Below are 55,620 nucleotides of genomic sequence, written 5' to 3' on the forward strand. Positions count from 1 at the left end.
TTATATAAAAATGCAAAGGGTAAAAAATATTACCTATTCAACTGTTACAAAGATTGCACTTTATTCATCATGAATTGCAACCAGGAGATTTATGAACTCTTAGAAAAGATTATTCCAATTAATGATGATATTGAAATATTTGAGCACTCACCTGGTAAAAAAGGTCTTGAATTCGTAGCAATTCCTGAAGAATATAGAAAAACTTCGGGTTTTTCTGGATCAGCTATAATTTTTACTGATTAACAATAAGAGCAGATCACACTTTCATGTTGATCTGCTCTTTATATTTTCTAAATTTGTTGAGTTGGCAAACTCTGCACGTCATATTCATTTCCTTGTGGAGTTGCTAGAATCATATCGCATTCCTCTTGTGTAATGCCCTTCGGTACATATGATTGTACCTTCTCCGCGCTAATCTTCTGCATGATCCACATATTTAATACAAATCCGTAAATTGCTGATGCCATTTTACATTCCTCCTAGTGTCATATCAAGTATAAATACTAATGTGTTTTCTGTTTCATCTTGTCTTCGTTTGAGCGAAACAATGTCTTCCACAACTGGTGGCTGCTCTGCTCTTAATTCTTCAACTCTGCCGTTAATTTCTTCCCAAGTAATCTTGCCTTCAAGCACCAGGCGCTCAACTAATTGTTCTAACATTATTTCGCCTCCAATGCTTTCACTCTGACGTATAGTTCTACAATCGCTTTCTCGTGTACGGATAGCATTGTTGTATTGTCCTCAACCTTTGTCATAGTATCGTTTAATGCACTACGAATACTATTCGCATAAGAGAGTTTAACGGACAATGGGTTAGTTGTGAGTAACGGTTTTTCTAACGCTAGGTATGTGACTGTGTATTCGGCTGTTGAGTCGAATTTAGATTTATCGATCCATGCTCGATAATTTCCGTACTGATTGGAAGTGCTTGCGATTGTCCAATTAGGTGTATCAATAATTCCGTTTTTATAAATACTGATAAACCTAAGTACTTTATTTTTCAGAAGAGAAGTCGGTTGTGTTGTTACGTTAATGTCATAGTAAGTACCTGCAGTGTTTATAACAGGCGTTACCTTTTCCCTCACAATCACACCACTATCTACATTCACTTGCGTTAAACCATTTAACTTTACGTCACCTTCAACTTTGTCCGTTACATCCGTAATTTGAGGTGTAGCTAAGATATAAGAAAGTTTGTAAGGTGTGTAACTCGGTGCTTTATTCGCTTTCACATAGTCAATCGTATTTGTGGAAGGTGCTGTACCATCGACAATAGATATCCATGAATGAGTTGTACCATCGCCTGTGTACTTCCATCCGTTGAAGTAGGCTTTCATTTGGTCGTCTGTTGGTACAAATGTGTTAGACCAACCGCTATCTTTAGAACCTACAGTTATGCCAACAGTGATTGCTATATCTTGTCTTATCATGTCTTCGGGAGTAGCCGTAGAATATCCACTGTATGGCTTCAATTTCAAACCATTGTAATTAGTTACTTCTTTAGCGAGTGTAGCAGTAGAATTAATAAAGTTGCTTACATAAAGATATTTTGCTGTATCACCGTTGAAAACTCCCCAAGCCAAACTACCATCTAACACGATATCCTTCTCAACCGCTTTACGCACTTTCCATCGCCCATTATCTGCGAATAGGACATCTTTCACTGTACCGATTGCACCTAGCTTCACATCTGCGAATAGGTATGATGGATTTCTCGGTACGAATGGTTTTGCTGTTGATCCTAATGTGAGTATTGGTTGAATGAACGAAATTGTCCTACCAACATCCCCACTCAAATAACTTAATCTAACTCGAATACTTTCAGTGTTTGAAGGTGTGCTGAAGGTGAAAATTCCCGACTTCCAACCACTAAAGGAAATTTCTACACCTTTATTATCAAAATAGCTTATTCCATATTGTCCAGATGGAATATTAAATGCATACGGAGTGTTTGGAGAAGCTTTGATTGTTACGTCATTAAATTGTCCTGTCGCAGTTGGTTTATGTTCCAACTCATAAGGACTAATCACTTTTGCATTTGCATGTATCGTCCACTCTGTAAACGGAGGTAATAAGTTCTCACCTTCGCTTGTTACCGCTACCCCTTGTAAATGCTGTGTACTTTCCACAACCGGATAACGCTTCTTCACTTCATCTGCATTCCAATCAACTAGAATTTTGTTGTATTCATCGTCTGGAACTTCGTATAAAGGTACTTTAGGTGCAGTGAAATTTGCTGTTGGTTTTAGTTGAATTTCTAGCTCAACATAATCTGTATTGATCTTTGAAGCTGTCGTTCCGTCACTTGGTTCTGCGTGTGCAAGGAAGTGGATTACCCCGTCTGTATCAAAAATACTTGTAGAGCTAGGGCTTATGTTTTGATAAGTTAGTTTTGAAACAACGGACACCATTAAAGCATTGACAAATACCCAACTACTATTAGACTTACTCCATACAGATAACGAACCTCTATTCCCACCTACGGAAGAACCGAATCCATGCCAGTTACAAGTTAACTTCGCTAAATTATCCTTCAACCATTGAACCTTATCTGCAATCGTTGACTTTGGAATTTTCCCGATATTACGCTCGACTGTTTCAATTAAGTTGAATGAGAAGAGTGTTTGCGCTATTTCTCCGTTAACTGATGATGCTCGACTAGCATAATTTCCGCCATCTAAATTCGAAACAAAACCATAATGTGCTACGAACTCGCCCCAACCACCACCACTAGGTGATTGTAATAAATTAGGACTAGCATGTTTTGCAACATGTGGATTCTCCACCGTACTTCCGCTAACTTTACCTTCAAAGTTCTCCACACGAATGATCGTTGGACGAGTATCTAACTGTGCTGTGTCTTTCAACTCCACTACTAAATCGATGTAATCGGTATTAATTGTTGAAGCTGTTACACCGTCTGACGGTTCTGCGTAAGCTAGGAAGTGTACAAAAGCGTCATTTTTAAGAATTGCAGTTAAATCGGTAAACGACATTGATAACTTACTTACTGTTGTACTAGTATGGTTCGTAGTTCCTGCCCATGAATTATCCGACCACGAAACTCTCAAATTCGCCTTATTCCCACCTACAGATGAACCGAATCCATGCCAATTTGCTGTCAATTGTTTCACATTATCTTTCAACCATTGAACTTTATCGGCTACCGTATCTTTCGGAATACGACCTAATGTACGCTCGACTTGTTCAATGATGTTGAAGGAGAATAGTTGTTGAGCTATAACACCGCTAGCACTTCTCGAAGTAGTGTACAAAGTTCCATCTAATTTTGTAGCACTTGCATAATTTCCACTTTCAAAGAAACTAGTGCTACTCGGTATTAGCAAGGAAGTATTACCACTACTATTATCACTACCTTTAAGAACATGTGGATTTGCTACCGCACTTCCAGAAACCTTACCTTCAAAATTCGCTGTAGTTGTTAAATAGTTATTCGTGAACTTCGCTACACCTGTAACCACTTCACCCATTGAGCCTTTAGCAATCATTTTCGTTTTGTTATCTGCTAAGACGTATTTCTTACCACTTTGTAGGTTGGAATTACCTAAAGAAGTAAGTGTACGTCCTTCAATCTCCACATTAGCCAAAGCATTTGAGGAAGCATTTACAACTGAAGTTCCTTGAGCCAACGTTGTAGTTTGTCTAGCCGAATCTAATTGTTGTCCATGAATTTCACGAACCAATGCCCCTACATTTTGACGAGCCACATTATCGGCACCTAATCGAGCATCCACAATTTCAGTTGTACTGTTCCCGGTGTTTGTCACCAGATTATCAAGGCGAGCGTTCATTGTGTCTACTGAGCCTTTTACCGTATCACCCTGAGATTTAGCGTAGTCTCCTTGTTCCGTTGCATAATTAGCTTGGCCAGTCGCATATTCACCTTGAGCCTTCGCATAATCCCCTTGGTCCGTTGCATATTCCCCAGCTTCAATTGCTTCTTGAATTCGTAACGGGCCATCATTTAACACTACTTCAATTAAGGTTTTTTCTGAATCGCTAGGTGTGTAATTATTAGTAGGATCTGCAATTACTCTATAAGAAAATGTTAAGGTCGATATACGACTCTCTGCATTATAAAGCTGTACGACTGCATCCACTTGCCCTGTAACACTTGTTTCAGGCCGATCTACAATAAATTTAACTTGATTTGTTCCCACCTTAGTTCCGCCAGTGACAATAACCTTTCTATCGTATCGCGTATGTGCAATCGTGATGTTGGCAACACCATCCAAATTTAATGGTTTCCCTCCATCAAATATGTTTACAAGAAAAGCATTACTGTCATTTTGAGTAACTTGTGGTTGATTAATTATGGTAGGGTTTTTAATATCCACATTAATCACAATAGCTTCTTGGATTTGCATGCATTCACATCCCTTTTATTTAAAATAAAAACGAAAATCAAATTTCACAGAGGTTAGTGACCCACCTGTAATTGAAATCTGATTTTCGCCTGGTTTTAATTTGATTAAGCCGTAATTTGTTTGATAGGAGACATTAACACCGTTCTTTAAATACTGAACCCCATCAAAGACAAGTGTATCTGAAGCCGTTAAGGATCCACTAAACGTTACACTTTCACCAGTTGTTTGGTTAGTAAGTGTAACTCCGTTAGGAAAATCACCTTTTATTGTGATTTTTAATGGCATGTATCGAGGGTTAACCGGAACATTACCTAAGTTTCTCACAATAGGATAAGCACTAGTAAATTCCCAAGTGTAATCTTCATCCCACTCTATCCCCATGCCTAAAATGAGAGGATTAATATTCCATTCTTTTGCTAGCTCAGATAGCTCCAAGGTAGTTTTTGAGCTCTCCCAAAATGGCAGTTCATAAGTTTCAAACTCTATATTCCTATTACCTGTTAATCCACTGAATTTAATTGCTCCATTTCCTATTCGATAGATAAGCAGCCTTTTACCCTCCAAGATATACGTATCTGATTGTTCATATGCATTTCGGTTTGATACCTCTCCTGGAAGTTGGAAACCATACAATTTAGGTGTGACACCTTCGTAGATATAAAATGGTTCATTACCATCAATCAGTTCAGCTATACGATCTCGTAAAGTAATCGTATCTAATCTTGAATCAGCTAACGCATATAAGTTCAATGTTGCTGCTCTATTCCCGTAATCAAACGAAGTAAGAATACGACCAGGTCTACCAGAGATGTTCTCTGAATCTGTTTTTAAATCGATAGGGCTAACAACGAAATCCGCTGTTAAGACCCCTTTATCAAATAAATTGATACGTGTACCATCAAGTTTCTCAATAACAGTTATCATCGTGAGCCCCCCTTAGAATAAAGCTTAATATCGTAGTTTCTTCCGCTTTCTTCATCAACGTAAGTTAGAATATCCTCGCCTGTCCAATCGTTATGAACGTGGATGACAATAGGCTGTCGCCCTTCATCCTCCAAATCATCCAAAACAAGATTTTCAGAGGTGCGAATATTAGCTGAGATTTGCTCGGAAGTAGTAAAGTTTGCTTCGTTTAATTTCATTGTAGCTGCAACATCATTTAGTTGAGCGTCTATTAATGGCTGTGCATCTCTCAGAGCGTTTGCAATTCCATACATGTAATTTAACCCTACCTCATCGTAAGCCCAACGAGAAGGGCTGTGAATATCTAATTCAGTAGTTAGCTTAGACTTCATTAATTTAGCAATATTCTCTAACTCTACGCTCAAACTTGATCGTTTTGATGATATACCATTGATTAGGCCTTGAATTACATTCGCACCAATACTAACCATTGAGCCTTGTATCGTTTTGAATTTTTCAGTTGAGCCGTACAGCATTTCGTCTAAATTCTCAGCAAATGTTTCTTTCAAACTCGTTATTTCTATTTCAGCATCTCGCGTAAGCTTTTGGATTTCTTCCATCATTGCTTTACGCTCATCTGATAGCTCACTTGTCGCGATTGTATTAGCTAACGAATACTTACGATCAAATAGCTGTTGGAAATAAGATAGCTCTGAATCAGACATTTTTGCTAACTTAGCAATCTCATTGACCGAAGCTACACCCATTTCTTGCAGCTCTTTTATTAAGTTGTCACTTAATCCACGAGACATTAAATCATTCATCAAGTTTTGGTAATCCTCAAGAGCTCTTACCTGCTGTTGCATATTACCGATTATATCTAACTCGGATACGTCATTCCCCACAAACGAATCAAACAATCCGGCAAATCCAGTTAGTGAGTCAACACGGCTTTGATACATTGAATTGTATTCATCTTTTAGAGCCTGAATATCACTTACTAATGCATCAATAACATTTTGCTCCGACGCTAAATACTGTTGTGACAATGCTGTTAGGTCATCGTAATATTGCTCTTTTGTTTCGTAGATTAACTTCTCGTATTGAAGTTGTTGATCACTACCCTTTTTGTAAGTAGCCATGTACCCTTCATACGCTTTAATCTGCTGAGCATACCCCCAACGACCTGTTTTAACCATGTCAGTGACATAGTTCTGTTCTAAAGCATACTGTTCTGCATAAGCCTTTTTAAGTGCATCCTCATACCGAATTAACATTCGAACTTTTTGAATCGTATTTTCTGAATAAGCAGTAGCTGCATATTTCCAATACTTAGCTTCTTCCATCGCAGTCATACGATTTAATTCAACCTGTTCAGCAGCAAAAGATTCGAGTGCTTTCAGTTGATCATCGTAATTTAATCTACTGTTTTTACTAGTGATATTCTGTACTTTAATCTTTTCGTCAATTGTTAAATTCGATCTATCCTCAAAAGATTTCATTTCCTTGTTGTACTGTTTAAGCATTGAAGATGACAAGCCACTCAAAGCTTGAGTAACGAGTTTAACGTTACTAGAAATTCCACTCGCAATACCTGCTGGAATCCATTTTGAAACTGCCTCGAAAACTCGTGATGGTGAATGAATTCCAAGTTTCTTCTTAAACCAAGAGACCGCTTGACTTGCAAGGCTACCTACAGCACTTATTAAACTCGATGCACCACTTTTAACTCCCTTCACAATCCCAGCTACCAAATCAGCTCCAGCGCTAACTAATTTAGGTATTGTATTAATTAAAGTCTTTACAATTTCAGATACTAGTTTTACTGCTGCCTTTGCTAAATCAGGTAAAGCTTCAATCAATCCAGTAACTAAGGCAATTACAATCTCGTCCCCAGATTCTATAATTTTCGGTAGTGATTCAGCTATCGCACCTATAAGTGCTGTTACTAACTCTATCGCTGCAGTAATCAATTCCGGTAGTACCTTTAGAATTCCTTCAATCAAAGCAAGAAGAGTTTGAACTCCTATATCTATGATTAAAGGTAGATTTTTAGCAATCATATCTACTAAAGTAGTAATGATTTCTATAGCAGCATCTATTAAATCGGGCAACATTGAAACAATTCCATCTACTAATGAAAGTAGAATTTCTACTCCAGCCTCTAAAATTTTAGGGAGATTAGATAGAATAGTCTCTACTAATGTTAGAAGAATTTCTAGAGCAGCTTGGATTAAGTCTGGTAATGCTTGCAGAATTCCATCGACAAGAGATAGTAAAAGTTCCAGACCTGCTTTAAGGATTTTTGGATAGTTCTCTGCCCAAGCTGATATTAGCGTTGTAATAACTTGCACAGCTACAGCAATGATTTGAGGTAAAGCCTGAATAATCCCATCCAAGATGTTTGAAAAAATCTCGACACCCGTTTGTAAGAATCTTGGCAGATGAGTCGTGATTGTCGTGACAAAGCTTTGCATAAAGGTAGTGATGGTTGAAACAATCAAAGGTAGATTTTGTACAAAACCATTTAATAGATTTGATAGAATCTGCCCACCTATTTGTAACAACATTGGTATTTTGGAAATGATATTACTTATCAAATTAGGAATAACTGCCGTAAAGAAGTTTACAATTCCGCTAAAGTCACCATTAAAAGCATCCTGTATTGCTTGTCCAAACATACTTAGATATTGTCCAGTAGTTTGGATTGCACTGTTGAATGTTGAAGAAAGGAATGAGCCGATACTGTTTAGTAGTTCTCTAAATGGCTCAAAGCTTTCATATGCAATTGCTATTCCTGCTGTTAAGAGTGTAATTGCAGATATTACTATTCCGATTGGAGAAGCTAAGAAACCTATAACAGCACCAAAAGTTGAAACAATAGCACTCCAACTAAATAACTTAATTAATAGCATGACTGGTGTTGCTAAAGCTAAAACAGCAGCTGCCACAGATGGGATGATTGCGATTAAGAACGCCAGCACATCACTAGAATCCATTAGACGATTAATAAAACCAGATATTGCTGTAATTACTGCTAAGATTACACTCCCCACTGGCGCCAAAGCTACACTGAAATTGATGATTAATTTTACAATTTCTCCAATCAAGCTTACGACTTGACCACCTGACTGTTGCGCATAATCAAGGAATTTTTGGAAACCTTGATTTTCACTTAGAGTACTGGACCACTCTCTAAATTGTTGCATCATATCCTGTAAACTTGATAGCATGAAGCTTGTATTTCCACTAAAAGCTGCAAACGTATTTACAATACCTAGAATTGCGTTACCTACAATGCTTGATATTTTAGGCATTTGTGTTTCAATATAGCCCATAAAGTCTACGAACTTGTCACTTGCATGTAATGAATCTGCCCATGAACTAAAGGACTTAGACATATCTAAAAATCCATTGGAAACACTGTTTGCTAAAGGTCTAAAAGCAGTTAATAGCGAAAGCGTACCATTAATGAAATACCCTAGCCCTCTTGTGATTTCTCCCATAATTTTAGCGCCATCTTCATTCAAGAAAGTGAAGAACTTTTGCATTCCTGCGCTATCTAAACTTTGATTCAGAGATTTCATTAACTCTTCCGCTTCTTTTGAAGCTGTCACAAACAAGGGTTCTAGCTTTTTTAATACCTTTTCAGCTGAATTCATTGCAGAAATGAAGGTGTTTAATACTTGCTTTTCAGTTGCTTTAACTAAATCCTTGTAAGTAGCCGTGAGATCTTCAACAGAGTTTTTCGCTCTCTTCTGTTGATCTGTTAATTTGGCCTCTTCATCAAATAGCTTAATAATTGTGGGAATAGCCAAGGCTCCAAATGCAGCGTACCCTGCAAACGCGACACCTAAAGCAGATGCGAGCGCTACCGTCTGTCCTGCGACAACTCCAATAGAGACACCAAGAGCCACGATGGCATTAGTTGCAGCAGCTGCTAAAGGAATGACAGCAGGTAATAAAGTCAATAGGGCCGAGCCCATCAGACTTCCACCGCCCCCAGCACCGCCAAGACCACCTATTTGCGAAACTCTAATTCGTATTTGCTGTTGATTTAATGCGTTTATCTGAGCTTGTAGGAGTGCAGATTGAAGCCGGAACTGTGTTAAGTCGGCTGTTACATCTATTTCGATACGAGTTAATTTTAGCTGAGCTATATGGGCTTCTAATATACGTTGCTGTGCAAGAAATTGAACAAGGTCTAAATCGACAATTACGTTTATTCTTTCTCTAGCAATCTCCCGCATTCTTTGTTGCACTTGCTCTAGTTTACGTATAACTTCCGCGCTATCGACATCAACGTTAATTGATCTTCCGTTTAAGTTCACAGCGTTCAAATTAGCGCTATTCAGGTCGACTCTAACATCAATATTACGGCCATCTAACCGATCAAGTTTTCTCTCAACTTGAGCAATCTCAGACATTACATGTGCTGTATTAATATTGATATCCACGGTTACTCCTGTAGCAAGATTGCGCATAATTTCATTTACTTCACGCATTTTCCGTTTAAACTCTTCTATACCGGCGCCGACTACTGCTTCAAATTTTTCCTCTGCCACTCCACCACCTCCTTATGTATTTATTTTTCTTTCGGACGATAAGCTTCAGCAAAATTGAACTTGTTGATTGCTTCTTTCGCTTTATTAAACAGCGTGAAATCTTTTGACGTATTTTTTTGGCCAGATAGTATTTGCTTTCTGATTTTCTCAGCATCATATACTTTCTTAGCTTTAGGCATCCTTTTAGCCCTTTGAGCTGCAGCATTTAAAAGAGCCATATCAACTTGTAAAGCTGTATGGTCGACTTTTGCTAATTGAGCCCCTTTGATGCGATTGCTGTATTCTTTTGGTGTCCACGAATAAATAAGGTTACTATCATAGACACCTAGTAGTCTTGCACAGTTAATCTCTATTTCGTCGAAGTTAATTCCGCTTTGGCTTTTGTCATCATTTCGATTGCCAGCTGGTACTGTTGATTTTCCTTCTCGTCGTCTGATTCGATTTTGCTCATAATATCTACGTTGCTCCAGAATTTCTCGACAGCTCGTTTGAAAAAACCGCTTTCGTCAATCACAGCATAAGCTTCTTTAATCAGCTCCAAAGTGCCCTCTTCTTCAATGCGTTTCTCAAGTGCCGACTCGATATCGGTTAATTTAATTTTCTTTTCATGAGCTAGTGCACACTGCCAAAAATGCATTAAGGCATCCAAGTCCTTTGCTCCGTCAATAAGTTCTCCTAGAAGATTGTTAAGTCCACCTTCTTGTTTACCCGTTTTAGATTTTTCAGCGATAGTACCTAACAAATCATCTGCTTTCCGCGCAAACGCAAAAGATCCCTTCGCTTCATATTCTTGTCCGTTGATTTCTAAAATTGCCATATGTGTTCTCTCCATTTCAAATTAATTTTTTGTATAAGAAAAGAGAGTAGCAAAATACTACTCTCTAAAATCAGTGTTATAGCTTTAGCTTAAGGTGTTTCAGTTGGAACATAACCTGTTGGATTATCTTCACTTCCGAATTCACCAGTTGTTTGACCAGGTAATTCGAATCCGTATTTAGCGAAATTGATTAACTCTTCAGGTAATGTTGTAAATGTACCTTCTTGAGATTCACCAATTACTTGAATTGTCGCAGATACCTCTTGTGAGTCATCAGCTGGGTTAGATCGCTCAAATGATTCAACAATAGCATAAGCAAATAGCGAATCATAAGTGCTTTCAGCATTTGGTTCAGTGTCAACTTCCCAAATTTTTAACTGTACTTTATTTTTGATTGCGTCAAGGATTGCTTTTTGACCAGCATCTCCTTTTTGTCCTCGCATTGTGATGTCGAAAGTTTCACTGTTTGTTCCGTAAGCTAACATACGACCAAATTTTGTTTCTACATCTGAGATTGAGTTCTCAATTGAGTATGAATCATCAGTTTGTAGAGCTGGCACTAGAGCATCTGCTCCAACCGGTGCACTAGTTAGTTGCACTAGTAAAATTGATTGACGACCTTGTTTCATAAAATCATCCTCCTAAATTTCCTGTAATGTAATGTGATAATTGAGTATCCCATGCTTTAGTATGTTGTCTATATCATCTAAAACCTTAGGTGAATCCATATAGGCGTTAACATTTTTATAGCCGACCACATCTAAACGTATTTTCAACGCTTCGTGGACGGCATCTAATATTTCGTATGTTGCTGTATTCCCATATCTATTAGCTGTTTGCTGGTTAAACCAGGTGTGCAAAGTAACTGTACAGTTATAAATGTTGTTAAACTTCACAATTTCCTGTGTAGGTATTCTGGGTTCACCAATAATGATATACGGGAAAGGGATATCTACTTCTACGTGATCATAAATCCCTGTAATAATCTTCTTAAGCTCTGAATCATTGGATAACCTCTGATAAAGAGCTGTTTGCAATGGTTTAAATGGGTAGGCCATTCAATCACCTTCTTAAATACCTAACTTTTGCATTTCTCTTTTGAAATATTGTTGAGCCACTGCTATTGCATCAAACCAGAAAGGTTGAGGTTTCATCCCCTCAGTAAATACAAATTCACCAAACTTATCTGAGAAATATGTCCAACCATCTTGACGGCCGTTTCCATTCACAGCATAAATCCCGGTACCATATTCGATATAAATAGCATAATCAGCACTAACAATTACCCTAGCACTAAGCCCATCATTAAGGATTTCAACCTCAATGCTTTGTCTTAAGTATCCGCTGTCTTCTGGAGCTCTTGAACGTGCCTCTGTTTGGAGAATATACGCTGATTCAAATATAATTCGTTTAACTTTTTCAGTTATTTTCTCTTCCCATTTACGCATGGCCCTTTGAGTTCGTCTGTCACCAAATCGATTAATTCCCATCAAGTCACCTTCTTAAGAGGGATTCGCATGACCTCATGCTGCCCTCCTTGGTCCTCACCTTCTCCTGCAACCACGTAGTCAACGTTCTCGAAGCGCACACGAACTGTAGAAGCGATTTCTTGACCATAAGGGTAGTAGAGGAACCTATCGTAAGTAACACTCATCTGCATGGCATACAAACGCTCCTTTGTTGATGGTGTGTCCATGAAACCGTTAAATATTGAAGTTGCTACCCATTCCTTTTTGCTTCCACCAGATCCATCAGGGGTTGATTGTTGTTTCAGCAACTCTAGTTTGTGAGGAAACTCTTCAAAAGGACTAAAGTACATGCACTTTCACCTTCCGATATCTAGTTAGCAAACTAGTAATGGAGGATGGTAGATTAGCAAAATCAAAGTCGTATGAAACCGAACCCATAGACCGTGACTTTAGACCGGAGTTCATGGAATAAAATTGAGTAGCTTTTGCTAAGAATAATTTAACCGCACCTGGTAGATTACTAGGCTCAAAACATTGATTGTATTCATCATTAACTGTTTCAAGTAGAATCGGAAGCATTACTTTGTAATAATCTTCATTTGCACTCTTATCTTGGTTTAGAGTTTTAAATTGCTCAACTTCTTCAGCAGTTGGAGTCCAAGGCATTTTATTCACCTTCTTTTTTAAGTGCCTCTTCTAACAATGCGTATAGATCTTTCTTATCTGCAACACCTTCAAAGTCAATTTCTAATTTTGCAAGTTGTTCTTTAATTTGATCAGCAGTGATTTTCTTATAATCTGGCAGTTTGTCATCGTTATTTTCTACCGCTTCATGGGAAGTAACAAGACCTCGCTCTTCTAACTCTTCAAAAAGTTCATCTGATACATTCTCAGCCGTTTGACCAGATTTGTAACGTTTACCGTTTACTTTTGCATTCTTTGCTAACACTACGTTAAATGGCATTGTATAATCCCCTCTCTCATTTCAAAATAAAAAGGTGACTGTTTTCAGCCACCTTACACATTTAGATTGTTGCTACTTTAGCAATAAAGATTTTGCCTGCTTGCTCAAATGAAGGTAAAACGATTTCAGAAACAATCGTTTCAACATTTACCGGATGTACAATTTTATGAGTAGTTACCGCTACTCCTCTATTAACAATTGATACATCCGCTTGAGCTGCACCTGTCATTAAATCTGATTCTTCTGGAGTTGTACCGTACATTGTTTTACCCAATGTACCTGGTGGCAATAATGTAACCACTCCATCTGGGAAGAATGATTTTGAAGCTCCAGCTTCATCGATGAACATGTCATCATAAATAGCAAATTGGATTTTAGTTTTACGAGATAAATAGTTTGCTACATCTTCATCAGTTAAGATGATATTTTGAGCCCCTAAAGGGTTTAGATCTTTACGAATTGTTTCATTTTGCGCGATTAAAGCAAATGTTGCGCTTGTTAAGATTGCACGAGTAGGCTCTACACCTGTACGAACACGAACTTCTTTTTTCCAAGCAAGAATATCTTGTACCGGAGTAGAAGCTGCATCGGTCCATGCATCAGTTCCTGTTAACTCTTCAAATTGATCATCATTAAGTTGGTAATCATACTCATGTTGTGCACCTTCTGCAGCGATTTGAATCTTACCTGTTGAAAGTAATTGCATACGCATACGTTCAGCAGTAACATCCGCACCATCTACTAGTGTTTTCACGTCATCAAATACAAACTTCACTACTTGGTCAGCCATTTGAGTTTGTCCGCCTGCTAAGAACGTATTAATTTGTTGACGCTCTTGTTCCTTTACAGTCATACGCTCACGGAAGAAAGGCATTTCTGTTTCTACTTTAGATACACCAATACGATCACGAACAGGCGCTTGTGCATCAAATGCAGATGGTTTTAACGCTACTGGTAAACCGCCACGACCTTTTAAGTAAGATAGGTTTAATCCAAGCTGTTTATCAGATGGGAACAATGCAGCACCAAGATAAGGTGTTTTGTTTTGGTTCGATGTAACAACGAAATCAGAAATATTTTGAGCTGTTACTAAATCATAAATGTTTGGCATAACGCTTCATCTCCTAATCAATTTTTATTTTAAGAATGTAATTTGTTTTAAAGCTGTTATCTGTGCAGCTGTTGGTTGTGCTGGGAGCTTAGTTAAATCAACAAAACCGTGTAAAACTACTGCAGCTACTGCTGGACCATGTGTTACATCAACGTCGTAACGTAATACACCTTCAGCTGCTACTGTTTCTGAAGAAGCTTTAGCTTTTACAGAACGGTCAGCTAAAAAACCACCGCCTACAATTGTTCCTGCAGGTACAATTTTCTTACCTTCTCCATTAGCTGTGACACCTGTAGCATCAACTGTTACTGTTGTAGATACATGATGATCGGGATATTTAAGGATTTCTTTTGTATTGTTGTAATCTGTAACGACAAATTTACCCATTATGTTTGCCTCCTATTATTTAAAATAATGTGATTGTGCTTCAGCAGCAGTAGTTGTATCGTTTGCTGTTTGAGCTAGTTTTTTACCATATGAATCTGAGTTGTTACTTCCAGTTCCGCCACCTACACCACGTGCATTACCTTTTAACGTTTCTTGAACCTGTGCTTGAATTACTTCATCAAGATCTGTTTTCAGCTCATCAAGTGTTGAAGCTGTAACTGTTTCATCATCGCCCAGGAAACGTTCAATGTACTTAGTTGCAAATTTGTTAGGTAATCCTTTACTAGTAGCATGCTCTAACGCTTTCGCTTTCAGTTCAGCTAGTTTAGTAGCCTTTTCACTGTTGAGAATCTTCTCTTCGAGTTCACGAATACGTTTTTGTTCTGGTGTTTCTTGTGGATTCGCTTTTGACACTGCATCATCAATTAAGCCCTGTAAGTGGTTTGTCTTCCATGTTTCCAACGCCTTTGTGTGATGTGTATCCTTTAACGAATCTAACTCACTGTTTACTGCTGCATTAACTTTCACTGCCGACTCAACGTCACCTTTTTCCAATGCTTTGAAAATGTATTGTTCTAAAGCCGACTTGTCACCAGATTCAGCTAATGTTTTTACTTGTTCTAAATCGATAATCATTTTTGTTGTCCTCCTTGCCCTCCAAACGCCTAAGACAGACCCTTGAAACGCATAATTTATTCCTATTAGCTTTTATAGTCTGTTGGATTCGACTTAAGTTACTACTTTCTTTTTCTAGGTCTTTCAAATGTTCTAGTGAACCATCGAGAATCGTTCCTGATTCCCTTTGGAGATGGTAAAAATGGTGCTCTAAATGATTGCTCTATTACTTCCTTAGGGAGGTTCGCCCCTCTTATTATTTGTAAAGTACTTTAGGGCACTTATTAGACCTGATACATAGAAAATAACAGCTAATGTGATTGAATAGATTAAATCTTTCATAGGTACCACCCTTTCTTGGCAAAATAAAAAGCCGTACTTCTACGACTACGTTAGACCTATATAAACAACTGAATCGGTTGGTGCTGAGAAGAGTAAAATATTAGATGTATCGTAGATATAATAAATACCTTCATTTACATAAACGTCTTTCACTTGAAAAAACTTCATTTCAAACACTCTTTCCCCATTTGCAGTTACAACTTTATAACTCATAAAGTCCCCTCCACAAGACAAAATAAAAAGCCACTCTAATGAGTGACTAACTTGTCGCATTCTTGTACCATTCTTCATACGTGATGTATGGAGTTGTAACAGTAGGTGGTTGGATGCGCCTATTAGCTTCTTTGAAAGCTTCAGCATATGTCAATTTTTCCATTTTCCCGTTACGTTTAATACCTTTTTTCATGTATTGGTGGATCTTCTTCTCCATTCTCTCCTGATAATCTTTATCCTTGTAATTTCGACCGCGACGAACAGTAGGAAGCATCCCGTTTACGAGTTTTAAGGTTACACAGCGACAATTGATATCCATATCAGCACGATTCCATCCATGGGGCATTTTTGCTTTTAAAGATTTGTAGTGAAAAAAACCATCTTTATCAGCTTTTTGCCCATCTAAAGTTCTGTGAGATTGCCGTACTCGGAAATCTAAAGCACTGCACCAAACCTTTTCAACCTCTACATACTTACTAGCTTGCTCTAAAACTTGTTCATCAGCAATTGCCATCGCTCGACCTGTTTCTGTACGCGCTACTGCTCTTGCTTTCTTCTGGAAGAAGCCCACTCTTTCTTCAATCTGCTTGGCCATCTTGAAATAACCTTCACCACGAATTAAAGATTGAGTAATAATCTGTTGTATTTGTTGAACGATTGCATCTCTATGTTGTTTCATAGTTTTCGGTAAGCGTAAAAACTCAATTGGATTTTCTAGAGCTGCTTTAATTGCTTCCTGGCTAGGTAGACGAAAGCCCATTCTCTTACTCTCAAATACTTCGATTAAATAAGCTGTTTGTAAGTATGTCTGAATATAAGCGTCTTGTTGCAATGTTTTAAGTTGCTTAACGACTTCTCGATAGTTCCCTGTCATCGTTTGTGAGACTCGTTCCAAAATAGCATGTAATCGATTGTACTTATTAACATCGGTCCATGAAGGTTCTTTGCCGTTCTTGGTGTATTTCATAAACAATCGATTCATTTCAGAAAGTGTTTCACTCAGCATCTTAGCAAATACTTTTTCTAATGATGACTCTGCTTTCTTAAGTAATTTATCGATTTTCGCTTTGATATCTAACTCATTCATCGTCAATCACATCATCGTCAAGTTCGCTATCCGGACCATCAATTGGTTCTAAAGGATCTAACTTATTTCCAAACTCCACTTGGTCTTCCTTCAATGCTTCAATTTCAGCTTCAACATCATCAACGAAACTAAGTAGAGATAACCGTGTACGTTCAGACACTAAACCTTTTAGTAAGGATGTTGCTTCTGCTTCTTCTTTGATATTTGAAGGAAGGTTACGTTTAAAGCCAAACCAAATATTTAAATAATCATCTGGTGAACAAATGCCTAATTTTGCCCATCCAGCACATAATAATTTAAACTGATACTGCAAAGCACTCCTGAATTTGTGCTCAGCGATAATTGCTTTGTGCTCTAGGGCCATGGTTTTAAACTTAATCGCAATACCTGAGATATTACCGCCAAAAGCTTCATCACTGAAATCTACTGACTTAGCAAACTTGTGAATGTTCTTCTCTAACCGATTCAAGTGGTTCTCAATCATCGTGTCATTAACATCTTTAGTTAAATACTTTGCTTCAACATCTTGGCCAAACATTTCGAGAAGACCTAATTTATTCATTTGCTTTACGTCATCATCATCCATACCTATGTTTCTAAGAATTAATATAGCAAGTCTCGTTGCTTCAATTTCACTATTGGCATCTGACATAGTGCGATCATATGCATCAACTAGGTTTAGTACTTTAATTGCTTCTCCGTTTAGTGATTCGTTGTTCTCCACTCCAAACAATGGGCAAGAATCTAAATTATGAGGTTGGATATCATATAACTCAAAGCCATTTGTATCATTCCTAAAGAAATAAGTCTCTGACTGATCGTGAAACTCAACGACAGTAACTTGGCTTTTTGTACCATCTGCTAAAATCTCTACAGATGGATAATACTGAATCCCAAAAGTAGGAGCACTCATACTTTCTTCGTATAAGAAGATACATTCAGCAGGATCTATGTTAGCCACTTTGAGAATCGGCTTGTTATTTTCTACGGACCAATAAACTAATCGAGCGCCGTAGCCAGCTATACTTGTTCTGGTACCCAACGTAGTATCTTTATCCGGTATATTTTCACGCGTTCGAAAATCTTCAATTGTAGCTGCTAACGATTGAAATTTCTCATTCTCTTTGTCAACAACGTAATTAATCGGATTACCAAGAAAGTAACCTATTTTCGTATCTACAACCTCACTGTCGAAAGTGTTATTGAGTTTGTTATTAATGAGCTCATCAATTCTACGAATGCGTTCACTTTCAAGATTGAGGGACTTCACAGGGCGCTTTAGAATCGGGACACCCTCTTCTGAAGCTTCGTACCTCTCCTGGTGTTTGCGAATATCTTGTTGAATACCTCTATGTTCGCTAATAATTTGCTGCAGAATTTCTTCATTTATCCCATTTTTAAGGATAAAAGGGATATACGCTTTAAAAGCGTCCATTCGCTTAAGGATTGAAAGTTTTTCAGCCATTTGTTTCACCTACCTTTTTGCGTTATAGCCTTTCATGTTAGTTACTTCATAGTCATCTAGCCCATACCAAATAGCTGAGAATGTATGAGGGTCAATGTTAAATTCTCCAGGGATGACCTTTCCAGTTTTCGGATCTATTTTAAGTGTTAAACTTTTCAGTTCTCGAATATGATTAGGGCAATTCTTGGAGATAATAATTTTTTTAAATCGTTTAATCTTCTTCGTATTTTCTACTCGAGTTAATTTGTAACAAGGGACAATACGAAAACCTTTTTGTTGCAGATAGAAAATAGTTTTAGCTTCAGCATTATCACCTTTGATAATAACCTTCTTTAAGCCTCTTTTTTCTAGATCCTTGGCGATTTGAGGGTCATCAATACCTCTTGTGTAATACTCATCCCATACATACAACCACTCTTTTTCCGTATCAACACACATCCTAGACACAGCATTAAATGAATCAACAAAACCAAAGTCCATCCCGTTCTTAAATAACGGCTTCCTCATGTTGTTAATATCATTCATTACCATCTCGTGATTCCACTCCTCAAGTTGAGGAAGTACGAGTTTACCATTCACACCAAATTGACCTTTACGTGCAATTCTATAAAGGTCTGGGTCATAGCTCTTCATTTCATCAAGTTGATCTATATACGATTGTGGCAAGAACAAATTGTCGTCTGCCAATGAATGGTGATAATAAGTATTATCGATGACGATGGTCCTTTTCTGATAAAGTTCCTCATCATCTAAGATAAAACGTTCTTCTATATCGTCTCTGAAGAAATGGGTGTAGGCCCAATTTTCTTTTGAAACCGGATTGGTAGTTAATATCATATGGAGACTTAATGTTGGATGACGTAAACGACCAAGTAATTCTTTATAACCTGCGTATTTAATTTCACTACACTCTTCCAACCAAACAATTGAAATGTTATTGATGGATTTCAGCTTTTCAGGCTTGTCCATCCCACGAAAGATTATTTTAGATCCATTGGGAAACTTAATTTGCATGGGAGAAGAGTTTATCTTCACCAAACCGGAAAGCGCTAAATCTTCAACTATCTCCGAAAATAAAGAAAACGTACTATCACGATGAGTGTCGTAAACTTCACGAACAACCAACGCAGTACGCTTTTCGCTTAATAGCTTCAAGAATATTTTCAACGCAGCATGATAAGACTTCGATGAGCCGTACCCACCAACTAAGAAGTAAGTTTTGTACGACCAATCAAAAAGAAAGTCTTCGAAATGTGGATTGACTTCTTTCTCTTTCATCGTAACCAACTTTAACCTCTCCTTTCATGCATGATTACGTATTTAATATTCAATCTAGCTTCCGATAATAAAAAATTATGTCTACTAGATATGCTCCTAAAACGTTGATAAATCTAGGATTTTAATTTTGCAATAAAGTTATCACATGCAGAATCTTATACATCGTTGATTTAACAGTATTTTGGATAATCACTTTGGGATATTTCCCAAGATTTCTTGCATAAAACTACTCTTTCTTTTTCGAGACAATTTTGATTTCAATCGGACCCGAATCTTTATCTTCAGAAAGCTTTTTAATTTCAGCTTCAGTCTTTTGGATATTTAACTTAGCTTGCTCATTACGTAACTGCTTTAGTTCACTATCATTAAGTAGATCCATGTGTTTCGATAAGTATTCTAGAGCCTTCATCTTGTCGGCCAACTTAACGGTTATGCCATCTTTGCCTTGTTTAACCTCGGTTATCAAAGTACCGTCAACCTCTTCAGACTCATTGAGATTCACAAAGCTGCGTGTCCAGGTTTTAATGTTGCCGTTCATATCCAACTCAGGTTCCCCTTTTTCGTTGTAGCTGACTTCCTCTGTCTTACCAAATTGAAGGTAGTCAGTTATGTCAGCAAAAGCGATGTCTATCCACTTTTGGATGAGGGTTCTTTTGTCTAGGAGTGCATTCTCTGATAAACCATCTCGTACACGGGTAATCTCTTCACGAATACTAGCATTCACTAGCAGTCGAGGTCCGTTAGCATTAGCGGTAGCATAATCACATCCATAAGCTTTCTTGTAAGCCTTAGTAGCATTCCAGTACTTCACGTAAAAACTAATAAAAAGCCGTTGCTTATCGGTAAAATCGTCATTCTCTGACTCAATGACTTCTACCGATTCAACGACTTCTTTTTTCTTAGTAGTACTCTTCTTTTGTTTCGGAGTACTCCGTTCATCCGATTGGAGTACTCCATTTAATTTAGCGTCCCAATTATCCTTAGCTTTGGATTTCCAAGAACCAATAGTTTTCTCTGGAACACCAAGCATTTCAGCAAGAGCACGATTCGTAATCTTACCCTCATGCTCTTTATATATCTCATACGCTTTATCTCGATTAGGATTTCTAGCTCTAGCCATCTCTCATAACACCACCTCCATAATTCATTTCCTGTTTAAATCACCTCATTATGCTATTTGCTTAATAAAATAATAAAGCACCCACTTTTAGGGTGCTTTAATCATCATTTTTCGATTTATTTGGATATGACCACTTTGAACCTGTAATATCAAATTCAAATAAGGTAACATCTTCATTTTTTTCATTGATGACAAAATGGAATTCTTTTAACCTATCAAAATCCATAATGTATTTCATTCTTTCATTCATCAATGTCGAATATTCTATAACTATTTTAGTTAAATTAATTACTTGCCCTTTTTCAATTTCACTTGGAACAACTGGTATAAAGAGTTCAATTTGTTTTTCTATGATTCCTGTATTAACAACTATATCCGGAAACTTATTAGAATCATCATCCATTGAACTAATACAAATATTACAATTCAATATAACATCTGAATTCCCAAATTGAGAAATCTTTATATACGAAGTTGATGTTGAATCAAAATCTACCTTGGATACCTTTCCTAATAAACTTTCGTAACCTTCAGTTCTTATTAATCTACTATTCTCATGAGTTTTAATTGTTTTCAATCCTAATGGTCCATGAAAATCATGAAGAAGAATAAAGGATCTATTGTTCTTTTTTTCTTGCTCAAAGTCTCTCTTCTTTTGGTTGCTATTATTCAATAATGCAATTGATATAGCTCCAATAAAACCTAAAAAGCTACCTAAGAAGCCTAACCATGGGTTTGCATCAGTTGAAACACCCGGAGCTGACCAAGTCAATAATCCGTAGTTAATAATAACAGGTACCAAAAGTATAGAACCGTATAAATATATTATATTCTTCAAATATATCCCTCCACACTAACCATAAGGCATACGGAGTTACATGTCACTAATACAATTTTGATATCCTCAGCAGCAAGCACTATCATATAAGCGTAGGGGAAGACACTCGATAATGCTCACTGCTCAAAATAAATCAGTCAATCATAGGCTTAATCTTGCCACCACAGGGGCATTGCTTTTCATAAACCTTTTTAATTATCCTTTTGCCTTCTTTCCAACTAGTACTTTGTTTTTCTAGTTGAGCTGGTCTTTTACATTTTTCACACTGCAATATATAATTCATAAGTTTCACCATCCTTTGATTAAACTCTCTAAACTGTGCCTTTTGAAGTCTTACAACTAAGTTGCTTCACACACACTTTTACAATGGCAGTTTGATTTAGTTTTCAAAGCATAATAAAAAGCCACACTCGATTGAATGTGACTTAAAAAATTATTTTTCTTTAGCAGTCCCTCGACCAAAAGTATATTTCTCGTTACACTCTTTGCAATCGCAAGAAATATCTGTACTTTTAAATCCAGGTATATCATCTTTTTCGTAATATACTTTTCCATTTCCACATGGACATTCATATACTTCGTTAATAACTTGTCCACTTCCAGCTCCATAACCAACACTGTGGTGATTACTATCTTCAAGTTGTTTTAAGTTCATAAACTCGCCTCCCTCCATACAACAATAATAAATCTTATGGAAGGATTTGTATGTAACATAATTTTGATAAATAAAAAGCAGCCATCTCCTCAAATGACTGCTTTCCTCGTATTACAACTCAACTTATTGTGGTAAAAACAGCTACGTAGCAACCGCCTTTCGTTTTTATTTAAAATTGTGAAATAAATTATCTGCAAATACATTATCTATTATTTAATTTTTATTTTTATTTTTGTTTTATTTATTAATAATTAAATATCTTTATATAACTAATTACATAAAAATCACCCCTCCCACAAGTACTGGGACGATCGTGTTGTCGCTTCTTCGATGTACGACTTTCGGCGCGAGTCGTCGGTCGTCTTTCTTTCTCCTTTTGTTGAAGAAAATTTTGGTAAGACCGAATTATTTACCGCTCCGTCCTTCCTCACAGTATAAAGGAAAAAACCATCATCTTCTAACTTTGTACCTTATGTAACTATTGGCACAAACAAGCTTAATTGTAACAATTTTAGCCAAAATCCCTTAAAATATTGTATAATATGGAAAAACAATACTTAATTTAGGGGAACTATATGAAATTTCTAAAAATCCATGCAAATATTTTAAAAAATTGGAAAGAAACTTGGGGAAGTTTAATAGTTTTGTTAATCCCATTGCTTTACACTATTGAGTATACAAAAGATATAATAATCAAATTTACGTATCACTGGGTAGTTGGTTTATTGTTGTTTCTAGCTGGTTGGATTCAAACTAATTATCATTTTGAAAGTAAACAAAAGTTAAGAAGTGATATATCTTCATTGGAAAATGCAAACGGTATGTTAAAATCGAATCTAGAATCCATACCTGATAATATGACCAAAACATTTTTTAAACATTTCGGATTAGGGAATAAAGATAGGGTAACTACTTACAGGGTAGATGAAAATGAATTCTTCATTCAAGTTGGTAGATACTCGGATAATCCTATTTTTAAAAAAGGTGGCCGAGGAAAATATCCTATAAATGAAGGTTTTATTGGTGAATGTTGGGTAAATGAAGAAGTTAAAGTGACTAACTTACCTGATTTCGATAAAAACCCCGATAGATATTATGATGAAATTGCAAAAAAATGCACAATTGAAAAAGCTGTAGTGAATAAAATAAAAATGAAAAGCAGAAGTTTTTATTGTAAAAGACTCTCTTTTAACGGTGAAGAACCTATTGCTGTAATTGTCATCGAATCCTGCAGCCGAACGTTTAGTGTTGATATGGATGAATTTGCAGGTTTTCTTGATGGGCCGTTCGGAAAATCATTGGTTGATACAATCAAGAATAACTTACCCATCGGAAAGGATGAGCGTTAAAATGGTTAAAATAAAACATATTGTTAGGTACTTTGTTAAAAATTATCCATATGAAAATGAACTATCTAAGACCAGGATTACAAAAATGGTTTATCTAGCTGATTGGTATTCTGCCCTTAAACACGGCCACCAACTTACAGATATTAAATGGTTTTTTGATCATTACGGTCCATATGTTTCCGATGTATTTAATGCTGTGGCTGAAGATAGACACCTTACTATAAAACATGATTATAATGCTTTCGGAAACCCTAAAGATGTTGTAGCTCTAAAAAAGTCACATCATGTATTTGATTCGCCTCCAATAAGAATAGATAATCATTACAAAGTTGTTTTAGATGAAGTTATAGAAGATACCCAACAACTAAATTGGAATGAATTTATTGATTATGTTTATTCGTCGTATCCCATAAAGTCCTCTATTAGATATCACTATCTAGATTTAGTGAATTTAGGTAGAGAATGTAAAGATAAAGGACTAAATTTTTAGGTGAATTTAAAGACTATTTATGTTTATCATAAATAGTCTTTATCTATTTTATATTGTTATAACATTTTATCAAGTATACGATCTCTAACACGTTGAACACTGGTATGACTCATGTTTAATGTTGAACCAATCCAACGCAACGATTTCCCTTCTAAAATCCAAAACAGCACTTCAGTTTCCTTTGAGTCCGTAATTTTTTTCGCGCGTCGCTGTACTTCTGCTATTTTAATAATATAATCATTAATTTTTCTCATATGATTTGAACGTCTTGTCATCTCGGAGAATACAACATCGCTTGTACCGCCACTGGCTTTTGGCATTGTTGCTTCAATTCCGTACTGAGCAGTCTTTGCACCCTTTATAGGCAGTTCATTTCGAATTTCTTCAACTGTATTTATCATCCATCGATAATCTTTTATCCATTGATCTAATGTGTGTTTATTAATCGATTGTTCTTTTCCCATTCTATTTCCCTCCGATGGTATAATCGATTGCGAATATATTCTAAAAATGCTGCGCCATAGCTACAGCTTTTTTCGCGCCTATTCTACCATTTTCTGTTATAATTTGTAGAAAAAGAGAGTAGGTGAAATATGAATTTAACTGAATTTTTCTTTCCAGAATTGATTAAGGCATTGCTAGTAGTATCTCCTCTAATCATTCTCGGTGTAATTGTAGGATTAGCCTTTAACTTTGCTAGAGATTTGTTAGAAGCTTTTCTATCATCGTCAGTAGGAAAAGTATTCATTGCAGTAGCAATCTTAGTTTTCGCAATCAAGGTCTGGTAGGGATTTCCCTATCAGTCACTTGTAAGAAAACTAACTTACTTCTTCTTCATTCCTCTCCCGAACTGTCGCATTAAAAACCTCACCTATTTTCAATAGTTGTTCATAGATAGCACAACCCTCACAAGGTTCATTAGACTTTCCATTTCTGTCTTCACAAATCTCCTTACAATGCAGCTCCCACAACAACTTTTGTCGATTACAAGCTAAAATACGTTTTGGCTTATCGATGGCCCCCATTTAAATCGCCTCCAGATAGTGCAATGTATAACCGTCCTTCGATTTAATCTCTTGGCCACAGCTCTCAAATTCTTCATATGCTATAGACTTTCTTCCACCTTTTTCAGCACGTTCAAAAGCCCATTTAAGACTGGCAAAAGGAAGATAGAAGTATTTGTCGTATTTAGCGAAATAGACAATTAGGAAAGCAACTGCACCCTTTTCTGACCAAGATTTAAGCAAGTTGTATTGATGATTCTCTATATTTTGTAGAGGAAATCTTGTATCCTTTGTTTCTTTTGCATCAAAGATCAATGAAACTCCTTTATAAATCCCTAAGTAATCAACCAGGTGACCCTTAGTACGTACTCCTTCCACCTTAGAACCTGTCACTTTCATGATTTTTACTGGAGTAGGTAACTTTTGAATATCTGCGATCCCTGCGTTTCGATATTTAGTATTAGCCATCTCTAAAATTCTTTCTAAGTACATCCCTCGATTTGCATAAGACCGGTTTTTGAAGTTTGAATGTCTCACGGTACCCTCCAATCCCCTTACACATAAGATAGTAGTAAGATAATTATGTGTAAGGGTACCCATTTTATTTATTTAATTCCGCTATCTATCTGGACGTTTATTGTGCATTTCTATTAACTTATTAATTTCAGCTTGTGCCTTTTCCAAATCTCGAAGATTGTAACCTTCTTTTTTACCGTAGCGAGCTAGATATTTAATGGCATCAATCCTGTGAAAGCCCAATACTTCTTCCCAACTGAAGTTTTCGTCTGCAAACATCCACACGTCAATATTACCTGTATGATAATGTGCAGAACCAGGTCTTTCAGGTACTTCCTCTAAAACTACTAATTGCTTTTCTTGATCTGCTGCAACAACAATGGGAAGAGTCTCCGTTTTGATTACAGATTTAACTTCAGTTACTTTTTCTGACTTTCGAGCATTTATCAAACCATGTTTTTTCTTCCACTCATAAAATTTGGGTGAATGCATGTTGTATTCACTCATGATTAATGAATCGCTTTTACCTTTCGCTTTTAATTCACGGTAGGCTTCTACAGTTAAAACCATCTTCTTTTCTGATTCGGGTTTCTTCTCATCTTTTTTCTTAGTAATCGTAATACCAAGTTCTGCACGTAATTCATCAATTTCTTCCTGACTACCTCCATTATTTACTAGGTGTTCAAGTTGATAGAGTTTGTTCATGATATTAAGCCCCTTTTCGTGCTTTATAATATAAAAATCGAATGCGTCTTTCGATTGATTTTCCTGTACGTCCCATTGTAGAGCCAATTTGTTTGTATGTTTTTCCTTTAACTAACAAATGATTTAACGTAGCATCTTCTACTTGTGACCACGGTTTGTTGTGCCTATGAGTTGTGTTAATAACTTGTTGATTAATTTTATCTGATAACCAATTTGGTTCTGGAATCAACACGCCTCTTTGAATTTTTCGAAAATCTATGTGTTGACGATCTTTCGCCCATTTCCAAAAGTTTTCAGCTTTAATAAAATACATTTCTTTTTTAGTTAATATTATTTTCTTGTAAGGTAATCCTCTTTTTAACCAACGTCTTACTGTTCTGTGGTCCACTCCAGTTGCAACAGCTAATTGATTTGCAGTAAAAGCACCTGTTGCAATAGTTGCACCGCCTAAATTCATACGTTCCGATTTAGTAAGTACTGCACCATAAGTTCGGTTTAAATGCTTTGAGATATCACTTATCGATTTATTACCCCAATGTTTTTCGATAAATTCGAGTTCTTCTTCAGACCAACGTTTCCCCATGGTTACTCCTTTCACTTTTCTTCAAACTGTTAACTAACTATTTTCCTCTTCTTTAGGTCGTAGTTCACTTTGCGAATCTCTTTACTTGTTACACCACTTTGGTAAAGTCGACCACCTGTTTTACTTTCTAAGAAGATAACAATATAGGGATTATCTTTTGTGAAAGACCTATCTTCACAATAACTAACTTTAAGTACAAATCCTTTCTTCATTGAACGGTTAATGTAAGGTGCTTTACCCTCTACTAGCTGCACAAAGTCACCTTTTTTCAACTCTGTACCTTCACAATCATACATTTTCACTTCTTTCACTCACACTCACCCTTTCTTACTCTCTTACTTCATGTTTTCGTCGAATTGTTCACTAAGAAAGTCTCCAAGTCCAATACTTACGATTGTCAGAAACTTCTTCTCTCCACTTAGCTTTCTTGATAGCCCTATGCCTTTTTGATTTCAAATTACTCACCTCAATTACTACGCAATATCGTTCAACTACTCAATACGCATAACCCATTAATCTGAATCTCGTGTTCTTTAAAATTAATCCGATCAATACGAGTAATTACATGCTTCTTTTGATTCCAGATAATTTCCGTTCCAGGATGAAAATATTTTTGATACACATTTTTCCTTACTGATATCGAAAATTTGATTACTTCGAATTCCTCTTGAGCTTTTAAGTGTTCTAAAATTCTACGATAAATTTTAGGACCAATTCCTTTGACTGCTTGAAGATGTTCTAGAACATCAGCATGGCCTAGTTTTCTGATTTTCCGGTTTTCAAATTTTTTACCATCCTCATAACCTTTTTGATAGAAACGTTCGAGTTTTATATTTTTCATCAGCACTCATCCCTCACTCATCCAATGAAATCATTCGCAACCGATTTGGACCATTACCACAACGTTTTTCATAAATGGGGTAAGTCATCCATTTCAAGAAATCAACTGACTTACCGGTTTCCCTATGAATCTCACGAATCGTTCCTTCTGTAATGAATTGATCACCTTTATACAAAGCATAGATTCGTTTATGCCACGGTATTTTCATTACACTGCCACTTTCCCAATGCTATAAATCCCCTCTACATTTACAACAACATTGCCGAGGGTTGAGATAACTAAGTTATGCTGCTCTTGATCACATCGGTAAATATGTTTCTTTACATCGCCTTTTACCGTCATTTTTTGATATTCGTACTCCTGGTCTTCTAAGCGAATTTTGTTTGTAACTGTATTAAACTGATCATAAATTTCGTTAATTGAATCAAAGTTATTAATAGCTGTAGGTTTCATTAGTAACCACTCTCCTGTCGTTCGTGATTGATTTTGTTTTTATCATAATAGGCTTGTTCGATTTGTTCCCAAGTGAAACCAAGTAATTTACCTAATAAATAAAATTCCTCAAACAATTCTCTCCAGTAAGAACCAGCTATCCATGGGTAATCACTTAAATCAGCAATTGCTACATGCACTGTTAAAAATTGTTTTGCTATATCTTTTTCATCTGATGCGAGTTCGTCCCAATCAAATTCTACTTCTAAATCAAGTTCAATCCCGATACTCAAGATAAAATGCAAGCAGTCAACGTATTCTTCAAGTAACGGATTTTTAACCCGAAAGGCATTAAATTGCCCATTTTCTATCAGCAATCTTGGGTCGTATTTTGATTCCACACACTTGCCAAGCCCGTCAACCCAAGTGAATAACATCGTCCTTGGCTCCTGTTCCTTACTCCACTTCTTAAACCCACGCCATTCGTTAGCGCACTCCCCCAGCTCAACTTGTAAAGCTAACAATTTCCAATCAAGGTTCGATTCATTCTGCCCTATTTCTGGATGCTCGTTCAAAATGTGTTCGTCCAATATTGCTTGTGCTTCAAATAATTTTTGTAAATTCACTAGTATATCCCCTCTCTAAAATGGCAAGTCATCTTCTGTTACTTGTATTGGTCCTTTATTCGATGCAAACGGATCCTCATCAACTCTCGTGTAATTTTGCTGGCTATACTGTGCACTTTGACCGTTATTTTGTTGATTATAACCACCATGTTGCCCCATATTTTGCGTATTTGGTTGTGATTGATAATTTGTATTAGGTTGATAGTTTGGAGCCGAATTTGAACCATCTGAATTGTTAGAGCGTGGTTCTAAGAATTGAATTGCATCAGCAACCACATCAGTTGTATATACCCTTTTCCCATCCTGACCTTCAAAGCTCCCAGTTTGAATACGACCTTCTACACCTATCAAACTACCTTTCTTCATAAAGTTTGCTAGATTCTCAGCCTGTTTTCTCCAGGCTAAGCAACCTATGAAGTCAGCTTCTGGTTGTCCTTCTTGTTTAAATGTTCGATTAACAGCAACTGTAAATCTTGTCATTGGTACTCCAGATGGTGTGTAGCGTAGTTCTGGATCTTTTGTAAGTCTTCCTACAAGTACGACTCTGTTGATCATGTTGTTTCCTCCAATAGTTCCAAATTCTCAAAAATGTTGCCGATTACTTCTGCATAATGACGCATACGAAACGCTAGATATCCACCCTCATTTTCGTCTGTGTATTTTGAAAAAACCAATTCCATTGATTCTGGGTAATAGCGAACAATATATTTTCCATTCCAACATGGTTCCCTTTCATTCCTATCAAATGGATGCTCTGATACCTCCACGATATCACCCTCATAAATCTCACGACCGTTTTTGTCTTTTAAGCCTGTGTATTGTAAAAACACCAAGTGTTCGTGGGTAATGAAGGCTGACATTGACATTCCAGCATTTGATTCTTCCCATCGAATATATTTTTTCTTAAGAGTGTCATAAAAATTGAACTTAATTTCTCTCACCCTACTTCCTCCTTCCCTTTTCTCTTATCCCAAACTTCAAGCACTCTATATCCTTGCTTTTTCAACACCTTAAACTCAGGATGCATGGTTGGAACGATTGCTGTTACATAGCAGCGATTTTCAAATCCACTCATAGTAGCGAACGTATTATATTTGTTGTAATCGTTTCTTGGCTTTTGAACCACCTGTACCTTAGTAGTCTTCTTTCGTTGTCCAGGGATATCAAGTGGAATCCCATTCTTTGTCATTTGCATAGAGCCACCAACTTTCTAGCAGACTCAAAGTCTCTTTTATCAAGAGCTTGATCTATCAAATTTCGAATGTTAAAGTTTTCAAGTTCTGTAATTAGATTTTGTTGCATGCCTAAGTAGTCTTCGATTTCAACTTTCATCAGTAATTTAAATGTTTCATTTTCTAGAAGTTTTCTCGATTCAAACCAAAAGTTTCTAATAAAAATCCCTGCATGATTTAACATTTTCCAATGCTTTTCATGAGAAGACAGTTCTATCCGTGTTCCATCTAAGGAGCAGGAGATTCTTACAACCTCCTCATTGCTAAACTTATGGTCGTATTCATTTGCCATCACCAATGCTTTCTCATGAAACGTGATTACAAAACTTGATTCTATTTTTTCTATACCTGATACATTCGCTTTTACTAACTTCATGCAACATCACTCCCTTATTGATTTGCTGCAAGTTTAATCGCTAATGTTTTGTGAAGTGTTTTGTAATCAAGTAGGTGTAGCGATCTCCCGTCGACATCATTGACTCCTAGCTTAAATAATTGACTAATGACAAATTCTCTTTTGAAATTATCTTGTAGGCTCGACATCCTTTTCACCCTTCGCAATAAAATAATTGCAAGCTTCTTCTATGGTGCAAAACTTCTTAAGTTGTTGTAGCTTGTACATCAATTTTTCAAATGATTGTTTGAACTGTTCTCCACCAAATTTGTGATAGTTGAATGCATTGAGCGTTAGTTGGTTAATGATGAATTCTTCTTCGTTCATAATTCACTTACCAAACTAAGAGCGTGCCGTGCTTTTGATCCATAATCCATGGTTATTAGACTACAAATATCATCATCCTGAGGGAAGTAAACTTTGCCATCTGCATAAAACTCAAGTGCTTCATGCATCTGTTTCTTTTCTCGAATTGAAGCTTGTAGTGCGAGTCTTAGTTCATCCATAAGTTGAAGATGCTTTTCTGTTTCTTCAAGATTTTTTTGTTTTTCTATCTGGAACATTTCGATAGAGGCTTGAAGTAATTGGTTTTGTTTGCTTAATTCATTGTTTTCGTACTCATATTCACGTAATTTCTTTTTCGCAAATACCATCTTCAGATTAAGGCTGGCAAGTGTCGTTTTTTGATTGTAATGCCCCACTATTCATTCGCTCCTTTATTTCGATATTAGGAGTTTTCATTTCCTTTACTCCCCTAACACTTTTCGTAAACGGTGATTCAATCGCATATCTTTACTAATTGTTTTTGTGTAATCACTCGCCATTTCAATCATTCGAGAAGCTGCTGCTTCATCGAATAATTCCATAAGACCTAAAGGAGATATTTCTGTGCTGATTAACATTGGCTTAGCATTTAAATAACGGTAATTAGTGACTTCTGCAATGATGTCACCTTGCCACTTGTGTACCGATACTTTTTCTCCTATAGGCTTAAACAGATCATCTATAAAAAGCACTTCTACCTGGCACATCTTATTAACGATTTCATCCTTTTTCTCAAACTTATTAGCAGCTATTTCTCGCATTCCATCTTGGTAAGGGAAATATGCGACTGGAACTATCTTCTCTCGCATCAAACCATTAGATATGGCCATTAAAAGATGAGTTTTCCCACAGCCAGGTTGTCCACTAAACATAATGCTGTTTTGCTCTGAATCCTTTATAGATTCAAATGCTCTATAGTAATCGATTGCGATTTGTCTCATCTCAGCAATAACATTTGGTTTACCTTCTAAACTAAAGTTCTTAAAACCTCGGTCCTTAAATTTGTCAGTAATCGCACTAGCCTTAACAATCCGTTGAACACGTTTTATTTCTAAGCAACTGCAATCTACCCAAAATTCTGTATCACGTTGTAAATTGTAAGGACCGTGTAGACCTTGTACTGTCTCTCCCTTAAGTTTCTTATGAAGATAACCGCCCTCATCTTTGCATTTTGAACAGATATATTGGGATTCATCGACTTGAGAAGTTATTAAGTTTGTCTCTGATGTCTTGTGGGATCGTGCTTTCATTTCTTGCAAAATCCCCTCTAGGCGATTGCTGATGTTTTGCATTCATTTTCACCTGCCAATCATTGTAGCTACGTATACCATCCTCGTTTCTCCAGTTATCAAGAATCCCTAGAACATAAGAGAACGTTTTACCCTTTCCTACTGCTGCTTTAATAGCTTCTAATATTAATTTAGGTTCATAGAATTCAAGTGCTTCATTCATTTTTATTAAATCTTGAGGTTTGGGTTCTCGGATGGATTTACGAAACGTATCTTGAATTAATAAGAAATTCATATCAATGAGTGGAGACTGCCCAGACGACAGACCGACAAGTACTTCTTTCTCTGTCTTTGTCTCTTTCTCTAACTCTATCTCTGTCTCTATCTCTGTCTCTGGTGGAAGTTCGTCCGACATTTGTCCGTTTTCGTTTGGACATTTGTCCGACGTTTGTCCGATTAAGGTTTTCTCCTTTTCAATTGCCATTCGAGCCTTCTTTTTACGCTCAGCCTCAGTTGAAGCTTTCCCGATGAAGAGTTGAATGTCATTCATATAAATGGCACCATTATCTAAAACTTCAATTAATCCCAAGTCTTTGAAGATAGTAAGGGCTTTTTCGACAGTTCCTACTTGATGTCTAGTTATAGTAGCGATCATTTGCGCATTGTAAGGAATAGTGTCCTTAAACATTAGTCGTCCTTCATTTTTTAAACTCTTTAAATACAATTTGATTAATATATTTGAATACAGAATGCCATCAGGTAATGACTCCAACATGACCAATTCTTCACTCTCGAAAAAGTTTTCTTTTAACCGCATGTAATAGTATTTCTTGTTGTCTGCCATTGCCCCACCCTCCTTAAAGCTACGGTATATAAATCATTTTTCCGGTTGACTTTGCCACTTCACTTCGTATCCGTTCTTCATTGCTATTGCTATCACTTAAATGCAACAGCCATATTTCTTGCACTTTGGTTAAGTCGTTTGATTTAAAGAAGTCTAGTAAGTTCTCTAAACTGAAATGTGACTTCATAACTCGTTTTCGCATTGCTGGATATACATAGCCATTTAACACATTGTTATCTAATGTTTGTTGATCGTAGTTACACTCAATCATCAAATGTGTTAATCCAGTAAACTTGTATTTGATGTAATACGTATCAGTTGCGAATAACAGCTTTGCCCCTGTTTCACTTTGCAACAGGAATCCAAGTGGTTCTGAAACATCATGCTGCACATCGAACGGAAGTATGGTCCAGGTTCCTACTTTGAACTGTTTCTTACTTTCAACTGCCTTTATTCGATGATTTTCAATTGTTAGAGCCTCTTTAGTACCTTTTGACATATAAACATTCAACCCACGCTTTATAACGGATTCTAAGCCTTTACAGTGGTCTTTATGTTCGTGTGTAACTAAGACTCCTTTTAGCTTACTAGTTTCGAAATTTAAGCCTTTCTGAATGTCCTTAAAGCCTATTCCACATTCGAGGAGTAACTGGGTACTACCATCACTAATGTGATAGCAGTTCCCTTTACTTCCTGTTGCGAGAGTTTTAATTTCTACCATTAGAAATCTGGTCCTTGAGTTGTTGATTCAAAGATAGTTTGTTGTTGATTTTCGCCTTTATAAATCTCACCTGAGTTTGAATCAATGATTTCGTCTCCTACATAAACCTGTTTTGATTCCTCAACGATGTCGATGACTTCTTTATTTGCATGTTGCTTTATTTCTTCTGTAACTTCTCGATCTGGAGTAATATCTTTTCTTGTTGGTTCGAATTCATTTTCTGTAGTACGATTAACTGACTCAATTAACAAATCACTATCATCTGATGTGTTGATGAATGTTTTTGAAGCACGGTTGATAACAGTACGCTTTGCCATTTCTTGAGGATATTTATTTTGTACTGATTGATTCTTTGAAGTTGACCAAGCTGTTGAGATTTCGGCCATTGTCATTACTGTTAAAAACTGTGCTCCATCCTCTCTTTCGATAATGCAATAAGCTCCCTCGATGTCTTCTTTCTTACCAGTAGCAGCTTTCCAATCAACCTTATGAGAACGAAAAGCGAGTTGACCTTTTTCGTTGTATTCAACTTCAAATTCCTCGCCTTTCCAAATTACATTGGCCCATACGTCCTTAATGCCACTCATGCGCTTTAAAACCGCTTGTGTACCATGGTAAGAACGTAAGAATTGTAATTTGTCTCCGTATGGCACGAAATAGCCTTGGTTTTTAGCAACTGATAATGCTTGAATCGCCATGTCTTGTAATGCAAAGGCTACCGATTCTTTCGTTACTTTATCGATTAGAGCTGTTTTACTTCCAAAATCCACTTCGGTTAGTTTGAAATAAGCTGCTTGCACTGCATTTACTACTGAATAATTATCCGGAATATTTATTTGGTTATTATCAACCATTTCTTTTACTCGGTTTGCTACGCTTACAACTAATTGATTTTGTTCTTTACGATTTGCTACTTCATTTGCCATCTTAGATAGCCTCCTTAAGTTTTAATGGATTTATTTCAACTCTTAATTCTTGATCTTTCTCCGACACTACTAAACTAATAAGTTGAGAATTTGTATCGATAAACTTGGTTACAGCTTCAGCATTATCTATAAATATTGGAGCAGTTAAACCATAGTGCTCTGACAAAGTATTAATGATGTCTAAACCGACATTTATCTTAGCTGCATTATTTAACCCTGAACCGTATGGAACTCCGTTAAATAAAGTCTCACATGTCTCAGCTAGCCCACCGTTTATTTGAGTATCAAAAAGCTTGAAACGAGCATATTTGAATTTAGAGTTTATACGTTCATTCAGCATGTCGACCTTAGTACGAATGAATTCTTCAATTAAGAATGATTGATGCTCTAGTTTTTCGTACTCTTCTGCTAACTGTTGTTGTTGTTCTTCAAGCTCGGCCACTCTCTTTTGGTTAGCTTTGATGTTTGCGAATTGAGCTAATTGAGTATTTAATTCACTTTGTTTCCCTTCAAGATCTCGAATATTCACATTTATATCGTCCATGGCTTCTAAAGCGTGGTTTTGTAAGCTATCAATCTCAGCCTTTATTCCTTCTATTTGATTACTAATAGTTTGATATTCGGGAGATTGAGTAACATCTGGAACACTGTTCTGAGCTATTTCAAGTTGTTCTTTAGCCTTTTCCAGTTCCTTTTGCTTTTGTTCGATTACTTCCTTGATAGAATCACTTGTCGTATTAAAGCTGAATACTTCGTTATTTAAATCGTTATGAGCACTTAATAACTTTGCTTTTTCTTCTTTATGTCTGTTGCCAACTTCACTGATGTTCTTTAACTTAATAGATTTTTCTTCGTTAAATCGCGCGATTGCTTCATCACGAGCTTGTTGCACCTGCTCAATTGGTAAGGATTGTTTACAAGTTGGACATTCACAATTATCTTCATAGGTGAATTGTAGTGAGTTAATTTCTGTCCATTCAGCACGTAATCTAGCCATCTCATTTTCTAAATTATTTATTTGTCCAGTAAATGAGCTCATTTCTCTTTCTTTCATCTGAACAAGGTTTGTATTTTGAGTTAACTTACTTTGCACAATCTGGAGGTTCCCTTGGCACTCTTGTAAACGAGCTTGAAGCTTGTACACTTCTTGTTTGCTCTCAGATTCAAATGAGCGTTTTAGATCAGTTAATTGCATTTGTAGTTCTTGAAGTTGTTTTTTCATTTCCAGAACAGCAGCGCCATTTTTAATATTTAACTTTTGAGTTTTTAGTTCATCCATTTCAGTTTCTAATTGAGTCACTTGCGAATTTATTGCTTCAACATCCACTGTTAACTCCGGTGTCATTTTGTTAATTTCATCAATACGAACCGGTATTTTTTCAAGTTCATCATTGATGTGTTTTTTACGACTTGCGATGATTTTCTTCATATCTTCAATGGACTTGCCAGAAAGGAAATCATTTAGCTTCGCTAGCTCTTTCTTCGAGTTGATAACATCCTCGTCTGATACATCACCCGCGATTTCTAAGAGCAATGATCTACGTTTCTTCCAATCTAGTTGCTCATTAAAGTACGTTGGGCTTGTTAGAAGTTTGAAAACATCTTCATCAATGATTCCAGCAACTTTCGCTGTATATTCTTTTTTGTTAATTGGTACACCATCGACTTCGTAATCTGTTGTGTGTCCAGTAAAGTCAGCAGTTGCAGAACCACGCTTTTTCGTCCATTTTTCTTTATATACTTTTTTAAATGAAGTTTTTACACTTTCTATCAGGAACACGCCTTCAACCGTGTGCTCAAGATTATGCATTTCTTCTCCAGCTGCAGATAATGTCTTAATTGCAAAATCCTTTTTGTTTTGTGAATCTTTATCAAACAGCAACCAAATAAATGAATCAAAGAGTGTCGTTTTGCCTTTAGCGTTATCTCCAAAGACTTTAACGTTTTCTCCGTTCGCTTCTAATTTGAAAGATTTAATACCCTTAAAATTAGTTAGTTCTAATGAAAGTAACTGTACTTGTTTCATTTACTTGCCCTCCTGTGATATAATTTTGAAAAATGATTTTGATAAAGTAGTCGTAAGCTATGCCAGTAGCTTGCGATTTTTTTGTTGTATAAGAACCTCTGCTTAAAGTTCTTCCTTTATTTAATTTCATTTTGCAAGGCACTTAAGAGCGTTTTTGCGCCAGTTTCACTTAGAATTAACTTCCCATCTAGTAACTTCATATTAGATTCGGAGACTTCACCAGTTACGGCACAAGCCATGTTAGGTTGGTATTTCTTAAGAATGATTTTGTCTCCCTCTACAAAAATTTCTAACGGATCTTTTTCGTTAATGTTTAAAACTCTGCGTAGTTCTTTAGGAATTACCACGCGCCCTAACTCATCTACTTTTCTTACAATGCCTGTTGATTTCATGAAATGTTCCCTTCCTTCCTTAATAAGTCCCAATTATTTTTGAATTTCTCATACACTCTTGAACTTCTTGTGATTGTCACCATGTTCATGTTTTCCGCTAGAAAATCCGAAGGCATGACATAAAATGTATCTTCCTTAGAACCGATGCAAACAAATATTATAAAATCACAAGTCTTTGAAAATACTTTCTTCGTTCGGCCGCTCGGCAGCACAATTCTTTCATCACTTTCAATGCATTGTCGTTTAGCCTGTTCTGATAAAGAAAATCGATAACGCTTGTCCACCTTATTGATGTTTGACGATTTAATTTCGATACGAATAAAATCATCAACCAACAAATCAAAAGAGCTTAATTTGTTTTTTAAGTTCAAATCTTTAACCTTGAAACCTAATGAACGCAAGATTTTAATTGCCTTCAATTCACCGATTCTTCCAGCACCAATTCGAGTATTAATTCCTAACGTTCTTCTAGCTTTTGTTATATAGGTACGATCAATTTCTAAAAACTCAGCTATCTCTCTATCAGTTTTGTTCAACTGAGAATATAAATACTTAAGATTCTTTTCGTTCAACAATTCCTGAGCTGAAACAGTTGTTTTTTGTTCTCCAGTCATTTTTCATCCCTTCTTTCAAACTTAAACTTTTAATCTCTTAACCTAGAAAAAAACGTTTAATCTCTTTAGTAATTCGTTTCAAAAATGAATTCTTTTCAAATTTTTCAGTTATTTCTAGTTTGCAATTTGTTAAATTACGCATACTTTCAATTGATTTTTGTGCGTCTTGCAATGACCGTATGGCTCCTTCCCAATTCTCACATTCCGCAAAGACTCTTGCGTACGTAAGCATGTCCTCATAACACGCTTTTTCACGATGAATTTCATTATTTACCTTGGAGATATTCATGCACTTTCGTCATCCTTAAGAAATTTATTGATGAAATATACTTGTCCCTTCCCAGTTACTTTTGGCGTTTTACTTATCGAAATGTGACCATCTGAATGAGTAATAGATGTTTCTTTAATTTCAAATAAGTTCAACTCCATACTGTATTGGGTCGGCATGTTATAGTCCGTACCTTTTCGCTTGATTAGATAGCCATTATCTCTAAGCCATTCAAACAACCGTTTAGGCCCAATATTGAAGCCATTTTGTTTTATTATTTTCGCTAGTTCACCTACTAAAATTGTTGTTTTACTAGCTGCTACGGAATCTGCAAATATCACTTTTGGTTTCTGTTCTTCCAAAACTAATTCAGTTGCTTTTCGTTTTTCACGTTCCTCTTTCAATTGAGTAGCAATATGGATAATAGTGTCTGGATCAGTAAGCACTTTTTCTATTGTGTCAGGTGTCATGTATGCGCCGTGTTTTCGGATTGAAGGTAAAACTTCACTAGTTACCCATCGTTTGAATCTTTTTGCAGATTCTAATTTCGATGAGAGGATTAAACTGTAGAGACCTGATTCGTTTATTACTATCACTTCTCTCCTCTGACCTGATAGAACGATTCGTTCTGTCAGCTTGTCCTCGTCATCAACATGATCACGAATTGCTTTAGGTGTATTTTGATAACCAAGAATACAAGCAATTTCTTTACCCACGAAAAATGGTTGATTGTTAATTTCTAAAACTCTTATATTGTTACTTTCAAAATTGAATGTTTGTATTTCTTTCATAAAATCCCCCCTTAACTTTCAAATTATTTTTAAATGATTAATAGACTCGGACTAAAAGAAAATTGTAAACACATTTGCTGCAATTAATACGAAAGCGACGACAAATGCAATGTAATCTGATGTTTCATACTTACTCATTAAGTCAACCCTTTCCAAAAATCATGTGAAAGTTATCATCCAAAAACTTAGCCATTTTAGAAGCTTGGAACACCCATTTTTCACCCGATTTTGTCGGATAGTAGACGAATCCGCCGTTAACAACATCCAACTGCTTCTTAAATTTGGTTGGAAAAAGAATATTCTCCTTAACCCATTCGTGTTTTTTACCAGTTCTTTGTTCTAGATCTTTCATTGTCCAATACAGACCTTTAATAGATTTTTCCTTCATCTCTTCAAGTTCAACTTTTTTAATCAAAACCATATCTTTAGGAATTGGAATGGTTAAATTTACTTCTAAATTTTGCATATCTATCCTCCTTTCAATTCAAATCATTAACTACAGTAAACGATTTAAGAAAAAAAAATAAATTGTTCAAACGGTATCTTGTTTGATTTGCAATATTTATACAATTTACCTAAGAAAATAATTCCTGCTTGCGAATCAGAATTTATTATTCTATGAAGTTGCGAAACTTCAACATTCAAAGCTCTAGCAAACTGTCTATATTTTCCTTCGAACTGCCTATTCATTAATTCTATTAATTTACTTTTATTCAAATACATTCCTACTTCACCTCCAATTTCCAAAATCATTTACTATAATGAACACTTTACAACACACCATTAACTACAGTCAACAGTTAAGTGTTTATTTTTATAAACATTAATTTTGGTCAACGTTGATTGCAGTCAACGATATAAGTTATAATATAAATTGGAGAGGAGGTTTTTAAGATTTTTGATAGAAAAAAGTTTGCTGAGTTACTAGAGTTAGCCCAAGGCAAAAGATCATTAAATGAGTATGCAAGAAACAGTGGCGTCTCAGCTGCCTATATTTCTAAACTGAAGAATATGGCAAATCACACTGCACCTAGTCCAGTTATCATAAGAAAGTTAGCTGAAAATGCAGACTCCGTAACATACACCGATATGATGAGAGCAGCAGGTCATCTTGCTCCTTTAGAAGAAAAAGTAAAAAGACGTGCAAAGGTAAATTATCTTCTAAAACACTCAAATAAATTTTACCGTATCGATGACGAAGGAAATAAAGTTAAAGAATATGAAGTAGATTACGACTTGTTAACAGAAGATGAAAAGGAAGAATTAGATTTACTTATTAATAATTCTACTGAAGAAGAATTTTGGGAATTACTACAATCTTTAGGTGATGTTGAAGAGCTTGTCACACTTTTAGAAACAGAAGAAGAAGCAAATTCATTAAATAATTTTGTTAAGATTCCCGTCCTTGGAACGATAGCTTGTGGAGATCCCATATTAGCCGAGGAAAATATTGAAAGTTACCGTTTCGAATATCCAGATAATCTACCTAATGGGAACCTATTCTTCCTTAAAACAAAAGGTGATAGCATGGAACCAACAATTCCTGACAATTGCCATGTGTTAATTAAAGTTCAAGAAGAAGTAGAGAATGGACAAATAGCTGCAGTGAGATTTGTCGGGGAAAATGAAGTAACTTTGAAACGAGTAAAAAAACAAGGTAATATCATCTTACTAATTCCTGATAATCCTAAGTATGAAGCGATAATCGTAACTGAAGATAATCCGGTATCCATAATTGGAAAAGCAGTAAGATATACCGTTGATTTATAAAAGATTGGAGCAGACAATTAAGTCGGCTCTTTTCTATTATTTCTGGGAGGAATCAACATGGCAAGTATCACGAAAAGAGGCAGTACCTATCAATATACAGTTAGTCGATATGTAGAAGGAAAACCTAAGCATATTAGAAAAGGTGGATTCAGAACAAAGAAAGAAGCAGTTGAAGCCGCAAAAGAAGTCGAGTATTTACTAGCGAAAGGTAATGAGGTTAAAATACAGGAAATTTCGTTTAGTGATTATTTCGAAAAGTGGGTTGATCTATATAAACAAGGTAAACATAAAAATACTTTAGCTCGTTATCAAAATTCCGTAGAGCGAGTGAAAGAATATTTTAAAGATCTTCCCATTCAAAAAATCAATCGTAATCTATACCAAGAGTTTTTAAATCAATACGGTAGAGGTAAATCAAAAGAAACCGTTCGTAAACTAAATACACATATTCGTTCCTGCGTTAAAGATTCAATTGAAGATGGATATATTACGGTAGATTTCACAAGGAAAGCAGAATTTATTGCTACCAAAAGTGCAAAAAAAGCTGCAGAAAAACATTTGAACTATATGGACAGTTTCCGTTTATATCGTACTTTAAAATCTAAATTAGATGACTCGAATACAAATACCTTGTACTTAATCTTATTGGCTTTAGTTTCAGGTATGCGTTATGGAGAACTAGTTGGACTTACTATTGATAAATTTAATTTTAAAAACAATACAATAAAAGTTGAACGCTCTTTTGATTATAAAGAAGGTATAGGTAAGAATGGAGATGGATTTGACGATTTGAAAAATCAACAATCCGAAAGGATAATTGCTATAGATCCATCTGTTATGAAGGAATTTCATAGGTTATTTGAGGACTCCCCTAGACATCCACAAGATTTGGTATTCTATCGACCATCGAAAGTAAAAGTGTTAAGTAATGAAGGTGCAAACAAGGTATTAAAGAAATTGTTAACAGACCTAAATATCGATTCAATCACAATGCATGGATTGAGACACACTCACGCGAGTATTTTACTTTATAAAGGTTTAAGTATTCACTCAGTTTCTAAACGTTTAGGTCACGCAGATATTCAGACCACACTAGATCATTATGCACATGTATTAAAAGAAATGGAAAAACGAGATGAAAAATTGGCAATGGATTTATTCAGCAAAGCTAGTGTGTAATGTGTAATTCTTGTGTAACACTGCACAAAATTCAATCGAATTTAATCGAACACTAAAAAATAAAAAAAACGCTCTAAACCCAATAATATAAAGGATTCAGAGCGCATTCTTTTTAACTTATTCTTACTAAAAATAATTATATATACGTCCCAGGAGGGATTCGAACCCCCGACCGTACGCTTAGAAGGCGTATGCTCTATCCGGCTGAGCTACTGAGACATTGGACAATCAAGTTAGCAAATAACCTGAAAGACAATTATTATTATAGGCTTTAATAATGAAAATGTCAACGGTATTTGTTAAATAATATTTTATTTCCTTATAAATTTTTCCGAATTTAGAATTACTCGGTGAATTCATAAGTATTTGTAAACATTTTTTCACCTTTATCAGTATATGCTGTGACATTCCAAGTATTCTTCGAACGTTCTACAATTACATAACTTTTTTCAGTAATGCCAAGTGGTTTCAGCAGGCTTCCCGGATTCACAAATAATATGTTATCCACCAGTTCTGCGCCCAATACGTGGGAATGTCCGAAAAAGGCGATATTTGCCTCTATTTCTTTTGACCGATAAAGTAAATTCATGATTGTCGATTTTACATTGAGCAAATGCCCATGAGCCACAAATACTTTTATCCCTCCTATTTCAAACACTTGCTCATCCGGGAATCGTTCATCTCGGTCGCAATTGCCGCGGACTTTCCAAACATCTTCTAAAAAAGGATGATCAAAAGAAAGTTCACTATCTCCACAATGAATAATGGCATCTACATCCTGATTCGCTTCACGTACTCGCTTAATAACCTCTGCATCGCCGTGGGTATCACTTATTACTAAAAATCTCACTACATACACCTCCAATTTTAAAGCAGTCCAGTATCTTTAAGAAAATTGGCATTTTTTCCGAGTTCCCCATAGTTACTGGACTGGTTAATTTCATTTTATTGGACAGAATTTATAATTTATCGGACACTTTGTTAAAACTGATAAACTCAATCTACCAATTGCCTTCAATAGCCCAAAACTCATGTGCAATGTTAGCCTTACAATTTACTGCATTAAATTTGGCAGCTCTTCAGCCAGCTTACGTATTGCATTCCCACGGTGAGAAATAGCACCTTTTTCTTCAGGTGTTAGTTCGGCCATAGCACGATTCAACTGTGGGACGAAGAAGATTGGATCATATCCAAATCCGTTTGTTCCGCGTTTTTCATGTAAAATAACGCCTTCACACGTTCCAAATACAGTATGAGTCTCCATGCCTGGACCCGCAATAGCTAAGGCACAGCAGAAACGCGCCGTACGTTCCGGTTCAGGAACGCCCGCCAATTTCTCTAGGACTTTTACGATGTTTGCTTCATCATCATGATCACCTGCATAACGGGCAGAATATACACCTGGTTCGCCGCCTAAGGCATCCACAGCTAGTCCACTATCATCTGCAATGACTAAACTAGCTAGCTTGTGAGAAAGGGTTTCTGCCTTTAAAATTGCGTTTTCTTTAAAAGTCTTGCCTGTTTCTTCAATTTCCATATCCGGAGCTACTTCAAACATCGTCACCACTTCGTAGCCTAATGGAGAAAAAAGGGCTTCGAAATCTTTCGCTTTGCCTTTATTTTTCGTTGCGATTACAACTTGTTTCATTATGCTTCCTCCTGTTCATTTTGGATAAAAGTAGCAGCCTCGCCCAATGCTGATTTTTGAATTGCGATTAATTCACGGATTCCCTTTTCTGCTAGATCTAATAACTCGTTTAGTTCACTGCGTGAGAATGTTGCTTCTTCGCCTGTTCCTTGGATTTCAACAAAGCGTCCGCTACCAGTCATTACTAGGTTCATATCAACCGCTGCAGCAGAATCTTCAATGTAGTTCAAGTCTAATACAGCACCAATTTCATCGACAAAGCCTACACTTGTTGCTGCTAAATAATCCACGATTGGAAATTTTGCAAAAGGTTTTACCTCATGAATTTTCGCTAGTGCTTGGGTTAAAGCCACAAATGCCCCTGTAATAGAAGCTGTACGAGTGCCACCATCTGCTTGAATTACATCACAATCAATCCAGATTGTTTTTTCCCCTAGCGCCTCTAAATCGACGATTGCACGTAATGCTCGTCCGATTAAGCGTTGAATTTCCATTGTCCGTCCGTTTATTTTTCCACGAGAGGAATCACGTTGTGTGCGTTCTGCCGTTGCCCTTGGAAGCATAGAATATTCAGCAGTAATCCAGCCTTTGCCTTGTCCACGCAGGAAGCCAGGAACACGATCATCTACAGTTGCAGTACAAATAACCTTTGTATCACCTACCTGAATGAGTACAGAGCCTTCTGGATGCATTAAATAATTTGTTTCAATTGCGACTTGTCGTAATTGCTCGACACCTCGTCCATCATGTCTTGTCATATATATCCTCCTCGTTGTTTCGCGCTACCCATCTTACCATAATTTATCACTATTTTCGAGTGCTGTACCAGGACTTCGAACTATTCGGAATTTTTCGCGTACCAGGTCCCTGTAAAATTCAGAATTGTTTGTGTACCTGGTACACAAACAATTCAAACACAAAAAAACTCAAAAGCAAGGGTCGCCTGCTTTTGAGCTCGATGAAGTTTGCATATCAGATTTAATTTTCAAAAAGAGATCCCAATGAAAAGCTATAATTTTAAGCGTCGTATATCTAATTCCTTGGACTCCAACCAATTGTTTGCGATCATTTGAAAAATTGGTACTGAACCAGTTGTAAAGAATACATGGTGTGGTTTGCTTTTCGAAGTTGAAAGCTCATGGTTATATTCCAGCAAGTCCTTCACTTCTTTAGCTGTTTCCTCTGCTGATGAGAGTACGGATACATGCGGTCCTACAACTTCTTCAATATGGTGCTGAATAATTGGATAATGAGTACATCCTAAAATTACTGTATCAAACTTTTTGTCAGCTAGCGGCTTTAATCCTTTTGATATTAAGTCGAATGCAAACTTGCCCTCATATTCACCACTTTCTACAAGTGGCACAAAAGTAGGACACGCAAGAGGAATTATTTTCGCCTTCGTACTTAAAGAAAGTAGAGCATTTTCATATGCTCCACTTTTTATTGTACCTTCAGTTGCAAGTACGACGATCTCATTACGTTTTGTTTTTTTCTCTGCAGCACGCGCTCCTGCATTAATCACACCGACAACCGGAATGGATAAATGCTTCTGCAGGCTTTCTAACGCAACGGCAGTTGCTGTATTGCATGCCACTACGAGCATTTTAATCTTCATCTTTTCTAATGCTTTAGCCATTTGCCATGTAAACTGTAATACTTCGCGTCTGTTACGCGGTCCATACGGACATCTTGCTGTATCACCAATATAGTAAATGGTTTCATTTGGTAATAATTTCATCATTTGCTTTGCAACTGTTAAGCCGCCAACGCCTGAATCAATAACGCCTATCGGGGCATTCACAAAAACCGCCTCTAATCCTATAACATTTGTTGATGTAGTTTGTGCAGTAGTTTTGATAAGCTTTCTACTTCTGCTTCGTCAAATTCTGCTAACACGTCCTGTAAGTAATTCTGTCTTTTTTCGATTACTTCTTCGATAATTCTTTCGCCTTCTTGAAGTAAATGAATGTGTACAACCCGGCGGTCTTGCTCATCACGAATACGCACTACTAATTCATTTTTTTCCATACGATCAACTAAATCCGTTGTCGTACTAAAAGCTAAATACATTTTATTCGATAATTCACCAATTGTCATATCGCCTTTTTCATGTAACCATTGAAGCGCCACAAATTGGGGAGGTGTTATCGTATAATTACTTAAAATTTCTCTACCTTTTTGTTTAATCAAATGTGAAATAAAGCGAAGTTCTTTTTCTAAAAACGCTACAGTTTCATGGCTGTGCTTTTCGACCTTCCTCATTTAGTGCAGTCACACTCCTCAAGAATCAATTCAGTCTATAGCGACTTTGAAGTCCGTGTATACTACTCGGAACAAACTATATATGCTAGACATCAATATCTAATTCTATTTTGAAGTGTTTCAGACGAAATAGCAAGCATCCAATCAGTGTAATGATAATTCTTCTAGCCTCAGCAATTCAATTAATGCTTGTGATCTACTGGATACGCCCAGTTTTTGAATCGTGTTTGAAATATGATTACGCACCGTTTTCTCGCTAATGCCCAACTTTTGCGAAATATCTTTAGTTGAATAATCTAAGATAAGTAACTGGAAAATTTCCCGTTCTCTCTTCGTCAAAAGTGAACGATGCTGCGGGCTATTCATAAGGCAACACCCTCCTATCTCCTCTTCTATGTAAAGTATGTCAAGAGTTGAAAGGCTGTGAGGGCATTTTTACTATTTATCGTGTAATATTAATTTTTCTTTTTCATCCCAAGGAATGGCTTTACCCGAAGATTTATCGATTTGAACAATCGTACCTCTGCCGATAAAACATGGTTCGTCATTAGTGTTTCTCGCTAAGTAATGAATGTCGATGGAAGAGTTTCCAATTCGTGCTGCCTTTACATAGATTCGGAGAGTTTCATCAAAGTATACTTGTTTTAAATAATCACACTGCAAATCTGCTACAACAGGGATTTTAGTCATATCTCTTGAGGACCAATCCATGAAACCGAGATGCTTCAGATATTCAATACGTGCATATTCAAAATATGCAAAAGGAACTGTATTGTTCAAGTGACCATACATATCAGTTTCTGAAAATCTGACTGTTACCTCAACAAAAAACTTAAACTCTTCCTGCCAATTTTGCAGATCATTAATATAACTTGCCTTCATGCTTAAAAACCCCTTCCCCTTTTTTCTCCCTATTCCCCGAATTCGAAATGCCTTCGTAGATTTTCCCCATGTTGTCTACTGCCAATGGTAGCACTTGTATTTCTACAGCTGGCACTTGTTTTGTTAGTCGATATTTTCACTAACAAACACTCTAAAATGAATAGTGGTTCATTAAATTATATCAAAAGTAGCAAGGAAGGATAAAGAGGATTGTCATATTAATTTAGGGCGAATTCGTCATGATTTTCCTGTACAAATAAGTCTAAGGAGGCTCACTAGGAATTTTTAAGATGCACATTTTATTTTCCTGCAATAAAATGAATAGGAATTATTTCAGAAAAAGAATTTTTAAAAATCATGAAGTATTTTATATCGTCCTATCTTATGCAACACAACGAAAAAAGGGTATCTAAAAGTCACAAAATGACTTAGATACCCTTTTCTATAGGAAGAAACTAATAGCTTCTTTTTAAACTAATAATATATTAGTCAACCATGTTGTCTGAACCGAAGAAATTACGGAACATTTGAACAGTTGTTGAACGGTTAAGTGCTGCAATTGATGCTGTTAATGGAATACCTTTTGGACATGCAGCAACACAGTTTTGTGAGTTACCACAGTTTGCAAGGCCACCATCGCCCATAATTTCTGCAAGACGTTCATCTTTATTCATAGCACCAGTTGGGTGTGTGTTGAATAAACGTACTTGTGATAATGGAGCTGGTCCGATAAATGATGCTTTTTCAGAAACGTTTGGACATGCTTCCATACATACACCACAAGTCATACATTTAGATAATTCGTAAGCCCATTGACGTTTACGTTCAGGCATACGAGGACCTTCACCTAAATCATAGCTTCCGTCGATTGGCACCCAAGCTTTAACTTTTTTAAGTGCATTGAACATACGGCTACGGTCAACTTGTAAGTCACGAACTACTGGGAAAGTTTTCATTGGCTCTAAACGTACAGGTTGTTCTAATTGGTCAATTAATGTAGAACAAGATTGACGTGGACGACCATTAATAACCATAGAACAAGCTCCACAAACCTCTTCAAGACAGTTCATGTCCCAAGTTACTGGAGACGTTTTTTGTCCGTCAGAAGTAACAGGGTTTTGTTGAATTGCCATAAGAGCTGAGATCACGTTCATACCAGGACGATAAGGCACTTCGAATTTTTCCCAACGAGTTGCGCCACCTTCAGTATCTTGACGAAGGATTTCCATTTTAACAGTTCTTCCAGTTTCTACTGGTGTTGTCATGATTAATGACCTCCCTTAAGTTTATGAAGAATAGTCACGTTTACGTGGCGGAATTAGGGAAACATCTACTTCTTGATAAGAAATTTCAGGTTCACCAGTTTGTGGATTGAACTTCGCCATTGTTGTTTTTAAGAAGTTCTCATCATCACGTTCTGGGAAGTCTGGTTTGTAGTGCGCTCCACGAGATTCGTTACGTAAAAGTGCGCCTTTAGTAATTACACGAGCAAGGTATAACATGTTTTTCAACTGACGAGTGAAGTGAGCCCCTTGGTTACTCCATTTTTGTGTGTCGTTGATATTGATGTTTTCCCAACGTTGCAGTAATTCTGTAAGTTTGTTGTAAGTTGCTTCAAGACGATCATTGTAACGTACTACTGTTACATTATCAGTCATTAATTCACCAAGCTCTTTGTGAATTAAGTATGCGTTTTCAGTTCCATCTAATTTAAGGATAGCATCCCATTTCTCTTGTTCTTCTTGAACGCGAGCGTCGAAGATAGATTGTGGAAGATCTTCCGCACGTTTCTTTAAGCCTTTAACATATTTCACAGCGTTTGGTCCAGCTACGCTACCACCATAAATCGCTGAAAGTAATGAGTTCGCTCCAAGACGGTTTGCACCATGCTGTGAATAATCACATTCACCAGCAGCAAATAGACCAGGAATTTCAGTCATTTGGTCGTAATCTACCCATAAACCACCCATTGAGTAGTGAACTGCAGGGAAGATTTTCATTGGTAATTTACGTGGGTCATCCCCTACGAATTTTTCGTAGATTTCGATGATACCACCAAGTTTAACATCTAACTCATGTGGATCTTTGTGTGAAAGATCTAGGTATACAACGTTTTCTCCGTTAACACCTAATTTTTGGTTTACACATACATCGAAGATTTCGCGAGTCGCGATATCACGAGGTACTAAGTTACCGTAAGCAGGGTATTTTTCTTCTAGGAAGTACCAAGGCTTACCGTCTTTGTATGTCCAAATACGACCACCTTCACCACGTGCAGATTCTGACATTAGACGGTTTTTGTCGTCTCCAGGAATCGCTGTAGGGTGAATTTGGATCATTTCGCCGTTTGAATAAGTTGCACCTTGTTGGTAAACAATTGATGCTGCAGAACCAGTGTTAATGATTGAGTTTGTAGATTTACCGAAGATGATACCAGGTCCACCTGTTGCCATAATTACAGCATCAGAACGGAATGCTCTGATTTCTTCTGTTTTCATATCTTGTGCTACGATACCACGTGAATGTCCCTCGTCATCAAGAACAGCTCCAAGGAATTCCCAGTGCTCGTATTTAGTAACTAATCCATCTACCTCATAACGACGAACTTGCTCGTCCAATGCATAAAGTAATTGTTGACCAGTTGTTGCACCAGAGAATGCAGTACGGTGCATTAATGTACCGCCGAAACGACGGAAGTCAATTAGACCTTCTGGAGTACGGTTGAACATAACACCCATACGGTCGAATAAGTGGATGATACCAGGAGCAGCATCACACATTGCTTTTACAGGTGGTTGGTTTGCTAAGAAATCCCCACCATATACAGTATCATCAAAGTGGATCCATGGAGAATCCCCTTCACCTTTTGTATTTACAGCTCCATTAATTCCGCCTTGTGCACATACGGAGTGTGAACGTTTTACGGGAACTAATGAGAATAATTCAACTTCAGCGCCTTCTTCGGCAGCTTTCATCGTAGCCATTAAACCGGCTAAACCGCCACCTACGACGATGATTTTGCTTTTCGCCATGATTACTCTTCACTCCTCTTAATTTGCTATAACCTGTTCGGATGTACTACTATTGTAATTATACGAATGCTAGAATTGCAGCCACACCAACGATACTTAATAGAACGAAGAAGATCATTGTTACATAAGTTGCAATTTTTTGAGAGCTTGCAGATTGTGTAATACCCCAGCTCACTAGGAATGACCATAAGCCGTTTGCTAAGTGGAATGTTGCAGATAAGATACCTACAATATAGAATACTAACATTGCTGGATTGCTAACGATTTCTGCCATCATGTCAAATTCAACTTCTGCACCAAGTGCTTTTTGAATACGCGTTTGGAAGATGTGCCAAGCAATGAAAATTACAAGGAATACTCCTGTAAAACGTTGTAATACGAACATCCAGTTACGGAATGTGCCGAAGCGTTTTACGTTTGGTGTAGCAGTGAAAGCAATATACAGACCATATAAACCATGGAATAAAATTGGTATGTAAATTACGATCCATTCAACAATTAACAATAGCCAATGTGGAACCAGTTCCATCATTCCAGTTGAATTGTTATAAGCTTCTTCACCACCAGTAGCAGTGAAGTTCAGTGATAAGTGGAACACTAAGAACAGACCTACAGGAATTACTCCTAATAGTGAATGTAAGCGTCTCCAGTAAAACTCATGATTTTTTGACAAGACTATTACCCCCCTCAGTACTTTTAAATACGCATGACAATATCGACACCATTTTGTAAAGGATCCATCATTGACTGTGTATTTCATAATGGTACAATATTATGACATGTTCATTGTACTCTCAAGTGGTACAAGCGTCAAGGTAGCTTCCCATTTTTTATACAAGCTTTTAAATAATAATTATTCTATTTTATAGCAATATTTTCTAGTTATCGATTTTTTTTTGTTAATTTAGGCTAAAAAGAGAAAAATAAGAAAGAGGTATTTTTAAAATGACATCAATGGAGAACAAAACGATTCCAGTATTTGGTTATGATATTTTGCGCGACTACTTACTCCCAACGATTCTTGGAAAACATGAAAAAGATGTGCTTTACTGGGCTGGTAAGGACCTAGCAAGAAAGTTTCCATGTACCGATATTCAACTGATTATCTCCTTTTTCCAGGATGCAGGCTGGGGCAATTTAACTTTAACAGAGGAAGAAAAGGATGGCTATAATTTTCAACTTACAAATGATGTCGACTTATTAAAAATAACAGAACGCTCTTTTCGTATTGAAGCAGGATTTATCGCAGAGCAAATACAATCCATTAATGGCTACTTAACCGAATGCTATGATGAAAAACATGAAAAACAACAGCAAATTACCTTTATAGTTAAATGGGATAAGAAAGAAAAAATCGTATAAAACGAAATAGATAAATTAGCCAACTCCTGTAAGAGTGATTTCTTTACAAGAATTGGCTTATCTTTTTTTAAGCTATTACTTCCATAAGATTGAATTCATCATGCAGGACATTTGCAGCTCGCACCATTTCATCTTGTGGAACGACTACTGACACTTTTATTTCAGAAGTACTCACCATTTTAACGAGAATTTTTTCGTTCCTTAACCGGTCAAACATACGTGCAGCTACACCCGGATTGGAAACCATGCCTGCACCAACGATTGATACTTTTGCTAACCCAACTTCAAAATCTGCAAAACTAAAACCGAGAACTGTTTTATTCTTTTCTAATACCTTGATTGCTTCTGCAAAATCTTCTTTTGCAATGGAAAAAGAAACGGTTGGCTTCACACCATCAATTACTGCCTGCACAATAATATCTACATCAATTTTGTGTTCAGCAAGAGTAGTAAAAATATCAGCAAGGGATGATTGTTCATACGAATCGTAACCAACAGTTAATCGAATTATGTCTGCTTCATATGCTACACCACGAACAATTAAATTTCTCTCCATGTCAACCTCTCCCTTTATCATTGTACCTTCTATATTTTCAGTACTTGAACGTACAACTATTGGTATTTCAACAATTTTTGCTAACTCCACCGCTCGTGGGTGAATATAGGATGCTCCAAGATTCGCAAGCTCCAACATCTCATCATAGGTTATTTGTTTTAACTTTCTCGCCTGTTTTACAACACGAGGATCAGCAGTATAAATTCCGTCTTGGACCGTTAAGATTTCAACATGCTCAGCATTAATTGCAGCACCAATAGCAACAGCTGTAGTTTCTGGTCCTCCCTCGCCCATTTCTAATATATTTCGGTTTTTATCTACTCCTTGTGAGCCTGCAACAATTACGATTTCGTCATTGCTTAAATGCTCGATTATATGCTCATGACTGATACCTGCTATCAAAACATTTTGATTTGACTTAGCTACTTCTATTCCTGCTTGCCAACCATTTAAAGAAATCGCTTTTACACCTTTTTTTATAAGGGAGATGGCTAGTAAATTACTTGCCACTTGAGTATTTAAACTGTTTAATGCATGTTGTTCTCTTTCGGAAGAATTGTCAGATAAGATCTGTGAAAATTGCAGTAACCTATCTTCTAAATTTTCCAAAGGCGGGACAACTGCAACGATATTATTCCCTAAGTTTTTTTGTTCTATTAATCTATCTGCAATTTTCTCAATTTTTTCTGGTGTTGCTACTGTACTGTCTATCTTCACTACAATGTTTGGCATAGACAACTCTCCTTTTTAAATGCTTACGTTAAACTAAACATTTTTTCAATTCAGAAAACTCTTCTTGAAGTTTGGCTTTCTTATTTACTTCAATAAAAAAGACAGCTTTTCACAAAGTGTGAAAACTGTCTCAGAACATACCGATGCTGCGGAAGTAAAGAGATAGCCCTCCAGAACCCTACATTTGATTCTGACAATCTTACATTTTTTCAATGCAAGACCAGCAAATAAATCGAGACAATGGATTTATCACTTCGGCAAGTTACCCTTTCAACATCTATCAACGGCATTGTCTATCCTCCAGAAAGTCTACTATTGCAGCTTGCACCTCTATCTTATTAAACTATTTTTATTAACATTATCATACAATTATTCCGTTGACAACGTATCTTTGTGGAAGTGATTATAGATAGCTGTAGCTGTTGCACTCGGGATATTGGCGGCCATCAACTCTTCAACAGAGGATTCCTTAATCTTCTTAATGGAACCAAAATGCTTTAAAAGCTGTTGCTTACGTTTCGGTCCAACCCCTTCAATTTTATCTAATACGGACTGGATTGCATGTGTTTGATGCTGCTGACGTAAAAATGTAATCGCAAATCGATGGACTTCATCCTGAATTCTTTGCAGTAAGTAAAAGCCATCGCTCGTTCTTTTCATTTCGACTGGAACCGGAGGATCCCCATATAATAATTGGGACGTATTATGCTTATCATCCTTTGCTAACCCAGCAATCGGAATGAATAACCCAAGTTCGTCCTCAATAACCTCCCTCGCTACTTCCATTTGTCCTTTCCCACCATCAATGATGATTAAATCCGGTAATGGCAAATCATCCTTTAAAACTCTTGTATATCTCCGACGAATAACTTCTTGCATTGCTGCATAATCATCATGCTTTGCCGTTTCTCGTAGTTTATATTTACGATATTCTTTTTTTGCCGGTTTCCCATCTATAAAAACAACCATAGCGGATACAGCATCTGTTCCATGCATATGACTGTTGTCAAATGCCTCGATTCTTAGTGGTGGAGCGATTTCCATGGCATCTCCTAGCTCCTCACATGCCCCAACCGTACGTTCTTCCTGGCGCTCGATTAGCTGGAATTTTTCTCGGATTGCAATTTGTGCATTTTTCATAGCCAAGTCGACAAGTTCCCTTTTAGAACCGCGCTTTGGAATGATTACTTTAACGTCTAGGTACTTTTCCAAAAGCCCTTTTTCAATTTGTGATGGAATGAAAATTTCTTTAGGTTTAATATGTTCTGGAATATCATAGAACCGTCCGACAAATGTAAGAAACTCTTCTTCAGAATCTCGATAAATTGGGAAAACGGATACATCTCGTTCAATTAATTTTCCTTGCCGTACAAAAAAGACTTGAACACACATCCAACCTTTTTCAACAGCATAACCGAAAACATCTCGGTTCGATAAATCTCCTGTAACCATCTTTTGTTTTTGCATCACTGTTTCAATATGAGCAATTTGATCTCGGAACTCTTTTGCTCGTTCAAATTCCAGGTTCTCGGCAGCCATCAACATTTTCTTTTCGATCTCCAGTTTTACATCCTCAAAGCCGCCATTTAAAAACTTCGAAATCTCTTCAATCATCTCATCATACACTTTGGGTTCTATGTCTTTTACACAAGGAGCCAAACATTGGCCGAGATGGTAGTACAAGCAAACTCGATCAGGAAGTCGCAGACATTTCCTTAATGGATATAATCGATCGAGGAGTTTACGTGTTTCATTTGCTGCAAAAGCATTTGGATATGGCCCAAAATACTTAGCCTTATCTTTTTTTACTTTTCTAGTCGTTAAGATACGCGGATATTTTTCATTTGTAATTTTTATATATGGATAGGTTTTATCGTCCTTTAGCATGATGTTATATTTTGGATCATGCTTCTTGATTAGATTTAACTCTAAAATTAACGCTTCTAGGTCACTTGAAGTGACAATATATTCAAAATCTTCTATCTCGCTTACTAATCTTTGTGTTTTTCCATCATGTGAACCTGTAAAGTAAGAGCGAACTCTATTCTTTAGTACCTTTGCCTTACCGACATAAATAATGGTTCCCTGACGATCTTTCATTAAATAACAGCCAGGTTCTTCTGGTAAAATGGCTAATTTATTTTGAATTGAATCATTCATCTATCTCACCCTTACGAGCTTTTTTCTATATTATATAGGATTTAAAGAGATTTAAGCGATCGAAAACTAGTTTTTCAACTCATTTACAATCCCAATATACAACTATTTTTTGCTTAATCTAGAAAACGCAGCCTACGATGTAAGCTGCGTACAATTTACGGAAGATTTAGAAGTTTAAATCTTTGTGAGCCAGCCTTTTAATAAAGCACAGAGACAAGACGCAGAACAAACTCCATTTAGACTTGAACGCTTAATGTGTTAGAGAGCTCAGCGCTTTAGACCATGAAAGTTAAGCAATTTACCATACTCTAAATAAAAAATATCCCAAAAGTATGTAACTTTTGGGACAATCTCTTATTGGTTTTCGTTAATGAACTCGATTAAAGCTTCTTTAGGTTGGAAACCAACTGTTTTCGCTTTAAGTTCACCATCTTTGAATAGTAGTAATGTAGGAATTGACATTACTTGGTATTCGGCAGCAGTTGCTTGGTTGTTGTCTACATCTAATTTTGCGATTTTAACTTGTTCGCCGATTTCTGCATCGATTTCTTCTAATACAGGAGCGATCATTTTACATGGTCCACACCAAGTAGCCCAAAAATCTACTAGTACAACGCCTGATGCGATTTCTTCCGAAAAGTTTTGATCTGTTACATGAACAATTGCCATTTTATAGCCTCCTTAAATCTAACATCTGAATGTAGTATATCACGATAGAAATAATTGAGATAGTAAAGTGAACTGGAATTGCCCCATTAAATTTACAATTCTTTTATAATCTTAATGATTAAATAGAAGGATATTGACATCTAAAAGGGACAAGCTAAAATCTGAAATGATCAAGTTTCGTTTTAATTTTTCAAAATCTCAAAAAAACCTTACCACTATTTTGGCAAGGTTTTAAGGGTTTTATCCATTAAGAATTAACTTTTAGTGCTTTAAATTCTTCAATAAGCATTGGAATTACTTCAAATAAATCGCCAACAATTCCGTAGTCTGCTACTTTGAAGATATTAGCTTCTGGATCTTTGTTGATTGCTACGATTACTTTAGAATTCGACATTCCAGCTAAGTGTTGGATTGCTCCAGAAATTCCTGCTGCAATATAAAGGTCAGGAGTAACAACTTTACCTGTTTGACCGATTTGTAGTGAGTAATCACAGTAATCGGCGTCACATGCACCACGAGATGCACCAACCGCTCCACCAAGGAGGTTGGCAAGTTCTTTTAATGGCTCAAAACCTTCTGCTGATTTCACGCCACGTCCACCTGCAACTACTACTTTTGCTTCAGATAAATCTACTCCAGTTGATGCTTTACGTACTACCTCTTTAATGATTGTACGTAAATTTTGAACATCTACCGAAATTGATTCAACATCACCAGTAAGGCTTGCGTTTTTCTCTAAAGGCTTAATGTTATTTGGTCTTATTGACACAAATACAACACCTTCTTTAATCTTTACTTTTTCAAAAGCTTTACCAGAATAAATTGGGCGAATGAAAACTGC

Annotated in this window: 69 protein-coding genes, 1 tRNA gene, 1 pseudogene and 1 riboswitch (2 of these 72 cut by a window edge); of the genes and pseudogenes, 7 read left to right on the forward strand and 64 right to left on the reverse strand. The window is 36.5% G+C overall.

Annotated elements, in window-relative coordinates; all coding sequences use genetic code 11:
* Nucleotides 1-243: the 3' portion of a hypothetical protein gene (locus tag C1N55_RS13400; RefSeq protein ID WP_137729300.1), read on the forward strand. 135 nt of this gene lie to the left of the window's left edge; only the last 243 of its 378 coding nucleotides appear in the window; its start codon lies beyond the left edge, outside the window; it ends in the stop codon at nucleotides 241-243.
* 47 nt (nucleotides 244-290) lie between these two features.
* On the opposite strand, the gene C1N55_RS20570 is transcribed toward C1N55_RS13400, so the two are convergent.
* The 23 genes from C1N55_RS20570 to C1N55_RS13505 form a co-directional block, all read right to left on the reverse strand.
* The gene (locus tag C1N55_RS20570) at nucleotides 291-467 is read right to left on the reverse strand and encodes a hypothetical protein (protein WP_168193755.1); all 177 of its coding nucleotides are present in this window, start codon (nucleotides 465-467) and stop codon (nucleotides 291-293) included.
* A 1-nt stretch (nucleotide 468) separates the two neighbouring features.
* Complete coding sequence (locus tag C1N55_RS13405) at nucleotides 469-660, reverse strand: hypothetical protein (protein ID WP_137729301.1); 192 nt, start codon at nucleotides 658-660, stop codon at nucleotides 469-471.
* Entirely contained in the window at nucleotides 660-4,388 is a 3,729-nt protein-coding gene (locus C1N55_RS13410) for a hypothetical protein (RefSeq protein WP_137729302.1), read from the reverse strand. Before C1N55_RS13410 ends, C1N55_RS13405 begins: the two co-directional genes overlap by 1 nt.
* A gap of 15 nt (nucleotides 4,389-4,403) precedes the next feature.
* A complete protein-coding gene (locus C1N55_RS13415) occupies nucleotides 4,404-5,312 on the reverse strand; it encodes a phage tail domain-containing protein (protein WP_137729303.1) in 909 nt (302 codons plus the stop codon).
* Entirely contained in the window at nucleotides 5,309-9,856 is a 4,548-nt protein-coding gene (locus C1N55_RS13420; protein ID WP_137729304.1) for a phage tail protein, read from the reverse strand. The genes C1N55_RS13415 and C1N55_RS13420 overlap by 4 nt, the downstream gene beginning before the upstream one ends.
* A 20-nt stretch (nucleotides 9,857-9,876) precedes the next feature.
* Entirely contained in the window at nucleotides 9,877-10,035 is a 159-nt protein-coding gene (locus tag C1N55_RS13425) for a hypothetical protein (protein WP_168193861.1), read from the reverse strand.
* Between the two features lie 170 nt (nucleotides 10,036-10,205).
* Nucleotides 10,206-10,673, reverse strand: a complete 468-nt coding sequence (locus C1N55_RS13430) for a tail assembly chaperone (protein ID WP_168193862.1) — start codon at nucleotides 10,671-10,673, stop codon at nucleotides 10,206-10,208.
* A gap of 89 nt (nucleotides 10,674-10,762) precedes the next feature.
* Nucleotides 10,763-11,302 carry a phage major tail protein, TP901-1 family gene (locus tag C1N55_RS13435; RefSeq protein WP_137729307.1) on the reverse strand — a complete coding sequence of 180 codons (540 nt, stop codon included), beginning with the start codon at nucleotides 11,300-11,302 and terminating at the stop codon, nucleotides 10,763-10,765.
* 12 nt (nucleotides 11,303-11,314) lie between these two features.
* A complete protein-coding gene (locus C1N55_RS13440) occupies nucleotides 11,315-11,731 on the reverse strand; it encodes a DUF3168 domain-containing protein (RefSeq protein WP_137729308.1) in 417 nt (138 codons plus the stop codon).
* 12 nt (nucleotides 11,732-11,743) lie between these two features.
* A complete protein-coding gene (locus tag C1N55_RS13445; RefSeq protein WP_137729309.1) occupies nucleotides 11,744-12,163 on the reverse strand; it encodes an HK97-gp10 family putative phage morphogenesis protein in 420 nt (139 codons plus the stop codon).
* Entirely contained in the window at nucleotides 12,163-12,492 is a 330-nt protein-coding gene (locus C1N55_RS13450) for a phage head closure protein (protein ID WP_137729310.1), read from the reverse strand. The genes C1N55_RS13445 and C1N55_RS13450 overlap by 1 nt, the downstream gene beginning before the upstream one ends.
* Complete coding sequence (locus tag C1N55_RS13455; RefSeq protein ID WP_137729311.1) at nucleotides 12,482-12,808, reverse strand: head-tail connector protein; 327 nt, start codon at nucleotides 12,806-12,808, stop codon at nucleotides 12,482-12,484. The genes C1N55_RS13450 and C1N55_RS13455 overlap by 11 nt, the downstream gene beginning before the upstream one ends.
* 1 nt (nucleotide 12,809) lies before the next feature.
* Nucleotides 12,810-13,106 (reverse strand): 3-hydroxyacyl-CoA dehydrogenase family protein, encoded by a 297-nt coding sequence (locus C1N55_RS13460; RefSeq protein WP_137729312.1) that lies wholly within the window; start codon nucleotides 13,104-13,106, stop codon nucleotides 12,810-12,812.
* A 61-nt stretch (nucleotides 13,107-13,167) separates the two neighbouring features.
* On the reverse strand, nucleotides 13,168-14,217 hold the full coding sequence (locus tag C1N55_RS13465; protein WP_137729313.1) for a major capsid protein: 1,050 nt from the start codon (nucleotides 14,215-14,217) through the stop codon (nucleotides 13,168-13,170).
* Nucleotides 14,218-14,241: 24 nt separating this feature from the next.
* Entirely contained in the window at nucleotides 14,242-14,604 is a 363-nt protein-coding gene (locus C1N55_RS13470) for a hypothetical protein (protein ID WP_137729314.1), read from the reverse strand.
* 15 nt (nucleotides 14,605-14,619) lie between these two features.
* On the reverse strand, nucleotides 14,620-15,240 hold the full coding sequence (locus C1N55_RS13475; RefSeq protein WP_137729315.1) for a DUF4355 domain-containing protein: 621 nt from the start codon (nucleotides 15,238-15,240) through the stop codon (nucleotides 14,620-14,622).
* A gap of 366 nt (nucleotides 15,241-15,606) precedes the next feature.
* Nucleotides 15,607-15,774: a hypothetical protein gene (locus C1N55_RS20575; protein ID WP_168193863.1), complete on the reverse strand. Its 168-nt coding sequence runs from the start codon at nucleotides 15,772-15,774 to the stop codon at nucleotides 15,607-15,609.
* Between the two features lie 46 nt (nucleotides 15,775-15,820).
* Nucleotides 15,821-16,861 carry a phage minor head protein gene (locus tag C1N55_RS13480; RefSeq protein WP_137729316.1) on the reverse strand — a complete coding sequence of 347 codons (1,041 nt, stop codon included), beginning with the start codon at nucleotides 16,859-16,861 and terminating at the stop codon, nucleotides 15,821-15,823.
* Nucleotides 16,854-18,326 carry a phage portal protein gene (locus C1N55_RS13485; protein ID WP_240758298.1) on the reverse strand — a complete coding sequence of 491 codons (1,473 nt, stop codon included), beginning with the start codon at nucleotides 18,324-18,326 and terminating at the stop codon, nucleotides 16,854-16,856. The genes C1N55_RS13480 and C1N55_RS13485 overlap by 8 nt, the downstream gene beginning before the upstream one ends.
* A gap of 9 nt (nucleotides 18,327-18,335) precedes the next feature.
* The gene (locus C1N55_RS13490; RefSeq protein ID WP_137729317.1) at nucleotides 18,336-19,604 is read right to left on the reverse strand and encodes a PBSX family phage terminase large subunit; all 1,269 of its coding nucleotides are present in this window, start codon (nucleotides 19,602-19,604) and stop codon (nucleotides 18,336-18,338) included.
* A gap of 226 nt (nucleotides 19,605-19,830) precedes the next feature.
* A complete protein-coding gene (locus C1N55_RS13495; RefSeq protein ID WP_137729318.1) occupies nucleotides 19,831-20,724 on the reverse strand; it encodes a terminase small subunit in 894 nt (297 codons plus the stop codon).
* A gap of 97 nt (nucleotides 20,725-20,821) precedes the next feature.
* Nucleotides 20,822-21,562, reverse strand: a complete 741-nt coding sequence (locus C1N55_RS13500; RefSeq protein WP_137729319.1) for a hypothetical protein — start codon at nucleotides 21,560-21,562, stop codon at nucleotides 20,822-20,824.
* 433 nt (nucleotides 21,563-21,995) lie between these two features.
* On the reverse strand, nucleotides 21,996-22,217 hold the full coding sequence (locus C1N55_RS13505) for a hypothetical protein (protein WP_137729320.1): 222 nt from the start codon (nucleotides 22,215-22,217) through the stop codon (nucleotides 21,996-21,998).
* A gap of 575 nt (nucleotides 22,218-22,792) precedes the next feature.
* On the opposite strand from C1N55_RS13505, the gene C1N55_RS13510 reads away from it, so the two are divergent.
* Both C1N55_RS13510 and C1N55_RS13515 read left to right on the forward strand, forming a co-directional pair.
* Entirely contained in the window at nucleotides 22,793-23,566 is a 774-nt protein-coding gene (locus C1N55_RS13510) for a hypothetical protein (protein ID WP_137729321.1), read from the forward strand.
* A 1-nt stretch (nucleotide 23,567) separates the two neighbouring features.
* Complete coding sequence (locus tag C1N55_RS13515; RefSeq protein ID WP_168193864.1) at nucleotides 23,568-24,056, forward strand: Panacea domain-containing protein; 489 nt, start codon at nucleotides 23,568-23,570, stop codon at nucleotides 24,054-24,056.
* A gap of 56 nt (nucleotides 24,057-24,112) precedes the next feature.
* Here C1N55_RS13515 and C1N55_RS13520 read toward each other — a convergent pair whose 3' ends face one another.
* Nucleotides 24,113-24,520: a helix-turn-helix transcriptional regulator gene (locus C1N55_RS13520; RefSeq protein ID WP_137729323.1), complete on the reverse strand. Its 408-nt coding sequence runs from the start codon at nucleotides 24,518-24,520 to the stop codon at nucleotides 24,113-24,115.
* 129 nt (nucleotides 24,521-24,649) lie between these two features.
* Here C1N55_RS13520 and C1N55_RS13525 point away from each other — a divergent pair, with 129 nt between their 5' ends.
* On the forward strand, nucleotides 24,650-24,844 hold the full coding sequence (locus C1N55_RS13525; protein ID WP_137729324.1) for a hypothetical protein: 195 nt from the start codon (nucleotides 24,650-24,652) through the stop codon (nucleotides 24,842-24,844).
* Nucleotides 24,845-24,874: 30 nt separating this feature from the next.
* Here C1N55_RS13525 and C1N55_RS13530 read toward each other — a convergent pair whose 3' ends face one another.
* The 25 genes and pseudogenes from C1N55_RS13530 to C1N55_RS13650 form a co-directional block, all read right to left on the reverse strand.
* Nucleotides 24,875-25,081: a hypothetical protein gene (locus tag C1N55_RS13530; protein WP_137729325.1), complete on the reverse strand. Its 207-nt coding sequence runs from the start codon at nucleotides 25,079-25,081 to the stop codon at nucleotides 24,875-24,877.
* Nucleotides 25,082-25,597, reverse strand: coding sequence for a Holliday junction resolvase RecU (locus tag C1N55_RS13535; RefSeq protein WP_168193865.1), 516 nt, complete (start codon nucleotides 25,595-25,597; stop codon nucleotides 25,082-25,084).
* 81 nt (nucleotides 25,598-25,678) lie between these two features.
* A complete protein-coding gene (locus C1N55_RS13540) occupies nucleotides 25,679-26,281 on the reverse strand; it encodes a DUF3310 domain-containing protein (RefSeq protein WP_137729327.1) in 603 nt (200 codons plus the stop codon).
* 4 nt (nucleotides 26,282-26,285) lie between these two features.
* Complete coding sequence (locus C1N55_RS13545) at nucleotides 26,286-26,864, reverse strand: hypothetical protein (RefSeq protein WP_137729328.1); 579 nt, start codon at nucleotides 26,862-26,864, stop codon at nucleotides 26,286-26,288.
* A gap of 29 nt (nucleotides 26,865-26,893) precedes the next feature.
* Nucleotides 26,894-27,175: a hypothetical protein gene (locus tag C1N55_RS13550; protein ID WP_137729329.1), complete on the reverse strand. Its 282-nt coding sequence runs from the start codon at nucleotides 27,173-27,175 to the stop codon at nucleotides 26,894-26,896.
* A gap of 176 nt (nucleotides 27,176-27,351) precedes the next feature.
* Nucleotides 27,352-27,705: a ComEA family DNA-binding protein gene (locus tag C1N55_RS13555; protein ID WP_137729330.1), complete on the reverse strand. Its 354-nt coding sequence runs from the start codon at nucleotides 27,703-27,705 to the stop codon at nucleotides 27,352-27,354.
* A 13-nt stretch (nucleotides 27,706-27,718) separates the two neighbouring features.
* Nucleotides 27,719-27,913, reverse strand: coding sequence for a hypothetical protein (locus tag C1N55_RS13560; protein WP_137729331.1), 195 nt, complete (start codon nucleotides 27,911-27,913; stop codon nucleotides 27,719-27,721).
* A complete protein-coding gene (locus C1N55_RS13565) occupies nucleotides 27,913-28,158 on the reverse strand; it encodes a hypothetical protein (protein WP_137729332.1) in 246 nt (81 codons plus the stop codon). The genes C1N55_RS13560 and C1N55_RS13565 overlap by 1 nt, the downstream gene beginning before the upstream one ends.
* Nucleotides 28,158-28,763, reverse strand: a complete 606-nt coding sequence (locus C1N55_RS13570; RefSeq protein WP_137729333.1) for a dUTP diphosphatase — start codon at nucleotides 28,761-28,763, stop codon at nucleotides 28,158-28,160. Before C1N55_RS13570 ends, C1N55_RS13565 begins: the two co-directional genes overlap by 1 nt.
* 15 nt (nucleotides 28,764-28,778) lie before the next feature.
* Nucleotides 28,779-29,318 (reverse strand): single-stranded DNA-binding protein, encoded by a 540-nt coding sequence (gene ssb, locus C1N55_RS13575; protein ID WP_137729334.1) that lies wholly within the window; start codon nucleotides 29,316-29,318, stop codon nucleotides 28,779-28,781.
* Complete coding sequence (locus C1N55_RS13580) at nucleotides 29,315-29,704, reverse strand: YopX family protein (protein WP_137729335.1); 390 nt, start codon at nucleotides 29,702-29,704, stop codon at nucleotides 29,315-29,317. The genes ssb and C1N55_RS13580 overlap by 4 nt, the downstream gene beginning before the upstream one ends.
* Nucleotides 29,701-29,952, reverse strand: a complete 252-nt coding sequence (locus tag C1N55_RS13585) for a hypothetical protein (RefSeq protein WP_137729336.1) — start codon at nucleotides 29,950-29,952, stop codon at nucleotides 29,701-29,703. Before C1N55_RS13585 ends, C1N55_RS13580 begins: the two co-directional genes overlap by 4 nt.
* Nucleotides 29,949-30,371: a hypothetical protein gene (locus tag C1N55_RS13590; protein ID WP_137729337.1), complete on the reverse strand. Its 423-nt coding sequence runs from the start codon at nucleotides 30,369-30,371 to the stop codon at nucleotides 29,949-29,951. The genes C1N55_RS13585 and C1N55_RS13590 overlap by 4 nt, the downstream gene beginning before the upstream one ends.
* A gap of 147 nt (nucleotides 30,372-30,518) precedes the next feature.
* Nucleotides 30,519-30,716 carry a hypothetical protein gene (locus C1N55_RS13595; protein ID WP_137729338.1) on the reverse strand — a complete coding sequence of 66 codons (198 nt, stop codon included), beginning with the start codon at nucleotides 30,714-30,716 and terminating at the stop codon, nucleotides 30,519-30,521.
* The gene (locus C1N55_RS13600; protein ID WP_137729339.1) at nucleotides 30,713-31,090 is read right to left on the reverse strand and encodes a hypothetical protein; all 378 of its coding nucleotides are present in this window, start codon (nucleotides 31,088-31,090) and stop codon (nucleotides 30,713-30,715) included. The genes C1N55_RS13595 and C1N55_RS13600 overlap by 4 nt, the downstream gene beginning before the upstream one ends.
* Nucleotides 31,091-31,135: 45 nt before the next feature.
* Nucleotides 31,136-31,963 (reverse strand): DnaA ATPase domain-containing protein, encoded by an 828-nt coding sequence (locus C1N55_RS13605; protein ID WP_168193866.1) that lies wholly within the window; start codon nucleotides 31,961-31,963, stop codon nucleotides 31,136-31,138.
* 64 nt (nucleotides 31,964-32,027) lie between these two features.
* Nucleotides 32,028-32,786, reverse strand: a pseudogene (locus C1N55_RS13610) (phage replisome organizer N-terminal domain-containing protein); the annotation flags it as partial.
* 19 nt (nucleotides 32,787-32,805) lie between these two features.
* Entirely contained in the window at nucleotides 32,806-33,507 is a 702-nt protein-coding gene (locus tag C1N55_RS13615) for an MBL fold metallo-hydrolase (protein WP_137729342.1), read from the reverse strand.
* Nucleotides 33,507-34,433, reverse strand: a complete 927-nt coding sequence (locus C1N55_RS13620) for a RecT family recombinase (RefSeq protein WP_137729343.1) — start codon at nucleotides 34,431-34,433, stop codon at nucleotides 33,507-33,509. Before C1N55_RS13620 ends, C1N55_RS13615 begins: the two co-directional genes overlap by 1 nt.
* Before the next feature lies 1 nt (nucleotide 34,434).
* Entirely contained in the window at nucleotides 34,435-36,459 is a 2,025-nt protein-coding gene (locus C1N55_RS13625; protein WP_137729344.1) for a coiled-coil domain-containing protein, read from the reverse strand.
* 116 nt (nucleotides 36,460-36,575) lie between these two features.
* Complete coding sequence (locus C1N55_RS13630; RefSeq protein WP_137729345.1) at nucleotides 36,576-36,851, reverse strand: AbrB/MazE/SpoVT family DNA-binding domain-containing protein; 276 nt, start codon at nucleotides 36,849-36,851, stop codon at nucleotides 36,576-36,578.
* Complete coding sequence (locus C1N55_RS13635) at nucleotides 36,848-37,465, reverse strand: hypothetical protein (RefSeq protein ID WP_137729346.1); 618 nt, start codon at nucleotides 37,463-37,465, stop codon at nucleotides 36,848-36,850. The genes C1N55_RS13630 and C1N55_RS13635 overlap by 4 nt, the downstream gene beginning before the upstream one ends.
* 37 nt (nucleotides 37,466-37,502) lie before the next feature.
* Complete coding sequence (locus C1N55_RS13640; protein ID WP_137729347.1) at nucleotides 37,503-37,754, reverse strand: hypothetical protein; 252 nt, start codon at nucleotides 37,752-37,754, stop codon at nucleotides 37,503-37,505.
* Nucleotides 37,751-38,524, reverse strand: a complete 774-nt coding sequence (locus C1N55_RS13645; RefSeq protein WP_137729348.1) for a phage antirepressor — start codon at nucleotides 38,522-38,524, stop codon at nucleotides 37,751-37,753. Before C1N55_RS13645 ends, C1N55_RS13640 begins: the two co-directional genes overlap by 4 nt.
* 142 nt (nucleotides 38,525-38,666) lie before the next feature.
* The gene (locus C1N55_RS13650) at nucleotides 38,667-38,990 is read right to left on the reverse strand and encodes a DUF771 domain-containing protein (RefSeq protein WP_137729349.1); all 324 of its coding nucleotides are present in this window, start codon (nucleotides 38,988-38,990) and stop codon (nucleotides 38,667-38,669) included.
* Nucleotides 38,991-39,535: 545 nt separating this feature from the next.
* Here C1N55_RS13650 and C1N55_RS13660 point away from each other — a divergent pair.
* Both C1N55_RS13660 and C1N55_RS13665 read left to right on the forward strand, forming a co-directional pair.
* The gene (locus C1N55_RS13660; protein ID WP_240758300.1) at nucleotides 39,536-40,294 is read left to right on the forward strand and encodes a LexA family protein; all 759 of its coding nucleotides are present in this window, start codon (nucleotides 39,536-39,538) and stop codon (nucleotides 40,292-40,294) included.
* A 57-nt stretch (nucleotides 40,295-40,351) separates the two neighbouring features.
* On the forward strand, nucleotides 40,352-41,473 hold the full coding sequence (locus C1N55_RS13665) for a site-specific integrase (RefSeq protein ID WP_137729351.1): 1,122 nt from the start codon (nucleotides 40,352-40,354) through the stop codon (nucleotides 41,471-41,473).
* 145 nt (nucleotides 41,474-41,618) lie between these two features.
* Here C1N55_RS13665 and C1N55_RS13670 read toward each other — a convergent pair.
* From C1N55_RS13670 to C1N55_RS13720, 11 genes are all read right to left on the reverse strand, one after another.
* Nucleotides 41,619-41,692 (reverse strand) — tRNA-Arg (locus C1N55_RS13670).
* 124 nt (nucleotides 41,693-41,816) lie between these two features.
* Entirely contained in the window at nucleotides 41,817-42,323 is a 507-nt protein-coding gene (locus C1N55_RS13675) for a metallophosphoesterase (RefSeq protein WP_137729352.1), read from the reverse strand.
* Nucleotides 42,324-42,527: 204 nt separating this feature from the next.
* The gene (locus C1N55_RS13680) at nucleotides 42,528-43,121 is read right to left on the reverse strand and encodes an XTP/dITP diphosphatase (protein ID WP_137729353.1); all 594 of its coding nucleotides are present in this window, start codon (nucleotides 43,119-43,121) and stop codon (nucleotides 42,528-42,530) included.
* Nucleotides 43,121-43,879: a ribonuclease PH gene (gene rph / locus C1N55_RS13685; protein ID WP_137729354.1), complete on the reverse strand. Its 759-nt coding sequence runs from the start codon at nucleotides 43,877-43,879 to the stop codon at nucleotides 43,121-43,123. The genes C1N55_RS13680 and rph overlap by 1 nt, the downstream gene beginning before the upstream one ends.
* Before the next feature lie 251 nt (nucleotides 43,880-44,130).
* Nucleotides 44,131-44,925: a glutamate racemase gene (gene racE / locus C1N55_RS13690; RefSeq protein ID WP_137729355.1), complete on the reverse strand. Its 795-nt coding sequence runs from the start codon at nucleotides 44,923-44,925 to the stop codon at nucleotides 44,131-44,133.
* 17 nt (nucleotides 44,926-44,942) lie between these two features.
* Complete coding sequence (locus C1N55_RS13695; protein WP_137729356.1) at nucleotides 44,943-45,386, reverse strand: MarR family winged helix-turn-helix transcriptional regulator; 444 nt, start codon at nucleotides 45,384-45,386, stop codon at nucleotides 44,943-44,945.
* A 144-nt stretch (nucleotides 45,387-45,530) separates the two neighbouring features.
* On the reverse strand, nucleotides 45,531-45,752 hold the full coding sequence (locus C1N55_RS13700) for a helix-turn-helix domain-containing protein (protein ID WP_036198757.1): 222 nt from the start codon (nucleotides 45,750-45,752) through the stop codon (nucleotides 45,531-45,533).
* Between the two features lie 72 nt (nucleotides 45,753-45,824).
* Nucleotides 45,825-46,268 carry an acyl-CoA thioesterase gene (locus tag C1N55_RS13705; RefSeq protein WP_137729357.1) on the reverse strand — a complete coding sequence of 148 codons (444 nt, stop codon included), beginning with the start codon at nucleotides 46,266-46,268 and terminating at the stop codon, nucleotides 45,825-45,827.
* A 485-nt stretch (nucleotides 46,269-46,753) separates the two neighbouring features.
* The gene (gene sdhB, locus C1N55_RS13710) at nucleotides 46,754-47,533 is read right to left on the reverse strand and encodes a succinate dehydrogenase iron-sulfur subunit (RefSeq protein WP_137729358.1); all 780 of its coding nucleotides are present in this window, start codon (nucleotides 47,531-47,533) and stop codon (nucleotides 46,754-46,756) included.
* A gap of 21 nt (nucleotides 47,534-47,554) precedes the next feature.
* Entirely contained in the window at nucleotides 47,555-49,300 is a 1,746-nt protein-coding gene (gene sdhA, locus C1N55_RS13715; RefSeq protein WP_137729359.1) for a succinate dehydrogenase flavoprotein subunit, read from the reverse strand.
* Nucleotides 49,301-49,358: 58 nt separating this feature from the next.
* Nucleotides 49,359-49,973, reverse strand: a complete 615-nt coding sequence (locus tag C1N55_RS13720; protein WP_137729360.1) for a succinate dehydrogenase cytochrome b558 subunit — start codon at nucleotides 49,971-49,973, stop codon at nucleotides 49,359-49,361.
* Nucleotides 49,974-50,245: 272 nt separating this feature from the next.
* Between C1N55_RS13720 and C1N55_RS13725 the strand changes: the two genes are divergently transcribed.
* Complete coding sequence (locus C1N55_RS13725; protein WP_137729361.1) at nucleotides 50,246-50,662, forward strand: YslB family protein; 417 nt, start codon at nucleotides 50,246-50,248, stop codon at nucleotides 50,660-50,662.
* 67 nt (nucleotides 50,663-50,729) lie between these two features.
* Here the strand turns inward: C1N55_RS13725 and C1N55_RS13730 are convergent, their stop codons facing one another.
* The 4 genes from C1N55_RS13730 to C1N55_RS13745 form a co-directional block, all read right to left on the reverse strand.
* The gene (locus C1N55_RS13730) at nucleotides 50,730-51,950 is read right to left on the reverse strand and encodes an aspartate kinase (protein WP_137729362.1); all 1,221 of its coding nucleotides are present in this window, start codon (nucleotides 51,948-51,950) and stop codon (nucleotides 50,730-50,732) included.
* Between the two features lie 155 nt (nucleotides 51,951-52,105).
* A riboswitch (Lysine riboswitch) is annotated at nucleotides 52,106-52,291 on the reverse strand.
* Nucleotides 52,292-52,319: 28 nt separating this feature from the next.
* Complete coding sequence (uvrC, locus tag C1N55_RS13735; RefSeq protein ID WP_137729363.1) at nucleotides 52,320-54,110, reverse strand: excinuclease ABC subunit UvrC; 1,791 nt, start codon at nucleotides 54,108-54,110, stop codon at nucleotides 52,320-52,322.
* Nucleotides 54,111-54,464: 354 nt separating this feature from the next.
* Nucleotides 54,465-54,779, reverse strand: a complete 315-nt coding sequence (gene trxA, locus C1N55_RS13740; protein ID WP_137729364.1) for a thioredoxin — start codon at nucleotides 54,777-54,779, stop codon at nucleotides 54,465-54,467.
* Nucleotides 54,780-55,026: 247 nt separating this feature from the next.
* Nucleotides 55,027-55,620 carry the 3' portion of an electron transfer flavoprotein subunit alpha/FixB family protein gene (locus C1N55_RS13745; RefSeq protein ID WP_137729365.1) on the reverse strand. 384 nt of this gene lie beyond the right edge of the window, so 594 of the gene's 978 nt are visible here — the last part of the coding sequence; its start codon lies off the right edge, out of view — the gene reads right to left on this strand; it ends in the stop codon at nucleotides 55,027-55,029.

This window comes from Lysinibacillus sp. SGAir0095, from assembly GCF_005491425.1.
Classification (GTDB): domain Bacteria; phylum Bacillota; class Bacilli; order Bacillales_A; family Planococcaceae; genus Ureibacillus.

What these genes read in the sequence shown, in the direction of transcription:
- C1N55_RS20570 (WP_168193755.1), bottom strand. Translation starts at nt 467, where the DNA reads ATGGCATCAGCAATTTACGGATTTGTATTAAATATGTGGATCATGCAG.
- C1N55_RS13405 (WP_137729301.1), bottom strand. Translation starts at nt 660, where the DNA reads ATGTTAGAACAATTAGTTGAGCGCCTGGTGCTTGAAGGCAAGATTACT.
- C1N55_RS13410 (WP_137729302.1), bottom strand. Translation starts at nt 4,388, where the DNA reads ATGCAAATCCAAGAAGCTATTGTGATTAATGTGGATATTAAAAACCCT.
- C1N55_RS13415 (WP_137729303.1), bottom strand. Translation starts at nt 5,312, where the DNA reads ATGATAACTGTTATTGAGAAACTTGATGGTACACGTATCAATTTATTT.
- C1N55_RS13425 (WP_168193861.1), bottom strand. Translation starts at nt 10,035, where the DNA reads ATGCCTAAAGCTAAGAAAGTATATGATGCTGAGAAAATCAGAAAGCAA.
- C1N55_RS13430 (WP_168193862.1), bottom strand. Translation starts at nt 10,673, where the DNA reads ATGGCAATTTTAGAAATCAACGGACAAGAATATGAAGCGAAGGGATCT.
- C1N55_RS13435 (WP_137729307.1), bottom strand. Translation starts at nt 11,302, where the DNA reads ATGAAACAAGGTCGTCAATCAATTTTACTAGTGCAACTAACTAGTGCA.
- C1N55_RS13440 (WP_137729308.1), bottom strand. Translation starts at nt 11,731, where the DNA reads ATGGCCTACCCATTTAAACCATTGCAAACAGCTCTTTATCAGAGGTTA.
- C1N55_RS13445 (WP_137729309.1), bottom strand. Translation starts at nt 12,163, where the DNA reads ATGGGAATTAATCGATTTGGTGACAGACGAACTCAAAGGGCCATGCGT.
- C1N55_RS13450 (WP_137729310.1), bottom strand. Translation starts at nt 12,492, where the DNA reads ATGTACTTTAGTCCTTTTGAAGAGTTTCCTCACAAACTAGAGTTGCTG.
- C1N55_RS13455 (WP_137729311.1), bottom strand. Translation starts at nt 12,808, where the DNA reads ATGCCTTGGACTCCAACTGCTGAAGAAGTTGAGCAATTTAAAACTCTA.
- C1N55_RS13460 (WP_137729312.1), bottom strand. Translation starts at nt 13,106, where the DNA reads ATGCCATTTAACGTAGTGTTAGCAAAGAATGCAAAAGTAAACGGTAAA.
- C1N55_RS13465 (WP_137729313.1), bottom strand. Translation starts at nt 14,217, where the DNA reads ATGCCAAACATTTATGATTTAGTAACAGCTCAAAATATTTCTGATTTC.
- C1N55_RS13470 (WP_137729314.1), bottom strand. Translation starts at nt 14,604, where the DNA reads ATGGGTAAATTTGTCGTTACAGATTACAACAATACAAAAGAAATCCTT.
- C1N55_RS13475 (WP_137729315.1), bottom strand. Translation starts at nt 15,240, where the DNA reads ATGATTATCGATTTAGAACAAGTAAAAACATTAGCTGAATCTGGTGAC.
- C1N55_RS20575 (WP_168193863.1), bottom strand. Translation starts at nt 15,774, where the DNA reads ATGAGTTATAAAGTTGTAACTGCAAATGGGGAAAGAGTGTTTGAAATG.
- C1N55_RS13480 (WP_137729316.1), bottom strand. Translation starts at nt 16,861, where the DNA reads ATGAATGAGTTAGATATCAAAGCGAAAATCGATAAATTACTTAAGAAA.
- C1N55_RS13485 (WP_240758298.1), bottom strand. Translation starts at nt 18,326, where the DNA reads ATGGCTGAAAAACTTTCAATCCTTAAGCGAATGGACGCTTTTAAAGCG.
- C1N55_RS13490 (WP_137729317.1), bottom strand. Translation starts at nt 19,604, where the DNA reads ATGAAAGAGAAAGAAGTCAATCCACATTTCGAAGACTTTCTTTTTGAT.
- C1N55_RS13495 (WP_137729318.1), bottom strand. Translation starts at nt 20,724, where the DNA reads ATGGCTAGAGCTAGAAATCCTAATCGAGATAAAGCGTATGAGATATAT.
- C1N55_RS13505 (WP_137729320.1), bottom strand. Translation starts at nt 22,217, where the DNA reads ATGAACTTAAAACAACTTGAAGATAGTAATCACCACAGTGTTGGTTAT.
- C1N55_RS13510 (WP_137729321.1), top strand. Translation starts at nt 22,793, where the DNA reads ATGAAATTTCTAAAAATCCATGCAAATATTTTAAAAAATTGGAAAGAA.
- C1N55_RS13515 (WP_168193864.1), top strand. Translation starts at nt 23,568, where the DNA reads ATGGTTAAAATAAAACATATTGTTAGGTACTTTGTTAAAAATTATCCA.
- C1N55_RS13520 (WP_137729323.1), bottom strand. Translation starts at nt 24,520, where the DNA reads ATGGGAAAAGAACAATCGATTAATAAACACACATTAGATCAATGGATA.
- C1N55_RS13525 (WP_137729324.1), top strand. Translation starts at nt 24,650, where the DNA reads ATGAATTTAACTGAATTTTTCTTTCCAGAATTGATTAAGGCATTGCTA.
- C1N55_RS13530 (WP_137729325.1), bottom strand. Translation starts at nt 25,081, where the DNA reads ATGGGGGCCATCGATAAGCCAAAACGTATTTTAGCTTGTAATCGACAA.
- C1N55_RS13540 (WP_137729327.1), bottom strand. Translation starts at nt 26,281, where the DNA reads ATGAACAAACTCTATCAACTTGAACACCTAGTAAATAATGGAGGTAGT.
- C1N55_RS13545 (WP_137729328.1), bottom strand. Translation starts at nt 26,864, where the DNA reads ATGGGGAAACGTTGGTCTGAAGAAGAACTCGAATTTATCGAAAAACAT.
- C1N55_RS13555 (WP_137729330.1), bottom strand. Translation starts at nt 27,705, where the DNA reads ATGAAAAATATAAAACTCGAACGTTTCTATCAAAAAGGTTATGAGGAT.
- C1N55_RS13560 (WP_137729331.1), bottom strand. Translation starts at nt 27,913, where the DNA reads ATGAAAATACCGTGGCATAAACGAATCTATGCTTTGTATAAAGGTGAT.
- C1N55_RS13565 (WP_137729332.1), bottom strand. Translation starts at nt 28,158, where the DNA reads ATGAAACCTACAGCTATTAATAACTTTGATTCAATTAACGAAATTTAT.
- ssb (WP_137729334.1), bottom strand. Translation starts at nt 29,318, where the DNA reads ATGATCAACAGAGTCGTACTTGTAGGAAGACTTACAAAAGATCCAGAA.
- C1N55_RS13585 (WP_137729336.1), bottom strand. Translation starts at nt 29,952, where the DNA reads ATGACAAAGAATGGGATTCCACTTGATATCCCTGGACAACGAAAGAAG.
- C1N55_RS13590 (WP_137729337.1), bottom strand. Translation starts at nt 30,371, where the DNA reads ATGAAGTTAGTAAAAGCGAATGTATCAGGTATAGAAAAAATAGAATCA.
- C1N55_RS13595 (WP_137729338.1), bottom strand. Translation starts at nt 30,716, where the DNA reads ATGAACGAAGAAGAATTCATCATTAACCAACTAACGCTCAATGCATTC.
- C1N55_RS13605 (WP_168193866.1), bottom strand. Translation starts at nt 31,963, where the DNA reads ATGAAAGCACGATCCCACAAGACATCAGAGACAAACTTAATAACTTCT.
- C1N55_RS13615 (WP_137729342.1), bottom strand. Translation starts at nt 33,507, where the DNA reads ATGGTAGAAATTAAAACTCTCGCAACAGGAAGTAAAGGGAACTGCTAT.
- C1N55_RS13620 (WP_137729343.1), bottom strand. Translation starts at nt 34,433, where the DNA reads ATGGCAAATGAAGTAGCAAATCGTAAAGAACAAAATCAATTAGTTGTA.
- C1N55_RS13625 (WP_137729344.1), bottom strand. Translation starts at nt 36,459, where the DNA reads ATGAAACAAGTACAGTTACTTTCATTAGAACTAACTAATTTTAAGGGT.
- C1N55_RS13630 (WP_137729345.1), bottom strand. Translation starts at nt 36,851, where the DNA reads ATGAAATCAACAGGCATTGTAAGAAAAGTAGATGAGTTAGGGCGCGTG.
- C1N55_RS13635 (WP_137729346.1), bottom strand. Translation starts at nt 37,465, where the DNA reads ATGACTGGAGAACAAAAAACAACTGTTTCAGCTCAGGAATTGTTGAAC.
- C1N55_RS13640 (WP_137729347.1), bottom strand. Translation starts at nt 37,754, where the DNA reads ATGAATATCTCCAAGGTAAATAATGAAATTCATCGTGAAAAAGCGTGT.
- C1N55_RS13645 (WP_137729348.1), bottom strand. Translation starts at nt 38,524, where the DNA reads ATGAAAGAAATACAAACATTCAATTTTGAAAGTAACAATATAAGAGTT.
- C1N55_RS13650 (WP_137729349.1), bottom strand. Translation starts at nt 38,990, where the DNA reads ATGCAAAATTTAGAAGTAAATTTAACCATTCCAATTCCTAAAGATATG.
- C1N55_RS13660 (WP_240758300.1), top strand. Translation starts at nt 39,536, where the DNA reads ATGGCAAATCACACTGCACCTAGTCCAGTTATCATAAGAAAGTTAGCT.
- C1N55_RS13665 (WP_137729351.1), top strand. Translation starts at nt 40,352, where the DNA reads ATGGCAAGTATCACGAAAAGAGGCAGTACCTATCAATATACAGTTAGT.
- C1N55_RS13680 (WP_137729353.1), bottom strand. Translation starts at nt 43,121, where the DNA reads ATGAAACAAGTTGTAATCGCAACGAAAAATAAAGGCAAAGCGAAAGAT.
- rph (WP_137729354.1), bottom strand. Translation starts at nt 43,879, where the DNA reads ATGACAAGACATGATGGACGAGGTGTCGAGCAATTACGACAAGTCGCA.
- C1N55_RS13695 (WP_137729356.1), bottom strand. Translation starts at nt 45,386, where the DNA reads ATGAGGAAGGTCGAAAAGCACAGCCATGAAACTGTAGCGTTTTTAGAA.
- C1N55_RS13700 (WP_036198757.1), bottom strand. Translation starts at nt 45,752, where the DNA reads ATGAATAGCCCGCAGCATCGTTCACTTTTGACGAAGAGAGAACGGGAA.
- C1N55_RS13705 (WP_137729357.1), bottom strand. Translation starts at nt 46,268, where the DNA reads ATGAAGGCAAGTTATATTAATGATCTGCAAAATTGGCAGGAAGAGTTT.
- sdhB (WP_137729358.1), bottom strand. Translation starts at nt 47,533, where the DNA reads ATGACAACACCAGTAGAAACTGGAAGAACTGTTAAAATGGAAATCCTT.
- sdhA (WP_137729359.1), bottom strand. Translation starts at nt 49,300, where the DNA reads ATGGCGAAAAGCAAAATCATCGTCGTAGGTGGCGGTTTAGCCGGTTTA.
- C1N55_RS13725 (WP_137729361.1), top strand. Translation starts at nt 50,246, where the DNA reads ATGACATCAATGGAGAACAAAACGATTCCAGTATTTGGTTATGATATT.
- C1N55_RS13730 (WP_137729362.1), bottom strand. Translation starts at nt 51,950, where the DNA reads ATGCCAAACATTGTAGTGAAGATAGACAGTACAGTAGCAACACCAGAA.
- uvrC (WP_137729363.1), bottom strand. Translation starts at nt 54,110, where the DNA reads ATGAATGATTCAATTCAAAATAAATTAGCCATTTTACCAGAAGAACCT.
- trxA (WP_137729364.1), bottom strand. Translation starts at nt 54,779, where the DNA reads ATGGCAATTGTTCATGTAACAGATCAAAACTTTTCGGAAGAAATCGCA.